Genomic DNA, 56,949 nt, shown 5'->3' on the forward strand with positions numbered 1-56,949 from the left:
GTGGATGACCGCACGCGTGAAGCGGTCGGCGTCGCGGCTGCCGGCGGGCAGGGCGACCCCGGGCGGGAACAGCAGGTGCGGGGTGGCGGGGCCGGCCAGCGGCAGGCGCGATACCATCGCGACGCTCGGGGTCAGGCGCGGCGCGGCCGGATCGGGATCGAAGCCGATGTGGTGCGCATCGCGGTACTTGCGGGTACGCGCCAGCGCCTCGCGCAGCGCGCCTTGCGAGAAGATCTCCTGGAAGCCGATGACGTCGGCATCCAGCAGGTCGATCTGGCGCGCGGTCCAGGCGATTTTGGCCTCGTACTCCTCGGGCGTCGAGGGCAGCAGGTTGTCATACAAACGCGCACCAGGCGGGGCGAGATTGAAAACATTGAAGGTGGCAAAGCGAATCTCTTGCTGCATAATAAGACTCCTCAATGAACCTTTAGCGTAACACGCATGGCCCGCAAAGAGCATATTTCAGAAACACAGGCGACCCAGTTCCTGCGCAAGCAGCAGGTTGCGTTCACCGAGCACCCGTATGAATATGAGGAGCATGGCGGCACCGCGGTGTCGTCGCGCGAACTCGGCGTGCCCGAACATGACGTGGTCAAGACGCTGGTGATGCAGGACGAAACGGCGCGCCCGCTGATCGTGCTGATGCACGGCGACTGCAAGGTCTCGACCAAGAACCTGGCGCGCGCGATTCATTGCAAGTCGGTCGAACCGTGCAAGCCCGAGGTCGCGCAGCGCCATACCGGCTACATGGTCGGCGGCACCTCGCCGTTCGGCACCAGGAAGGCGCTGCCGGTGTATGTCGAGGAGAGCATCCTGGCGCTGGAAAAGATCTATATCAATGGCGGCAGGCGCGGCTATCTGGTCGGCATCGATCCCCGGGTGGTGGTTGCGCTGCTGGGAGCAAAACCGGTCCAGTGTGCCTTGTAAGAACGACTGTATATAATCACGCCCGGCCTTGAAGCCGGGACTATAAAACGAGAGACACCATGAATACAGTTTTGTTTGTTATCGCCGCCTACCTGATCGGCTCCATTTCGTTTGCCGTCGTGGTGAGCCGCGTCCTCGGCCTGTCCGACCCGCGCACCTATGGCTCGGGAAACCCGGGCGCCACCAACGTGCTCAGGAGCGGCAACAAGAAAGCGGCCATCGCGACCCTCATCGGCGACGCGGCCAAGGGCTGGTTCGCAGTCTGGCTGGCGCTGCGCCTGGCTGACCGCTTCGGCATCGACGACACCGGCATCGCACTGGTGGCGCTGGCCGTCTTCATCGGTCACCTGTGGCCGGTGTTCTTCCGCTTCGTCGGCGGTAAAGGTGTCGCAACCGCGCTGGGTGTGCTGGTGGGGATCAACGTTTGGCTGGGCCTGGCGACGCTGGCGACCTGGCTGATCGTGGCATATGCCTTCCGCTACTCGTCGCTGGCGGCGCTGATCGCCGCGGTGTTCGCGCCCTTCTACTACGGCTTGCTGTTTGGCGCCGATGAAATCCTGTTCGCCGTGGCCGTCATGAGCGCGTTGCTGCTGTATCGTCACAGCAAGAACATTTCGAATCTGCTGGCTGGCAAGGAAAGCCGCATCGGCAGCAAGTCTGGCGCTGCGAAGGCCTCGGCAAAGAAGAAGTAATAACGAGGTAATGCGCGCACGGTCGATTGCCCTTATGCCAGAATGGAAGTAATTCCACGAAAGGCGGTGCAGTGTGAGCAAGCAGATCAGAATCGATTTCGTGTCCGACATCTCGTGCCCATGGTGCGTGATCGGGCTCAAGTCACTCGAACAGGCGCTGGACCGCGCGAAAGATGCGGTCGGCGCCGAGATTCATTTCCAGCCCTTCGAGCTGAACCCGGCGATGGCGCCGGGCGGGCAGGACATCGGCGAGCACCTCGCTGAAAAATATGGCGCGACCGAAGAGCAGGGCGCCAAGACCCGCGAGATGATCCGTTCCCGAGCGGCCGAGCTGGGCTTCGACTTCAACATGGAAGCGCGCAGCCGCATCTATAACACCTTCGACGCACATCGCTTGCTGCATTGGGCTGATACGCAGGGGCGCGGGCACGCGCTGAAGATGGCGCTGTTCGAGGCTTACTTCACCAAGGGTGAAAATCCGGGCGACCACGGCGTGCTGGTGCGGGTGGCGGGGGAGGTGGGCCTCGACAGTGCGGAAGCGGCGAGCGTACTTGCTTCCGACACCTACAGTGCTGAAGTGCGCGAGCGCGAGCGCTACTACCAGCGTGCCGGTATCAACTCGGTGCCCGCAGTCATCATCAATGAACGCCACCTGATCTCAGGCGGGCAGCCTCCGGAAGTTTTCGAGCAGGCCTTGCGGACGATCGCAGCGCAATCGTGATCGCAGGGCGGAAAAGACCGCAGGCCTATTCCGCCCGACGTTGAAGATGGCGGTCCGGTTAGGCCCCGCGCACTTTGGCCACCTCTTTTGGTGCACCGCACAAAAGCGGTGCCACAAAAATGAGCAGATTCTCCCCTTTCCCTCCTCATCTCCCGGTGCTTGCCGCTGGCACGCCCCTTGCTCAGGTAGTGGTAACAACCACGCCACTGCCAACGAGGGAATGATGACGACCGATAGCAAAACCAACCTGATCCGCCGCGGCATCATCAAGGCGGGCGCCGCCGCTTCCTTGACCGGCCTCGCCACCGGCGGCGCCTGGGCTGCCGGCTCCGACAAGCCCGAACTGGACGAGGTCAAGGTCGGCTTCATCCCGCTGACCGATTGCGCTTCCATCGTGATGGCGTCGGTTTTTGGCTTCGACAAGAAGTACGGCATCAAGATCATTCCGAGCAAGGAGTCGTCCTGGGCCAGCGTGCGCGACAAGCTCGTCAACGGCGAGCTGGACGCGGCCCACGTGTTGTACGGCCTGATCTACGGCGTACAGACGGGCGCAGGCGGCGCCAAAAAGGACATGGCAGTGCTGATGAACCTGAACCACAACGGCCAGGCCATCACCTTGTCGAAGAAAGTCGCAGACAAGGGCGGCGTTGACGGCCCGGCGCTCGCCAAGCTGATGCAGACAGACAAGCGCGAATACACGTTCGCGCAAACCTTCCCGACCGGCACCCACGCGATGTGGCTGTATTACTGGCTGGCCACCTACGGCATCAATCCGATGAAGGATGCGCGCGCCATCACGGTGCCGCCGCCGCAAATGGTCGCCAACATGCGGGTCGGGAACATGGATGGCTTCTGCGTGGGCGAGCCATGGAACCACCGCGCCATTGTCGATGGCGTCGGCATCACCGCCGCGACCACCCAGGACATCTGGAAAGACCACCCGGAAAAGACGCTCGGCACCACGCTGGAGTGGGTCAAGAAGCATCCCAACACGGCGCGCGCGCTGGTTGCCGCGATCCTCGACGCCAGCAGATGGATCGACGCCTCGCTGTCGAACAAGACAAAGATGGCGTCGACCATCGCCGACAAGTCGTACGTCAACACCTCGGTCGACGTGATCAACCAGCGCATCCTCGGGCGCTACCAGAACGGCCTCGGCAAAACCTGGGACGACCCGAACCACATGAAGTTCTTCAACGACGGCAGCGTGAACTTCCCCTACCTGTCGGACGGAATGTGGTTCATGACCCAGCACAAGCGCTGGGGCCTGCTCAAGGCCGAGCCGGATTACCTGGCCGTCGCCAGCAGCGTCAACCAGGTCGGCATCTACAAGGAAGCCGCGTCGATGGCCAAGGTGAGCGTGCCGAAATCGCCGTTGCGCACCGTCAAGATGATCGACGGCACCGTCTGGGACGGCAAGAATCCGGCAGCCTATGCCAGCTCTTTCAAGATCAAAGCCTGACGCAAGGAGAGAACCATGAGTGCAGTCCTGGAACCGGTTATGCGACCCGTACCCGCCGCGGCCCCCGTCAAACCTTTGCGCAGCGAGCGCCTGGTCCGCCAGGGCTACAAGATCGCCGGCGGCAAGTCGCGGTCGGCTGGCGTGCTGTCGGCGCTTGTGCCGCCTGCGGTCGGCCTGGCCATGCTGGTGATGATGTGGCAGATACTCGCCTCCAACAATACGGCCTTTCCGACACCTGCCGCCACGCTGGATGAAGCGGTCAAGTTATTCTCAGACCCGTTCTACCGGAATGGTCCGAACGACCAGGGGATCGGCTGGAACATCCTTGCCTCGCTGAAGCGTGTCGCACTGGGCTTCGGCCTGGCCGCGGCGGTCGGCATTCCGCTTGGCTTCATGATCGGCCGCTTCAGGTTCATGGGCGGCATGTTCAATCCCATCATCAGCCTGCTCAAGCCGGTGTCGCCGCTGGCGTGGCTGCCAATCGGCCTGCTGGTATTCAAGTCCGCCGATCCGGCCGCGATCTGGTCGATCTTCATCTGCTCGATCTGGCCGATGATCGTCAACACCGCCGTCGGCGTGCAGCGCGTGCCGCAGGACTACATGAACGTGGCGCGGGTGCTCAACCTGTCGGAGTGGAAGATCTTCACCAAAATCCTGCTGCCATCGGTGCTGCCTTACATGCTGACCGGCGTGCGCCTGGCGATCGGCACCGCATGGCTGGTCATCGTCGCCGCTGAAATGCTGACTGGCGGCGTCGGCATCGGCTTCTGGGTGTGGGACGAATGGAACAACCTGAACGTACCGCACATCATTATCGCGATCGTCGTCATCGGCGTGGTCGGGCTGGTGCTGGAACAAATCCTGGTCGCGATCGCAAGGTCGTTCACCTATGAAGAAACGGGGAGCTGAGATGGTCGCCAAAAAATTCATCGAAGTGCTGGGCGCGGAAATGGTCTTCGATACGCGCAAGGGTCGCTTCCATGCGCTGCGCAACATTAACCTGACCGTGGCGCAGGGCGAGTTCGTCACGTTGATCGGCCACTCGGGCTGCGGCAAATCGACTTTGCTCAATTTGCTGGCCGGATTGACCAGGGCCACCGCCGGCGCGCTGATCTGCGCCGGCCGCGAGATCGACGGTCCGTCGCCGGAACGCGGCGTGGTGTTCCAGAACCATTCGCTGCTACCGTGGCTGAGCTGCTTCGACAACGTCTACCTCGCGGTCGAACGGGTGTTCGGCGCGCGCGAAGACCGCGACCAGTTACGCGAACGCACCGCCAACGCGCTGGCGATGGTCGGCCTGACCGCTGCCGCCGGAAAACGGCCGTACGAAATCTCGGGCGGCATGAAGCAGCGCGTCGGCATCGCGCGGGCGTTGTCGATGGAGCCGAAGGTATTGCTGATGGACGAACCGTTCGGCGCCCTGGACGCGCTGACCCGCGCCCACCTGCAGGACGAACTGCTGCGCATCGTGGCCCAGACCGGTTCGACGGTGGTGATGGTGACGCACGACGTGGACGAGGCGGTGCTGCTGTCGGACCGCATCGTCATGATGACAAATGGGCCCGCGGCGACGATCGGCGAGATCGCCGAGGTGCGCTTGCCGCGTCCGCGCGACCGGGTGGCGCTGGCGCACGACCCGCTCTACATGGAGTACCGCAAGCAGGTGCTGGAATTCCTGTACCACCGGCAGGCCGTGCCCGCAAAAGCGGCCGCCTAGTCAAGTGATGTCGATGACGATCGGCTGGTGGTCCGACGCCGCGGTTTCGGACTGCACCGTCACGTCGTTCAGGCGCGGGACCAGGTCCTCGGTCACGAAGAAGTAGTCGTAGCATGCCGGCCGCTCGGGCCACTTGAAGCCATGCAGGCCGGCGGTCGGCGCGCGCGCACTGTCCGGATGCGTCTGGCTCCACGCATCGACCAGGGGCAGCGCGATGCTGTCGTCGGTCGCCAGCATCGCGGCGTGCTCGGGCGAATCCGGCGTGAAGTTGAAGTCGCCGCAATAGATCGCGCTGCCCGGGCGGAATCCCAGCTGGAAGGGCGCGTCGAGGCCGGGGGTGGGCTGGTACAGGCGGGCGCGCTCGCACGCTTCCCAATGCAGGTCCTTGATGTGTTTTACCTGCGCCATGCGCTGGATCTGCGAATAATATTCGAGGTGGGTGGTCAGCATGCGCAGCTTGCCGCCGGGCGCTTCCACCACGGCTTCGATCAGGCCGCGCGGCATGCCGGGGTTGGCCGGGTCAGGCGGCCACGGCAGCGAGTGGCGGTGGACTTGCGTGATGCGGTACTTCGACAGCAGCAGGTTGCCGAACTGGCGCGGCATGTTGTTCTGGTAGATTTCGCTGGTTGGTTCCAGTACAGGCTGGTAACCGCCGAATGCGCCCGCAAGCTGGCGGAACTGGTTGGCGCTTGCATTGCCTTCCAGTTCAGGATGATTCGCCGCTACTTCTTGCAGGCAGATGATATCGGGATTTAACTTGCGCAGGACATCGATGATCGCATGGATGCGGATCCGGCTGTCCTTGCCGCAGCCCCAGTGAATATTCCAACTAACAACACGCATACGGCACCTCCGGAAAAATACGACCGGGGGAGTTTGCCATTTTTTAACGAAATGCGTGACACCTTATGAGTACGACAATCTTTTGTTTCTATGCAGCCTCGATTTCGTCCAGCGGCCAGCGCGGGCGCACGTTGAACGAGTAGTCGCGCTGGGCCGCGTCCGGGTTGATCTGCAGGCGCATCGCGCCGGCGAAGGCGATCATCGCGCCGTTGTCGGTGCAGAATTCCAGCTCAGGGTAGTAAACGCGGAACTTCTTTTTCTCGGCCGCCGCATTGAGCGACGCGCGCAGCTGCGAGTTGGCGCCGACCCCGCCGGCGATCACCAGCCGATTCAGGCCGGAATGGCGCATCGCGCTCACGCACTTCGCGGTCAGCACGTCGACGATGGCATCGACGAAGCCGCGCGCGATGTCGGCCTTGTCCTGGTCGCAAATGTTCGCGATCACTTTTTCTTCGTGGTTCTTCACGACTGTCAGCACCGCGGTCTTCAGGCCCGAGAAGCTGAAGTTAAAATCCTTCGAATGCAGCATCGGGCGCGGCAGCTTGTAGGCGTCCGGGTTGCCGAACTCGGCGAGGCGCGAGATGGCGGGGCCGCCGGGATAGCCGAGGCCGAGCAGCTTGGCCGATTTGTCGAAGGCCTCGCCGGCCGCGTCGTCGAGGGTTTCGCCGAGCAGCGTGTAGCGGCCGACGCCATCGACCCGCATCAGCTGGGTGTGGCCGCCCGACACCAGCAGCGCGATGAACGGGAACTGCGGCGGATCGCTGGCCAGCAGCGGCGACAGCAGGTGGCCTTCGAGGTGGTGGACGCCCAGCACCGGCTTGTCGAGCGCAAGGCCGAGGCTGCACGCGACGGAGGAACCGACCAGCAGCGCGCCGGCCAGGCCCGGGCCCTGGGTGTAGGCGATGGCGTCGATGCTGGAGGCGTCGATGCCGGCGCTGGACAGGGTCTGTTCGAGCAGCGGGATGGCGCGGCGGATGTGGTCGCGGGACGCCAGTTCGGGCACGACGCCGCCGTACTCCTCATGCATCGCAACCTGCGAGTGGAGTGCGTGCGACAGCAGGCCGCGTTGCGTGTCGTACAACGCAAGGCCGGTTTCATCGCAGGAGGATTCGACGCCGAGAACGATCATGGGAGTAAGAAAAGAGGTGAGGGCGATATTGTAACGGACGCCATGCCGTCGTTCCCGCGCACGCGGGAATCCCTGCTTAGCCCGCTATAAAACTCAGCATGGGGTCGCGCTTTCGCAGGACCGACGGTTTAAGGCCGCTGGAGGAGTTCCTGATGCGCCGCCTTCAGCATCGCCTCAGTCGTTTCCCAATCAATACACCCATCCGTCACCGAGCATCCATACTTCAGTTCCGACAAATTGCTCGGAATCTTCTGGTTGCCGCCGACGATATTCGATTCGATCATCACGCCGACGATCGACTTGTTGCCGTGCTTGATCTGCTGGATCACATCCGACATCACCAGCGGCTGCAGTTCCGGCTTCTTGTAGCTGTTCGCATGCGAGCAGTCGACCACCAGGTTGGCCGGCAGCTTGGCCTTGGCCAGCGCCTGCTCGGCGATCGCCACCGACACCGAATCGTAGTTCGGGCGTCCGTCGCCGCCGCGCAGCACCACGTGGCCGTAAGCATTGCCGCTGGTACGCACGATCGAGACCGTGCCCTGGCTGCTGATGCCGAGGAAGGAGTGCGGGTGCGCCGACGACAAGATCGCGTTGATGGCAATGCTGATGTCGCCATCGGTGCCGTTCTTGAAGCCCACCGGGGTCGACAGGCCGGACGACATCTCGCGGTGCGTCTGCGATTCCGTGGTGCGCGCGCCGATCGCCGTCCAGGCGATCAGGTCGCCCAGGTATTGCGGCGAAATCGGGTCGAGCGCTTCGGTCGCGGTCGGCAGGCCGAGTTCGCACACGTCGAGCAGGAATTTACGCGCGTTGCTCATGCCGACGTCGACGCGGAACGAGTCGTCCATGTCCGGATCGTTGATATAGCCCTTCCAGCCGGTGGTCGTGCGCGGCTTTTCGAAGTACACGCGCATTACCAGCAACATGGTGTCGGCCACTTCTTCCTGCAGTTTCTTCAGGCGGCGCGCATAGTCGAGGCCGGCGATCGGGTCGTGGATCGAGCACGGTCCGACCACGACAAACATGCGCTTGTCTTTGCGGTCGAGAATGTTGCGCAGCGCTTCGCGGCCGCGCATGACGGTCTGGAAGGCGGCATCGGAGAGCGGCAGCACGGCGTGCAGCTGTTCGGGCGAGGGCATCAGCGCGAACGAGCTGACGTTACTATTTTCAATATCGGGCGTGATCATCGGTGTCAGCTTTGTTGGGTTGTTCCAGTAGTAACCTGCAAGTGTAGTACGATTTTCTTTGTGCTGCATTGCAGCAGGCCAAAATCCCCGACCTGTTAAAAACCTCCCGGTGTAAGCTTCATCAATGACGACAAATCTCGAACCATTCCCAGCCGCACATTTCATCAAGGAAATCGGACGCGGCAAGAAAGGTGCGCGCAGCCTGTCGCGCGACGATGCGTGGGCGCTGTACGGGGCGATGCTGGACGGCAGGGTGTCCGACCTGGAGATGGGCGGTATCGTGCTGGCGCTGCGCATCAAGGGTGAGTCGGTCAACGAGATCGCCGGCTTCCTGGACGCGGCCGAGGCCTCGTTCCAGCTGCTGCCGGTGCCCGCCTGTGAGTACGCGCCGGTCCTGATTCCAAGCTACAACGGTGCGCGCAAGCTGGCCAACCTGACGCCCTTGCTGGCGCTGTTGCTCGCGCGCGAAGGCGTGCCGGTGCTGGTGCACGGCGTCAGCACCGATCCCGGCCGCGTGACGAGCGCGGAAATCCTGGCGGCGATGGGCCTTGCCCCCGCCAGCTCGCCGGCCGACCTCGCCGCGGCGGCCGCGCGCCGCGAACCCTGCTTCATGCCGATCGAAACGCTGGCGCCGAAGATGGCGCGGCTGCTGGCGCTGCGCCGCATCCTCGGCGTGCGCAATTCCACCCATACGCTGGTCAAGATACTCCAGCCGTTCGACGGCCCGGCGCTGCGGCTGGTGTCCTACACCCATCCCGAGTACCTCGAAATGCTGAGCGAATATTTCACCACTGCAGCCCCGGCAGGGCGCGGCGACGCCTTCCTGATGCGCGGGACTGAAGGCGAAACGGTGGCGAACGCCAACCGCGGCCAGCAGATCGAGTGGTTCCACAACGGCGAGGGCGTGCTGCTGGTGCAGCGCGGCGATCCCACCGACGAACTGGCGGAGATGCCGTCTGCCCGCGACGCGGCCAGCACCGCCGAATGGATCGCCCAGGCGCTGCGTGGCGAGGTCCCGGTGCCGGAAACGATCCTCGAGCAGGTCGAACAATGCCTGAAGGTAGCGAAAGCATTGAAGGCCTGAGCGCCGCCCGGTTTACAATCACTGCTTTTGTAACTCGCGGAAAACGCACCAGATGGCAAAACAATTCGATGTAGCAGTGATCGGCGCGGGCGCGGCCGGCATGATGTGCGCGGCAGTTGCCGCCCAGCGTGGCAAGCGCGTAGTCCTGATCGATCACGCGGCCAAGCTGGCTGAAAAGATCCGCATCTCCGGCGGCGGCCGATGCAATTTCACCAATATTAATGCGGGCCCGGCCAATTTCCTGTCCGAGAACCCGCACTTCTGCAAAAGCGCGCTGTCGCGCTACACGCCACAGGACTTCCTCGCGCTGGTCAAGAAACACCGCATCGGTCACCACGAGAAGCACCGTGGCCAGCTGTTCTGCGACGACTCTGCCGAGCAGGTCATCCAGATGCTCAAGGAAGAGTGCGCCGATGGCGGCGTCACCTGGCGCATGCCATGCACAGTCGGCTCGGTCGAGAACACGCCGGAAGGCTTCCTGCTGGCGACCGACACCGGCGACATCCTGGCCGACAGCCTGGTCATCGCCAGCGGCGGCCTGTCGATCCCGAAAATCGGCGCCACCGACTTCGGCTACCGCATCGCGACCCAGTTCGGCCTGAATATCATCGAACCGCGTCCGGGCCTGGTGCCGCTGACCTTCGACGGCCCCAGCTGGGAGGCGTTCGCGCCCTTGTCGGGCATCGCGCTGGAAGTCGAAGTCGAGACCGGTTCGGGCAAGGGGAAGGGCGCCAGGCGCGGCCACTTCCGCGAAGACCTGCTGTTCACCCACCGCGGGCTGTCCGGCCCGGCCATCCTGCAGATTTCCAGCTACTGGCAGCCGGGAACGCCGATCGTCCTCAACCTGCTGCCGGACATGGATGTGGCCCAGGTGCTGATCGAAGGCAAAGGCACGATCAAGAAGCAGCTCGGCAACGTGCTGTCGCAATGGCTGCCGGTGCGGCTGGCGGAAGGCTTGCTGGTTGCCAACGGCTTCGAACCGGACGCACGCCTGGCCGACATGCCGGACGCGAAACTGCGCAAGCTGGGTGACGCGATCAACCGCTGGGCGATCGTTCCCACCGGTTCGGAAGGCTACCGCAAGGCCGAAGTCACGCTGGGCGGGGTCGACACGCGCGAGCTGTCGCAACAATCGATGATGGCCAACAAGGTGCCCGGCCTGTACTTCATCGGCGAGGCGGTGGATGTCACCGGCTGGCTGGGCGGGTATAATTTCCAATGGGCCTGGGCCTCCGGTGTCGCAGCAGGACAGGCCGTCGGCGAATGAGGTATTTGGTGTGGCGCTTGCGAAACAGGAAAGCGAAAAGCTTCCCATCAATGTGAAATGCTGCTAGAATCTCGTTCTTCCCTTCTAAATCTAACGGTTTGATTTTTACATGACCACTATTCGCCTTAAAGAAAACGAGCCGTTCGAAGTAGCCATGCGCCGCTTCAAGCGCACTATCGAAAAAACTGGTCTGCTGACCGAACTGCGTGCACGCGAGTTCTACGAAAAGCCAACGGCTGAGCGCAAGCGCAAGCTGGCAGCTGCCGTAAAGCGCCACTACAAGCGCATTCGCAGTCAGCAACTGCCAAAGAAGCTGTACTAAGATTTCCAATCAAGGCTTATCCGGTGGCTGGCCTCGTGCCGCGCCGGATGAATTGTCTTGATGAGTCGCAGACCCGCTCCGGTTTACCGCAGCGGGTTTTGCTATTTATACCTGGCCAACGTGGCCCGGCCGAAACGGCCGATTCGACGCGAGGATGACATGAGCTTAAAAGAACAAATCACCGAAGACATGAAAACGGCAATGCGCGCGAAAGACGCGGGCCGCCTGCAGACCGTTCGCCTCATGATCGCTGAAATCAAGCGCAAGGAAGTCGACGAGCGCATCGAACTCGACGACGCCCAGACGCTGGCGATCGTCGAAAAGATGATCAAGCAGCGCAAGGACTCGATCAGCCAGTTCGAAGCGGGCAACCGCCAGGACCTGGCCGACATCGAAAAAGCCGAGCTAGCCATCCTGTCGGCCTACATGCCTGCCGGCCTGTCGGACGAAGAAGTTGCGGCTGAAGTAGCCGCCGCTGTCACCGCCTCGGGCGCTGCCGGTCCACAAGACATGGGCAAGGTCATGGCGATCGTCAAGCCGAAACTGGCTGGCCGCGCCGACATGACGGTGGTATCCGGTCTCGTCAAAAAAGCCCTGAGCGGCGGATAATTCCCAAAATCGCGGTCAGGCCACCATTGGAGGAGCATTGCTGGCTCCAAAAAAATCGGGGTCTGTCCCCGGGGACAGACCCCGGGGACAGACCCCGGGGACAGACCGGGTCACGTTGACCCTGATTTTGAGATTGGCGCCAAAAAGATCACCCAAGGAAATCCATGTCGCGTATTGTTTCAGCTCAACACTGTTACTTGCGCGCCGGTATAGTCTGACCTAAGACAAAGACTGTTCATCAAACGTGATTCCACAATCGTTCATTACCGACCTGCTCAACCGTGTCGACATCGTCGACGTCGTCGGCCGCTACGTGCAGCTGAAGAAGGGCGGCGCGAATTACCAGGGCCTGTGCCCCTTCCATAACGAAAAGTCCCCCAGCTTTACCGTCAGTCCAACCAAGCAGTTCTACCATTGCTTCGGCTGCGGCGCCCATGGCACCTCGATCGGCTTCCTGATCGAGTACTCGGGAATGGGCTTCGTCGACGCGGTTAAGGACCTGGCCCAGAACGTCGGCATGGTCGTGCCCGATGCGGACGACAAGATCCCACCAGCGCAGCGCGCCCAGAACCAGGCCCAGGCGCTGGCACTGTCCGACGCGATGACGCGCGCCTGCGATTTTTACCGCGGCCAGCTGCGCACTGCGCCAAACGCCATCGAGTACCTGAAAAAACGTGGCCTGACCGGCGAAATCTGCGCCCGTTTCGGCATGGGCTACGCGCCGAGCGGCTGGGACAACCTCCGCTCGGTGTTCCCTGAATACGATGCGCTGGCGCTGGTCGAATCCGGCCTCGTCATCGACAAGGTCGACGAAGAAGGCAACAAGCATAAGCGGTACGACCGTTTCCGCGAACGCATCATGTTCCCGATCCGCAACGTCAAAGGCCAGGTGATCGGCTTCGGCGGCCGCGTCCTCGACTCGGGCGAACCCAAATACCTGAACTCCCCGGAAACACCCTTGTTCCAGAAAGGCCTGGAACTGTACGGCCTGTTCGAAGCGCGCCAGGCGATCCGCGACGCCGGTTACGTCCTGGTGACGGAAGGCTACATGGACGTCGTCGCGCTCGCGCAACTTGGTTTCCCGCAAGCGGTCGCCACCCTGGGCACCGCATGCACCAGTACCCACGTGCAAAAACTGCTGCGCCAGATCGACACGGTCATCTTCAGTTTCGACGGCGACAAGGCCGGTCGCAAGGCTGCGCGCCGCGCGCTGGAAGCCTGTCTGCCGCAAGTGACCGACGACAAGATCATCAAGTTCCTGTTCCTGCCGCAAGAGCACGACCCGGACAGCTTCGTGCGCGAGCGCGGCGCTGATGCGTTCGAGCAAGAAATCCATGAAGCCATGCCGTTGTCGCAATTCTTGCTGCGCGAAGTGTCGGCCGAACATGACTTGTCGGAACCTGAAGGGCGGGCGCGGGTCCAATTCGATGCCAAGCCTTTGCTGCAGTCGATGGCGCCGTCGGCACTGCGCCTGCAAATCGTGCGCGGCCTTGCCGGCCTGACGGAATCGACGCCGGCTGAAATCGAAGGCTTGTTCGAGCTGGCCAAGCCGGTCGCCGTCGCGCGCAAGGCGCCGCCGCGGCATGGAAGGCCGCAACCGGTCGGGCTGGAAGCGCAAATCATTCGCCATCTGGTCGCCCACCCGCCGCTCGCGCTCGAGCTGGACGAGTCGGCTCTCCAGGCATTCAACCATTTCGGGCCGGAATCCGCCGAGCGCCTGTTGCAACTAGTTGCCGCCGCGCAGGCACTGGGACCGAACGGCAGCTTCGCTGCATTGTCTCAGCAACTAAAGAACGAAGGCGCGGATTACGACAGCCTGATCGCCGAGATTGCCTCCGAACCCGAGTCCGATTTCGATAGCGTTAGATTATGGCTTGCAGGAGCTGTGAGGCAGATCAAGATGGACGCATTAAAACACGAGCTCAATCAATTGTTTTCATCCGGATTGACCTCAGATCAGGTGGGAATTCGCTACCGGGAAATCACCGCGATGCAAGACCAACTGTTGCGTGAAACGCAAGCCGAACTGAGCGCGCGCTAGCTGCGTCAACCGGCCCTGGATGTTGGCCGTTAGGCACTAGAAAAAGCCGGGGTGCGTGCTATAATAAAACGCTAAGTGTTGCTTTCTTAGAAATCTTATTTTTTAACAGGAAGTGAACTTCTTCCTCTAAGTTAGGCTCTTGATCGGCGCGGATGGTGGCGCCGGCGGCCAGGGCCAGCTTTGGTTGAGACAGCGCGATGCGCGTCACGGTAAAAATGCCATCAACCACTACGGCCTTGCCCCCGCCCGCCGTTTTGTCGCAGCCGGCTTCTGCCGCCAGGCCGTTGCCGGCTGCGGCATACGGCGTGCGGCGATGCGCGGATCTGCCTGCAAGGTGATGTAAAGGTGTAATGAGTGCAGCAATGCCGGACTGGCCCCAAAGGTGGGTCCGGAACGTAGGGCCAGCAACAAATTTTACTTAAACCATCGTAAAGCTAGTCGTTGTGACATCGAAAGCGCCTGTGCCAATCAAGAAACCCGAATCCAAAGTGGCTGCAAAGCCGACGAGAGCGTCCGCCAAAGCGGATAAAGCAGACAAAGCGGAAGTGCGTGCGCCGAGTGCGCCGCCCGTTGTCAGCCAGACGACCGATGCCGCCACCCTGGCAGCCATCGATACGTCCGGCTATGTGCTGCCAACCGTTAAGGTACCGGGGCGGCGCGGGCGCAAGCCGAAGGAATTCCAGCCTGAGAACGACGAAGTCGCCGCGCTCAATGCGGTAGAACGCGCCGAACTGAAAGCGGTCGACAAGGCCAAGGCCAAAGACCGTAAAGCCAAGGAAAAAGCGCTGCTGAAGGACGCATTCTCGTCCGACACCGAGGCATCCGAGGAAGAACTCGAGCGCCGCCGCAACAAACTCAAGACCCTGATCAAGTTCGGCAAGGAACGCGGCTTCCTGACGTACGCGGAGATCAACGACCACCTGCCTGAGAACATCGTCGATCCGGAAGCGATCGAAGGCATCATCGGCACCTTCAACGACATGGGCATCGCGGTCTATGAACACGCGCCCGATGCCGAAACGCTGCTGCTGTCCGATAACGTCGCCACCGTCACCAGCGATGATGAAGCCGAGGCTGCCGCCGAAGCCGCGCTGTCCACCGTCGACTCCGACTTCGGCCGCACCACCGACCCGGTCCGCATGTACATGCGTGAAATGGGCTCGGTCGAGCTGCTCACCCGCGAAGGCGAAATCGAAATCGCCAAGCGTATCGAAGATGGCCTGAAGGACATGATCCAGGCAATTTCCGCCTGCCCGGTCACCATCGCCGAAATTATTTCCGCCGCGATCCGCATCCAGAACGACGAATCCAAGATCGACGAAATCGTCGACGGCATGGTCAACGCAGACGGCGAGGCGACCACGCCCGCTGGCGCGCCGGCGGCATCGTCGGATGACGACGAAGACGACGACGATGCCGAGGGCGAAGAAGAAGCCGAGGAAGAAGAAACCACCGCTTCGGGCGCGGCCGGCTATTCCGCGGAACAGCTCGAAGCGCTGAAAGCCGAAGCGCTGGAGAAATTCGAAGTCATCTCGGTGCAGTTCGACAAGATGCGCAAGGCGTTCGAAAAGGACGGCTACAACTCGAAGGCCTACGTCAAGGCGCAGGAAGCGATCTCCAACGAACTGCTGGGCATCCGCTTCACCGCCAAGGTCGTCGAAAAGCTGTGCGACACGCTGCGCGGCCAGGTCGACGAAGTACGCCACATTGAAAAGCAGATCCTCGACGTTGCGGTCAACAAGTGCGGCATGCCGCGCGCCCACTTCATCAAGGTCTTCCCAGGCAACGAAACCAACCTCGACTGGGTCGATGGCGAAGTCAACGCGGGCCACGCGTACTCCGGTATCCTCGGACGCAACATCCCGACCATCAAGGAACTGCAGCAGCGCCTGATCGACCTGCAAGCGCGCGTCGTCCTGCCGCTGCCGGACCTGCGCAACATCAACCGTCAGATGGCGGCGGGTGAAATGAAGGCGCGCAAGGCCAAGCGTGAAATGACCGAGGCCAACCTGCGTCTCGTGATTTCCATCGCCAAGAAGTACACCAACCGCGGCCTGCAGTTCCTCGACCTGATCCAGGAAGGCAACATCGGCCTGATGAAGGCAGTGGACAAGTTCGAATACCGCCGCGGCTACAAGTTCTCGACCTATGCGACATGGTGGATCCGCCAGGCGATCACGCGTTCGATCGCCGACCAGGCGCGCACGATCCGTATCCCGGTGCACATGATCGAGACGATCAACAAGATGAACCGCATCTCGCGCCAGATCCTGCAAGAGACCGGCGCCGAGCCAGATCCAGCGACGCTGGCGATCAAGATGGAAATGCCGGAAGACAAAATCCGGAAGATCATGAAGATCGCGAAAGAGCCGATCTCGATGGAAACGCCGATTGGCGACGATGACGACTCCCACCTGGGGGACTTCATCGAAGACAACAACACGCTGGCGCCATCGGATGCCGCACTGCACGCTTCGATGCGTGGCGTGGTGAAGGACGTGCTGGATTCGCTGACCCCGCGCGAAGCGAAGGTGCTGCGCATGCGTTTCGGTATCGAGATGTCGACCGACCACACCTTGGAAGAAGTGGGCAAGCAGTTCGACGTGACGCGTGAGCGGATTCGCCAGATCGAAGCGAAAGCGCTGCGCAAACTGCGCCACCCATCGCGCTCCGACAAGCTGAAGAGCTTCCTCGAAGGCAATTAAACCTTGACGGGGCGAGGCAGAGATTCTATCCTCGCCCCTTCGAATTTTTAGCCACCGTCGCTCCCGTGAAAACGGGAGCCCATACTGAGCATTAGAAACCCAGTATAGGCCCTCACAAGTGAGGTAACGGAACCCCCTCAAAGGGCCTCTAGCTCATGCTTGGTTAGAGCAGCGGACTCATAATCCGTTGGTGCCGTGTTCGACTCACGGGAGGCCCACCAATAAAATCAATGACTTGGCCTTATACTGGCCGGTCATCACGGAAGTCTGAAAAGTGCGTGTAGGGACGGTGTAGGATTTTCCGCTCAGCACTTACTGCTAAGTAGGCGCCCAATGCCTCAAGCCCCCAAGCCAGGCGACCAAAACCATTTGGTGTTCTCACACAATGCCCAACGGATCTGTTATCGGTGGGGAAACTAGCGCAATATTTCATTGTTGGTTTTTTGGTTACAAATTTATCGTTAAAGCTGCGCACAATTTGATTTAGCTCTTGTGCGACGCGCCAATTGCACCTATATTTTGTATAGGCAGTCTCAAGTGACAACTAAACAAGCAAGAAAGCGCACGCAGCTCTCGAAGCAGCAACTTGAGGCATACATACGGGCCGAGTCGCTCGATTCACAAAACGTTTTTTTCACCAACCACGTCAGGCAGCAGATGCGAAAGCGTCACATCTCCGTTGCTTGCGTGATTTCGACGTTGCGCGAAGGGAGAATTAAGCGTACGCCCGAGCCCAACACGATGTTGGGTACTTTGGAGTGTCGGATGGAGCATTATTGCACTGGACACAATATCGGCGTCGTAGTTGCCATTAGCGATGACGAGCCGGATCTGGTCCTTGTGACGGCAATGTATATTTAGGAGAAAAGGATGTATCACTATACCGACGGAGGCTTGCGCAATGTATGGCTCAAGAACGGCTACGTCGAGAAGGACACGCCATATGGGAAGGCAGTCTCCTTTCATGATCTTGATGGCCTAACGAAGGCTATTTGCATGGCGCTATCGAACAAGCCGGGCAAGTTAACCGGCGCGGAGTTTCGCTACATCCGCAGTGGACTTCTCCTTTCGCAAAAGTCGCTGGGGAAGTTGCTGGGATGTACCGAGCAGGCTGTTGCTAAATGGGAGAAAACGGGGAAGGTTCCGAAGACTTCGGATCTCGTCGTACGTATGATCTACAAGCAATCGCACGATGGCAAAGAAGGTGTGGGTGCGACCGTTGAAATGCTGAACACCATTGATCGAATCAGCCATTCCCGGATTATTATTTCCGAGGCTCACCATAAGTGGACTTCTAAGGTCGAAGACCAAGAGCCCGCCCTGGCTTAGCCATTCACGGCTGAACATCGGGCCCGCCGAGTGCGGGCTTTTTTGTTGCTCTGAATCGTTGGCCGCTCAGTCGCTATGAAGTAAGCGTCGTATTCCATCAACGGGCCATGGCCGCCGGTTGATGCGGACCGGTCGAAGCGGGCTCTTTTCAAGGGATGCCCAGACCCGCATCGTCTGCGGCCGACGGCCTAGATGGTAAGCGGCTCATTCCGTATCCACGTGAGTGCGGAGTTCCTGTGCTAGCGGGACGAATTTAGTTGTGCGCGGTATTCGTGGGTCCATCAGGACGCCAGTCGCCTCTATTTGCTGATTCATTGCTCACCTTTGGGAAGTAAAAAGTGCGGCAATGGTGCCAAGTTCCAAACACGCTGTCTGGCCGAAACGAGCGATTTTCCAATAAATCGTATTTTTTGCGATTTAAGCGCGAAATATTTTGGAGTCGCCGGAATCAGACACGGGCTCCGCGCCTGATCCTGCTTCGACTGTGCTTAGGTTAGGCTCGCGACGCGGTGTACGAGGTTGTTGCTCTCAAAACAAGCAAGATGTGTTGTCAGGTGTTCTAAGACTCGTTGCTCGTTTCCTCAATCTTCCAATCGAACCATATACTCCGTTCAACTTCGATATAATCATTTCGCTAACGCCGTATTTACTGTTCTGCGCTCCGTGTCATGCCTCGCGCTCGCGGAAAGTCTTGTCGCGTCATGAATGGGAGTCGAATGTCTTCAAATCATGTTTCGCTGTTCAGTTCGATACTGCTTGTGTGCGTTGCGCCCGCAATAGCCGCAAATCAAAGGTCGCTCGACGCCGTGCCTAAATTCGAGCGACTCGACTCGATTGAGGCGCGCGTTCAAGGCTGTGTTACTTGCCACGGCCAGCAAGGTCAGGGCACCGCCAACGGCTACTTTCCGCGCATTGCCGGTAAGCCGGCTGGCTACCTGTACAACCAGCTCGCAGCTTTTCGCGATGGTACGCGCAGCTATCCGCCGATGAATTATCTCGTGGCTTATCTTCCTGATCCCTACCTCAAGGAAATTGCGCAGCACTTCGCAAGCCTGCGCCCGCAATTCCAGCCCCGTGAAAAATCGGTGTCCGATCCTGCCGCCAGCCAACGTGGAATGGTCCTGGCAACGGTCGGCGACGCCTCCAAAGGTGTGCCGGCGTGCATCAGTTGCCACGGCAAGAACCTGACCGGTATGGAGCCCGGGATTCCGGGGTTGGCCGGCTTGCGATCTGCCTATATCGCAGGCCAGCTAACCCGCTGGCGTGTGGGCGAGCGCACCGCCGCGCACCCGGACTGCATGGAGCGCATCGCCAAGCGGCTTTCAGAACCCGACATCACTGCGGTAGCGGGCTGGCTCGCGCAGCAGGTGCCACCTGCTGATGCTTCCCCTGAGCCGTCCAATTTGGTCCGCATGCCATTGGCCTGTGGTAGCCAACGGTGAGCAGCATGTCCAGAAAAGTCCGCGTACTACTCATCCTGATCGCGCTGGCTCTGGCAGCCGTTGCAACGCTTTATTTCCTACGGCCGGGCTTTTTGCCGAAGAACGGGGCGGCGCACGAAGCTAACGCCTCGACCCAGGTCATCAACAAGGGCGAGTACCTGGCGCGTGCCGGGGACTGCGTAGCTTGCCATACTGTACCGAACGGCCCGGTCTTCGCTGGCGGCCGCGCCATGGCGACGCCCTTTGGCAACCTGTATGTGCCGAACATTACCCCTGACGATGACACGGGCATCGGCCTATGGACCGCAGACGAGTTTTACCGAATGATGCACACGGGCGTTTCCCGCGATGGCAAGCTGTTGTATCCCGCTATGCCGTTCGCCTCGTACACGCAGGTGACACGCGCCGATTCGGATGCCATATACGCCTACCTGATGTCGGTGACGCCGGTCAGGCAAAAGAACCGCGAACACGCGCTACGCTTCCCCTTCAACAACCGCGAGCTCCTCATCGGTTGGCGCACCCTGTACTTCAAGGAGGGCGAGTTCGAGCCGGTAGCCGGCAGGAGCGCCGAATGGAACCGTGGCGCCTACTTGGTGCGTGGCTTGGGGCATTGCGCCATGTGTCACACGGCGGTCAACGCGTTGGGCGGATCGAGTGAATCGACGGCCTTCGAAGGCGGAATGATCCCGAACCAGAATTGGTATGCGCCGTCGCTGACATCGAACCGCGAAGCTGGCCTCGGACATTGGAGCATTGAAGAAATTTCGGACTTGCTCCAAGTGGGCGTATCAAAACGCGGTACGGTCTATGGACCTATGGCTGAGGTCGTGTACAACAGCCTGCAGTACATGACCGACGAAGACATCAGAGCGATGGCCGTGTACTTGAAGGCATTGCCACAAAAAGACAGTGCGCCGCCACCGACCAGTCAGGCCAGATTGATAGCGCCCGAGGTCATGGAACTTGGCCGCACTGTCTATACAGCGCAGTGCGCAATGTGCCACGGCGACGCTGGCAAGGGCCAGCCTCCATCCTTCCCAATATTGGCGGGGAATCAGTCGATCACAATGGACACGCCGGTCAATCCGATCCGCATGGTCCTCAACGGTGGCTATCCGCCAGGCACTCAGAAGAACCCACGGCCGCACGGCATGCCACCGTTTTCCCACATTCTTAACGATGACGAAGTGGCCGCCGTCGTCACTTACATTCGGGTCGCGTGGGGGAACAACGGCACCCCGGTCACCGCCCCCCAAGTAAGTGATCTGCGAAAACTGTTACCCGAATAGAGGACATGATGACGCCTACGCCTCAAGACGATGACTTCGACAAGAAGGTCGACGAGATTGTTAGTCGCGGACCTTCCGGCACTTTTGCTGTGGCCGGTATTGCCACCTTTATTGTGGTCGCGATGTTCTTTCTCTTTTACTGGGTAGTCTACCTTCCAAGGGGGGCCGTGCAATGACCGAGCCGGACTCCGACAGCGGGCGCCACGCATCGGAACGGGTGGCCATTGTGGCCGAGCGTCGCTGGGCAATCATCGTTCTCACCATCATCGCGGCCTTGCTGGCGATGATGATCTTTACCGGCCTGCATTGGGCGGCCATGCCGCCTTCGCGCGTGGAGACGATCGACATTAAGACGCTGCACATCCAGGGCGAATTTGTCGAAAACAACTTGGGCACCTCACTTGAAAAAGATGGACGTGTCATCGTGCGCCTGATCGGTCAGCAATACTCATTCGTTCCCCAGTGCATCGTCGTTCCAGCCGGCGTGCCGGTAACATTCCGTGGCACCAGCACCGATGCCATCCATGGCTTTATCGTCGGCCGCACCAATGCGAACACGATGCTCATCCCCGGCTTCATTTCCACCTTCACCACGACGTTCCCCAAGGTCGGTGAGCAGCTCATGCCATGCCACGAATACTGTGGCACCGGCCATGAGGCCATGTGGGCCAAGGTTCAGGTTATTTCGCCGCAAGACTTTTATGTAAAAGCTAAAGCTGGAGAAAGGCTGAGCTGTGTACCGGGCTAGAAAATTAGTGTTATGGCATTTCTGGGTTGCGTTTATCGCCTTCTTCGCTGCGATCCTTCTCGGCGAATGGCAGATGTTCGTGCGCAGTCCGCTTTCTCCCTGGGTGAACAACCCCGAGCACTACTACCGTTCAGTCACGGGCCACGGCACCGTTATGGGCTACGTGATGCCGACATTGGTGGCCATGGGCTTTGGATATGCGATCACCGAGCTGGCGCTCAAGCGACCGTTGATTGGCGTGCGCTGGGCATGGGGAGGGTTCTGGCTGGTGATCGCCGGCACCTTGATGGCGGCGCTGACAACCGCGGTAGGCAAGTCGTCCGTGCTTTACACCTTCTATCCGCCGATGATTGGCAGCACGTTCTACTATCTTGGCATCGTGCTCGTGGTCGTCGGCTCATGGATCTGGGTAGCGCTAATGGCAATCAACTTGCGCGCCTGGACCAAGGCCAATCCTGAAACGACGATTCCCTTGGCCATGTATGGCAACGTCACTGGGGCATACCTGTGGGCTTGGACGTCGGTCGGTGCAGCATCGGAGATCCTGCTATTGATACTGCCAGCAACTACCGGCTTGACCGATACCATCAACGTCGGTCTCGCTCGGGTACTGTTTTCCTGGACACTGCACGCTATCGTGTATTTCTGGCTGATGCCTGCATACATTGCGTTTTACACTCTATTCCCACGGGCCATTGGTGGACGGCTCTACAGCGATACGATGGGTCGGGTCGCATTTGCCTTGTTCCTCGTGTTCTCCATGCCCATTGGCATTCACCACCTGTTTGCGGATCCACAGGTCGGTGCCGGCTTCAAGTTTGTGCACGCCGCGATGACAGCCATGGTGTCCATTCCGACCCTGCTGACCGTATTTACCATCGTGGCGTCGGCCGAAATCGTGGCGCGGCTGCGCGGAGGAAAGGGCGCGCTAGGCTGGGTCAAGGCCCTACCGTGGAACAACCCGTGGATGCTGGCGGTCACGCTGGCATTCATCATGCTCGGGTTTGGCGGTGCCGGGGGCATCATCAACATGAGCTATCAGCTAAACGAATCGATCCACAATACGCAGTGGGTGACCGGGCACTTCCACCTGATTTTTGGCGGCGCCATTGTCATCATGTATTTCATGATCGCATATGAACTGTGGCCGCAGCTGCTCTCATGCGCGACGCTGTCGCCGCGCCTGATCAAGACACAGTTATGGACATGGTTTAGCGGCATGATGATCCTTACCATGCCGTGGCACCTGGTTGGATTGCTGGGCGCGCCACGGCGCATGGCCTACTACGACTACACGCATCCGCTGCTGGCCCCGCAAGCCATCACGGTGACGATGTCCACCTTCGGCGGGCTAATCCTGGTGATATCGGCCGCAATGTTCATCTATATCTTGACCAGCGCCCGGCGCCAGTCTGCCCCTGTGCCAGCGTTCACATTTAGCCAGGCAGTGCACCCGAATTCCAAGCCGCCTGCGGTGCTCAATGGTCTGGGCCTGTGGGTGGCGATGATGATTGCACTCACCCTGGTCAACTACGGTTACCCCATCGTTCAGCTGGCACTGATACCTGAGGCGTCGGTGCCGGTCATACCGATCGGAGCACGATAAATGCACACCAAGAAACCATTGTCCGGAGTCCGTGGCATCGCCAGGACTAGCATCATCAGCCTGATCGCGCTGACCATGGGGGCCGCAGCCGTCGGCTTCCTGTTGCTGCCCACGGCGCAAGCCGATTTCCGTGCCCAAGGAATTTGGGACAGCATTTGCCGCGCAGCCGGACTGCCTAGCAAATGGGGAAACCCCGCTGCCGAGGACCGCGCCAAGCCGATGGTCTCGACTAACGTGGTTCTGCTGCCGGCCATGAGTAAGCAAGCCAGGCCGGCGTCGATTGGCCGTGGCGCCACGCTGGCCCTGAACTGTACGATGTGCCATGGCGCGCTTGGCATGAGCCGATCGGATGCGCCTAACTTGGCCGGACAATATCCGGAAGTGGTGATTAAGCAATTGATGGACTACCAAAGCGGCAAGCGTGAGAATGCGCTGATGGCGGCACTTGCGCGCAATCTGACTGAACAAAACATCGTGGATTTGGCGGCTTACTATGCGAGTTTGCCGAAAGCCCGTACAGCGCCGACCAGTTACGACGAAACGCTGCCCGCGCTGGTGCGTGTGGGTGACCCAATGCGTAACATCGCGCCGTGCATCTCGTGTCACGGTGGTGTCGATCAAAAGCTCGGCGCACCATGGCTGGAAGGCATGCCGAAGCAGTACCTGGTGCAGGAATTAGGAGCTTTCAAGTCCGGCAAGCGCAGAAACGACGGCCAGCAGCAAATGCGCAATGTGGCCCGTGCGATGACGGTTGAGGAAATTGAGGATGTCTCTAACTTCTACGCACGCAAAGCGCTGCCTGGTCACTAAAAGTAGTGCCGGGTTGTTCCATAGTCGAACTTCACGGATGCATGAAGCTACTCGCGTCCCAAGGCAGCGACAAGCGACGGGAGGAAGTTGATACTTGTCAACCCAACCATAATGAGGCTCGCGATAATGACAGGGGACCCTGCGCGCGGAGCATCACCCAATGTCTAAACTGGTTAGCCGGCTCTACAGCGACTATTTCATGCCTTCGCGCTTGCCGAAGTACGAGCGTTTTATCCGCGCGGCGCACGACATGGGATTTGCCCAAACATCGGTGCGGGAGTTTTTCGAATCCACGGGCAACGGCAATGCGGTCGATGGACGAAAAGTGGTTGTCCACCGTCATGACATTGATACGGACCTGCGCACGGCGCGGAAACTATTCGAGCTTGAGCAGAAGTATCATATCAAGTCGAGTTTCTACTTCCGCCTCTCCACGCTCGATTTCGGCCTGATGCGCGAGATTGAGGACTACGGCAGCGAGGCCAGCTACCACTACGAAGAACTCGCGACATTTGCCAAACAAAACCGGATCAGGAATGCCGCCGCAATTCGCTCAAGGATGTCCGAAATCCGCCAAACCTTCATAGCGAATTTCTGCGCCATCGAGCAACGGCTCGACAGGAAGATGACCACCGTCGCCAGCCACGGCGATTTCGCCAACCGCCGGCTCAAGTTGAATAACACGGAAGTGCTCAACGACCCGCAGCTGCGGGACAGTTGCGGGATTAAATGCGAGACCTACGACCAGGCGTTTCTTCAGCACTTCGACTTCTACGTCGCAGACAAGCCGCATCCCCAGTATTACCACCCCAGCTGCCCATTTGAGGCGCTCGGCAAGTACCAGCGGATTTGCTTCCTGACACACCCCCGCCAATTCGAAACCAACTGGGTGGAAAACACCAAAGACAATCTGTTCCGCTTTTATGACGGCGCGCGGTGGAAAGCGGTTCGCCATTCTTAAACTTCCCCTGGTACCCATCGATGAACGCCGACTTCACGTTTTGGGGGCATAACTGCTTCCTGATCGAGACCGATCACGAGGCTTTGCTGATCGATCCATGGCTTAACGATACCGGCGCGTTCTTCGGCAGCTGGCACCAGTGGCCGCCCAACGGCCATTTGCGCGACGTCGTCAGGAAGCGCTGCACCGGGAAGAAACTCAGTATTTTCCTGAGTCACGAACACCAGGACCATTTCGATAGCTCGACGCTCGCCACGTTTTCAGGGCATCCGGATTGCACCATCTTCATCCCGGCATACAAAGATAAGTTCTTGCTCGATGCGCTTCACCGCATGACACTGCACGCTGTTGAATTGGCCGAAGACGAGAAGGCCGGTGAGAATATCCAGTTGCGGATTTTCATCGATGACAGCGGTATCAATCACGACGCGGCGATTTTCGTGAACACTCCCGGCTTCACATTCTTTAACCAGAACGACTGTAAGATTTTCGATAGATTACCGGCGTTAAAGAAGGATTTACCGCGGGTTGATTATTACTCGGTACAGTTTTCCGGTGCGAACTGGCATCCCGCCTGTTTCCTGCTTCCCGACGAACAGCGCCGCCTGGTGGCGAGGAAAAAGGTGCTGAGCAAACTTCGCAATGTGCTGAGTGGCGTGAAAATCCTTGAGCCGCGTTTCTTTCTGCCCGCAGCCGGCCCGGCATTTTTCCCCTTCCTCGATCCGGCGCTGAATGTCGGCGCCGGCACGATTTTCGTTCACCAGGATGAGCTGGACAAATACCTGGTACAGAATGGCATCCGAAATATCCTTTATGCGCGGCCCGGCGAGCGGATCAGGGAGGATGCCAGCCGCTTGCCGGTCGCCGGTCCGACCCCTGCGGAGATTGAGCAATATAACGAGTCGCACAAGGATGTATGGGAGGGCATCGACGATAACTTCTCGCCCGCGTACTTTGCCGAGGTCCTGCAGCGCCGTCTGGCACTGGTTGCCGGCATCGCCTTGCCTCCCGAAACGCCTTCGATCGCCTTCCGTTGGGGCGCAGGCGAGTCGGAAACCCTGGTCGTGGACCTTGTCGGCAAATCCCTGCTGTATTCCCGCGAGCCGGAAGCGCCGTGCCTTGTCCTGACCGCCAGCACCAAGTATTTTTCACTGATGTGCGGAGAGGATCGCTGGCAGGACATCGCCCTGAGCCTTCGCGCAAACATCGAGCGCCTGCCCGACGTGTACAACACGATCGTCAACATTTTCCTGTTTGCCGACGAATCGAACCTGGCCGAATCGGTGATCCGCAACCTCAGTCTGTCGAAAGAGCGGATCGTCATCGAGCACCAGGGGCAGAAGTACGAGATCAACCGCTATTGCCCGCACCAGGGCGGCGACCTGGCTTACGCGAGCATCGATGACGACCTGCACGTTGTTTGCCCGCGGCATAGCTGGCGCTTCGACCTGGCATGCGAAGGCATGTGCAAGACATCCGGCATGAGTATTGACGCGGTAAAACTGGCTGCCAGCAAATAAACGACACTTTCTTGATCGCCTGCCGGCAGTCATGCAAGAGGCATATAATAAAATTCCTTGCCTGCCTGCAAAATTCATTTCTATGTCCCAAGCCCTTATGGTTTCTGCCGTCCAGCCGGTTGGGGACGCCATCCAGCTCTCCGAAATCATCGGAGCGATGAGTTACGCGCTTGACATTACCGAGGGGCAGCCGGCGGGACATTGCGTGCGATGCTGCTGGATCGGAATGCACATCGGAAAGCAGGCCGGGCTCCCGGAGCAGCAGTTGTGGGAGCTGTATTACACGCTGTTGCTCAAGGATCTGGGCTGCAGCAGCAATGCGGCGCGCATCTGCGAGTTGTACCTTACTGACGATCTGCAGTTCAAGCGCGACTTCAAGACGGTCGGCGACAGCCTGCCGCAAGTGCTGGCCTTCGTCTTCAGCCACACCGGATTGAAGGCGGGCCTGGCCGAGCGCTTCCGCAGCGTGCTGGGCATCTTGCGCAATGGCAGCGAGATCGCGCACGAACTCATCGCCACGCGCTGCCAGCGGGGAGCGGAAATTGCACGCTTGCTGCGTTTCCCCGAGGCGGTTTCGAGCGGCATCTACTCCCTGGATGAACATTACAACGGCAAGGGCAAGCCCGCCGCGCTGGTCGGCGACGAGATTCCGGTCTACGCGCGCATCGCGCTGCTGGCGCAGGTGATCGACGTGTTCCACACTGCGGACGGGCGCGACGCCGCGCTGGCCGAGGTGCGTGCGCGCGCCGGCACCTGGTTTGACCCGATGCTGGTCGAATCGTTCGAGGCAGTCGCGCAGGACGCGCAGTTCTGGACGACGCTCGCGTCGGCCGAGGTCGACGACGCCGTCGTGGCGCTCGTGCCGGCAGGTCACGAAGTGCCCCTCGACGAAGATTATCTGGACGATATCGCCGCCGCCTTCGGCCAGGTGGTCGATTCCAAGAGCCCATACACAAGCGGTCACAGCGCGCGCGTCGCCTTGTACACCGACATGATCGCTGAAGCGCTCGGCTTGTCCGAGCAACGGCGCCGCTGGCTGCGGCGCGGGGCCTTGCTGCATGATGTCGGCAAGCTGGGCGTCAGCAATAGCGTGCTCGACAAAGCCGGATCGCTCGACAGGGCGGAGTGGGATGCGGTCAAACTGCACGCCGAATTTTCGGAGCGCATCCTTTCACGGATTAGTGCGTTTTCAGAGCTTGCGCGCGTGGCTGGCGCGCATCACGAGCGCCTCGACGGTACCGGCTACCCGCGCGGCCTGAAAGCGGACGAGATCAACATCGAAACGCGGATCATCACCACAGCGGACATCTTCGACGCCATCACCGCCGAGCGTCCCTACCGTGGTGCGATCCCGATTCCGAAAGCGCTCGAGATGATGGCGCAAACCGTCGGCACCGCGCTCGACCCGGAATGCTTTGACGCGTTAAAGCGCGCCATCGACCGCTTGCCGGTCCCGCTATAAATCCCTGAACCAGGCGCAGCGCAGCGCCTGGCGTCGCATCACACTCCCGCAGCCGTTCCGCAATCACCGCAGAAACGCATCTGCGCCACCAGCGTCACGCCGCAGCCAGTGCAGAAGCGCGGGCGGGCCGGCGCTTCGGCGACGGCGACAGGTTCGGTTGCAAGCGCCAAATCGGACGCGGCTACATCCATCGCCAGTGCCGCACCGGACGCGCCCGCAGCGACTGCATGGCCGGTCGCACCGACCTGGCGCGCGCGCTCGAGGTCGGCCGCGGAAGTCGGCGCCACCACCATCGAGCGGGTCTCGCCAAATGCTTTCAGGTGGGCCGCCAGTTCGTTGGCGACGCCCTGCATGCCGCGCATGCGGATCAGCTGGCGTCGGGCGTCCTTGCCGAAAATAACCGTGTCGATTTCGGATACCCACACGCGCATCGTCATCGATTCGACGTTGATCACGCTCTTCTGCGTCTGTACTTGTCCGCTCAGCTGGTTGCCGACATTGACGCGCGCCGATTCGTAGCTGCCCGACAGGTCGACCCACATCAGTTCGGAAACGAAATCGAAGCGGCCCCACAGCACGTGCGCCGCGCGGAAGCAGAACGCACCCACTGCCATCTGGAACAGCGCGATCGCTGCAAACGTGGTGCTCGCTTTCCCCGCCAGCAGGCCCTTGCTGAACAGCAGGGTGGCGACGGCGCCGGCCACCATGCACAGTGCCGCGAAGCCTGTCAGGAGCACCAGCCAGCGGAATTGCGGTGTAGCCATTGCATGCGCGATGCCTTCGGCAGTGCGGTTCGGCTGCGGGCGCGGCTGGGTTTCCTCGAACAGGTCGGCCGTGAACTGGCCTTGCTCGCCGTTGACGGCCGGCGAACGGCGCGTGTAGCGGCGGTTCGGGATCCGGTTGTACCAGCGTTCCATCAGCACGCGGTCGATCTCTTCGATGAGCTTGTTCGGGTGGGCATTGATGGTCAGGGTTTCGCTGACCCGCGCCGAGCCGATCGCCTGCGGCGCCGGTTCGAGCTGGTTGTTCAAGGCGATGCCGAACGCGGCGCAACCGAGCAGGGCGCACAGCAGGCCGAGCGCCAGCGCGCCGTTGATGGAAAAGTCGTGCAGGTTCGGCAGCAGCGATGCACCCAGGCCCAGCAGGGCAGGTCCCAGCAAGGCGAGGACGATCAGCACAACCAGGCTGCGCAGGCCGATGGCCGTCGATGTGTCCATCGGCCCGGCCGCCGCGCTGTTGTGGCGGGCAAGCGGCTTGAGCACTTGCGGCGCGGCGAACAGCGCGTAGCCGATGCCGATCCAGCCGCTCGCAGCCCCCTGGCCGAAGAAGAACCAGCACGCCAGCAGGCTCGCAAGGGTGACGGCCAGCGACAGGAAGCGGTAAAACTGCGCCTGCGCGGTATGCTGAAGCACGATCGGCGCGAAGATCAGGTGAGGCAGCATCGAATACAGCAGGCCGTTGAGCGGACCTTTGGGCTCCTCGAAACTCATCGCGTTCTGGCGCAGGAGTTCCTTGAGCTCATCCGCCTTCCTGCTGTTGCCGTCGCTATCGGGGGCCACCCGCAATGCGAGGTCTTGAGGCCGGTCGCGGCCGAAGAAGAAGCGCAGCTGCGTGAATGCCTGCGCCAGCTGCACAATGCCGAACACCAGCAAGCCGACGGCGATCGCCGCCACCACCAATTCCTTGCCGCCCAGGCCCTGCGCGAGGCGCGCGCGCACGTCGAGCATGACGATGCAGCTCGCCAGCACCATCAGCGCGCCGGCGCCAATGCGGAACACGTTCTCAACCTTGTAGGGGTTGGGGAACTCGAAGACGGGATTCTCGGGGTTGAATTCGTAACTCATGGTGAGGGAAATTAGTGACTGGTGGAAACAAACGCACTATCGCGGAAGATGTAATGTTTGTCAATGTGGTAAGTATTGAGAAAGGTAGCTTGCGCGCTTTGCCGGCGCCCGCTATTGACGCACTTTCGCGCCCACACTGGAAAATTGGGGGAAATGAGGGGGACGTCAGGCGGTGCGCATCGTTGGCACAAACGCGCACAGGTAAATCGTGACGCCGACGGCAATGCTGACCAGCAGGGCGATCAGCCCAGTGCTGCCCACGGTGAAGGCGGAATACCCGATCGATGCCCACAGCATCGCCAGCGCCGTCACCTTGCCGCGTAGCGGAATGCCGCGGCCCTGTTCATAGTCGCGGATGTATTCGCCGAACATCCTGTTGGTGAGCAGCCAGTGATGCAGCCTGGTCGATCCGCGCGCGAAGCATGCCGACGCCAGCAAGAGGAACGGCGTGGTCGGCAGCAGCGGAAGAAATACGCCTAGGATGGCGAGCACGACGGCAATTCCGCCTATCAGGTTCAGCGCTAGTTTCATTATTCTTCGGTTCAATCGTGCCGGGAAAACCGCCCGGCCGGGCTCAGCGGAATCGTATCACCGATCGCCAGCCGCGCGCAGCCAGTCGCGTTCTCGTGTTCTTCCGATTTCCTCTACAATTAAATCGAATATAACAGTAATTAATTGGCAACTGAGGAGGTGACCTTGGAGAGCGACCCGAACCGGCTTGAGGCCGAAAACACCGTACGCGAGCTTGCCGACCTCGACGCAAGCCTGGCCCCCGCACCGGAGCTTGCCGGCCTGGACGCAGGCCCGGCCGCCGCGCCAGAACCAGATTTCTCCATGTTCGACCCACCCGTCCGGGAATCGCTGTTGCCGCGCCGGCTGTACCTGCCGCTGCTGTGGGTGTTTGGGCTTGGCGCCATCGCCGCCTTGGCGCTGGCAGGCAGCTTCGTAAGCCAGGAACGCAAGTCCGATAAAACCATGCAACTGCTGGCAGCGAATTCGCGCAGTGCCATCGGTGCGCCGGTCGTCCCGGTGGCAGCGCCGCTGCCGGTGAAAAAGCCGACCGACATGGTCTTCCTGAAGGAGGCGTCGCCAACCGGCCCGGTCCGCACAGACAAGCAGCCGGATACCGCGGTAGAGGGAGTCGCGAAGGCCACGCAACCAGTTGCGGAGAGTCAAAAGGAACCCAAGGCAGATTCCCAGCCTGCCGTCGCACGCATCGCCAAAGCATCGCCCACCAAGGTAAAGCCTGCGGCCAAAGCTGCGCCCGCCAAAGCGACTCCGGTCGCGAAAAAGAAAAAGTCCACACCCCCAAAAGCGACTGTGTTCGCGCAGCGTGGCCCGATTCAAAACGGGCCCCGCGTGCGCGAAGAATCGATCACCGAGCGTCTGAACGCCGCAGTGGCGGCATGCCGCGCCCGACCGCACGCACCGGGCGAATGCAACCTTCGCGCGTGCGACATCCTGGGAAGTTCCGATCCCGCCTGCCGTTAATTCCGCAAGCGAGGCTCCACCGATGAGTGCGTCCGCGCGTCTGTTGCAGATAAACGAATTGTTACGTCGAATTGCTTGTCGGCACTGACGACGCCCTCATACAATCGAGCTTTTCCGCATTGCTACAAAGGTCGTCATGAAAAACAGTTCAATTGTAAAAATTGCAGCAGTGCTCCTGCTTCCTGCCGTGCTCGGCGGTTGCGGCGTGCTGGCAGCGCCGTGCCGCATCGGCTCGGCCGTGATCAAGATGGTGCCGGTCGTCGGCCATGCCGCCGCCTTGCCGACCGATGCCTGCGCCGCGGTCATCGATCCTTGACGCGTGAGGGAATCGTGCGCGTCGCTTGCTCACGATTCTGTCATCATTGGAAATGGCTACTCTTTCCATTCCCCTGTTTCCGTTAGGCACAGTCCTGTTTCCTGACGGCGTGTTGCCCCTGCAGGTGTTCGAGGTGCGCTACCTGGATATGATGCGCAAGTGCATCGACAGCGGCAGTCCGTTCGGCGTCGTCCTGCTCACGCAGGGCTCGGAAGTGCGTACGCCTGACGGCGACGAGCAATTCGAACAGTCCGGCACGCTTGCTACAGTGCAGGAAACACTGGAAGCGTCGCCCGGCTTGCTGAAGGTCCTGTGCCGGGGCGCATCGCGCTTTCACATCGTGTCCAGCGCGCGTCGGCCGAATGGTTTGTGGACGGCCGAAGTCGAGCTGATCGAGAACGACCATGCGGTCCCCATCCCATCCGAACTGCAGGGCGCGGCCGACGCGCTCGACCGCGTGCTGGAGTCGCTTGGGGATATCCCGGAAGAACGCTGGCCGCTGTTGCCGCCATTCCAGCTTGATGATTGCGGATGGGTAGCGAACCGCTGGTGCGATTTGCTGCCCTTGCCGGCGGCGCAAAAACAGATGCTGCTGACGCTCGACAACCCGCTGATCCGGCTCGAACTGCTGCATGACATGCTCGACGAGCATGGATTGATTACTTCCTGATTCCTTGCTTGCGCTGGCGAGGGCCCGGCATCCCGGACCCTCGCCAGCGCAAAACCTTCCTCAGTTCGATCCGCTTGCGCCGGCCGAGCCATTGCCGTTAGCCGAGCCGCTCGCGCTGACCGATGGCTGCACCTCAACCGATTTCGCCGCATTGACCGCTGCCTGCTTGCTGCCGCGCGCGCTGCTGCGTGCCGTCGCCGCGCTGGCGCTGGCGTAGTCGCGGGTGTTTTGCGCCTGTTCACGCACGCCCGTGCCGACTGGCTGGGCGACGCCGCGCACGCCTTGCGCGGCATCGCCCACCATGCTGGCGTTCCCGTCGAGGCCGACCGATGCATTGCCGCTGCCCGAGCCGCTGGCCGAGCCCTGCGCGCCGCGCGCGGTGTCCGCCATCGCCGGCGCCGCCTGGCTTGCGGTGTCCTTGCCGCCGCGGAACCAGCCGAACAGGCCGCCCGAGCCGCTGCCGCTGGCCTTGCCTTCAGCGGCTGCCTCCTTCGATGCGTTGCCGACGAGGCTGCCCGAGCCATTGCCGCTTGCCTCGGCGGATTTGCGGACGTCGCTGGCATCGATTGCCTGCGTCGAAGAGCGCGCGCTGCCGATCAGCGAGCCGCTGTTGCCCATCGAGCCCATGCCGCCCATCTGGCCGCCGATGCTGCCCGCGCCGCCGATCATGCCGCCCACGGAACCGCCGATCGCTCCGCCGCGCCCCAGCAGTTGTGCGTGCGCCGAAAAAGCCATGCTGATGGACAGGACGAGGACAGCTTGCGTGACGATGGTGACTGGTTTCATGTTGGTTCTCCTTGGAAGTGCCGCAGACAATCTGCAGCTGTTGAAAGGAAAACGTATGAGCTCAGCGGTTTATTCCATCGATCTGAAATTTTTTTTAGAAATTTATCGGAACGCGGAGGGATCGTTGCGGAAAGCCATTCCAACCACGCCGTAACCGATCTCGTTGCTCACCGAATTCGGCGCGCCGCCGGCCGCCTGCTTTGCCAGCGCATCGATCGCGGACCTGGCCGCGGCGGCGGACGGCGCCGGCACCGACGGCGCCAGCATGGCCGCGACAATCGGCGCGGCGAACGAGGTGCCGCGCATCGTGCGATACGGCGGGCGGCCGGTCGAGGCGCTGACCATCTGGTTGCCGGGCGCCGCAAACATTACCTGCGGCCCGCGCGCCGCTTCCGGCAGGGTGCGTCCGCGCTTGTCGACCCCGGTCACGCCGATCACGCCGCGGTAGCTTGCCGGATACAGCGGAGGCGCGGCCGGCCCATCATTGCCCACCGCGGCGACCAGCACATGGCCGCGCCGAACCATCGCCGCCACCACCCGCTCCAACAGGATGTTGGGAGGCCCGACGATGCTCATGTTGATCACGCCAACCTGTTCGGCGGCGAGCCACGCGAGCGCGCCGGCGATCTTGTCGGCCGAGCCGCCGGTGGCGCTGTCGCAATAAATATCGGCGGCATACAGCAGTGCGGACGGCGCCACGCCGCGAAACGGCGCGGCTTCCCCGACCATCAGCGCGGCGACAGCCGTGCCGTGCGGAGCCGGGCGCGCGGCCCCGTCGCAGCCCCAGCGCCGGATGCCCGCGCCGCGAAACACCGGGTGGCCACCGTCCACGCCGCTGTCGACCAGGCCGATTTTGACGGCGCTTGCCGGGTTCCCGCCTGGCCTCGCCGCGATCGGGGTCTGTCCCCGGGGACGGACCCCGGTCGCGCCGGCCGTCGCACCCGCGTCCAGCGGCCGCGCCGAGCTGCCTGTATAGATATGGTTGAAATCGTAGGAGCCTTCCGGATCGAGGGCGCGCAGTTTTTCCAGCTCGGCCGCGATGTCGGCGCTGTCCGGCACGCGCAGCACCACCACGGCGCCGAGCTCGTCCAGCGCCTGTTCGCGCGCCACCTCCATGCCGGCCTTGCGCGCGGCGGCCAGTCCCGCAGGGCTCGGCGCCCACGCCAGGATCTCGCGCCGCACGATCGGTTCGCCGCGCGGATCGGCTTCGAGCACATCGCGATGCAGGCGCAGCAGGCGGCCCACCTGGCCGAGCCGCAGCTCACCCAGGTTGACGAGGTCGGCCGACCCCAGCAGTCGTTCGCCGCGGCTGCGCAGCTGGCCGGTGTCGAGCGGGCCGAGGCGCTCGGGCAGGGGCAGGTTCAGCGACGGCACGCGCAACTGCGCCTGGGCGCTGGCGCTGCCCAGCGCAAGAGTAAGTGCTAACGCCGCCGATGCCGCACGGAAGGGATAATTGAGCTTCATGGCCGGATGATAATATAGAGAAATCGGAAATCCTGACGAGTAAACGTTCGGGACAGGGAATAAAATCCCTAGCCGGATCGTTTACCTGCTATCCATGACTTTTACCGCCACATCGCTTCCTACCCAGATTGCCGCCTTGCTGCCGCGCCTGCGCCGTTTCGCCCGCACCATCACGTTCAATCGCGAGGATGCGGACGACCTGGTGCAGATCGCGGTGGAGCGGGCGCTGAACCGAAGTGCGCAGTGGGAAGCGGGCACGCGGCTGGACAGCTGGATCTTCCGGATCATGAAGAATGCCTGGATTGACGAAGTCCGCTCGCGCATCCGCCGCGACGCCGTGTTCGCGCCGGAGGAAGCGGGCGAGCATGTCGGCGACGATTACGCGGAAGCCCACCAGCAGCGCATGGCGATCCAGAAAGCCATCAGCCTGCTGTCGGAGGACCACCGGATCGTGATCGGCCTGGTGCTGGTGGACGGCCTGCCTTACAAGGAGGCGGCGGAAGTGCTGGAAGTACCGATGGGGACCCTGACCAGCCGGCTGGCGCGGGCACGCGAAGCCCTGCAGGGTTTGTTATCCGATCAAGCGAGGAGCGCATCATGAAGTTTTCCGACGAAACCCTGATGGCCTATGCCGACGGCGAACTCGACCCTGCGACCCGCACCGCGGTCGAGCGCGCCATCCGCAGCGACCCGACCCTGGCCGCCAAGGTCAGGCAGCACACGGCGCTGCGCTCGAACGTCTTCGCCGCGTTCGGCCCGATTGCCGACGAGCCGGTGCCGCCGCGCCTGACCGCCGCCACGCGCTCCGGCAAGGTGATCCAGCTGAACACCGCGCGCGCCGCGCGCGCCGAGGCGCCCCAGGAAAAGCGCCGCTGGTCGTGGGCGGAGTGGGGCGGTATCGCGGCCGCGCTGATGGTCGGCGTGCTGGCCGGCGGCGCCGGCGTCATCGGCTTGCAGGATCAGCCGCAGCTTGCCGCCACCCCCGGCGGCACGCTGCTGGCGCAGGGCGGCCTCGCCGTCGCGCTGTCGACCCAGCTCGCCGGCGCTGCCGCGCAGGACGCGCCGGTGAAAATCGGCGTCAGTTTCGAAGCCAGGGATGGCGGCTACTGCCGTACTTTCATGATGGGCGCCGCGGCCGGGCTGGCCTGCCGTAACGGCGCCGAGTGGAAAGTGCCGCTCATGGCGCAGGCCGCAAGCGGTGCGGCCGGCGCCTACCGCCAGGCCGGCAGCGAGATGCCGCCAGTCGTGCTGGACGCGATCGATACACGGATTTCGGGCCAGACGCTGGATGCGAAGGCGGAAGAGGCGGCGCGCGCGCGCGGCTGGCAGCGCTAGGCCAGGCGCAGCGTCAGCCGGGTTGTCACGGAAGTAAGGAATCTTTCAGAATTCAGGATTCGATATACAGTTGTCAGGAAATAGGGTATCGTTTAGGGCGCTGCAATTGTATCTATGCCCGTGCGCCTATCCAGCTGGCGCGATAATGGCACTACGCAAGCCGGCCAAAGGCCTGCCTTTAACGGCCGGCCAGGTTCCCGTCCATTCTGGAGTTCCCCAAGTTGGCCTTCATCCGGGGCGGTGCCCGCCGCGCTGCCGGGCGCAGAGCACATTCATCAATCGCACAAGAGAACTATGTCTGAAACACCGATTACCGTAGAACCCGATAGCGCGCCGACCGTGCGTTTCGCCGATTTCGGCCTGTCGCCGGAGATCCTGCGCGCACTGTCCGACCAGGGTTATGTCCACCCGACCCCGATCCAGGCGGAAGCGATTCCTATCGTGCTGCAAGGCCGCGACGTCATGGGCGCCGCCCAGACCGGCACCGGCAAGACCGCAGGCTTCTCGCTGCCGATCATCCAGCTGCTGCTGGCGCACGCCAGCCCGAGCATGTCGCCGGCGCGCCACCCGGTGCGCGCGCTGATCCTGACCCCGACCCGCGAACTGGCGGTGCAGGTGGCCGAGAACGTCGCCGCCTACGCCCGCCACACCCCGCTGCGTTCGACCGTCGTTTTCGGCGGCATGGACATGAAGCCGCAGACCGTCATCCTGCGTAACGGCGTCGAGATCGTCATCGCCACGCCGGGCCGCCTGCTGGACCACGTCGAACAGAAGAACGTCAGCCTCGGCCAGGTCCAGATCCTGGTCATGGACGAAGCCGACCGCATGCTCGACATGGGCTTCCTGCCCGACCTGCAGCGCATCATCAACATGCTGCCGAAGCAGCGCCAGAACCTGATGTTCTCGGCCACCTTCTCCACCGAGATCAAGAAGCTGGCCAACAGCTTCCTGACCAACCCGGTCACGATCGAAGTCGCGCGCAGCAATGCGACCGCCGACAAGGTCACCCAGGTGGTCTACAAGGTCGATGAGGACGCCAAGCGCGACGTGATCGAACACCTGATCCGCCAGCGCAACCTGAAGCAGGTCATCGTGTTCTCGAATACCAAGATCGGCGCCTCGCGCCTGGCGCGCCACCTGGAGCAGGCCGGCATCAACGCCGTCGCCATCCACGGCGACAAGACGCAGCAGGAACGCATGGCCGCACTGGATTCGTTCAAGAAGGGCGAAATCGAAGTGCTGGTCGCGACCGACGTCGCCGCGCGCGGCCTCGACATCACCGACCTGCCTTGCGTGATCAACTTCGACCTGCCGTACAACGCGGAAGACTATGTGCACCGGATCGGCCGTACCGGCCGCGCCGGCGCTTCGGGCGACGCGCTGTCGGTGTACTCGGACAAGGACGAGCGCCTGCTGGCCGATATCGAAAAGCTGATCAAGCAGACCGTCACGCGCGGCACGCTGGAAGGCTTCGCACCGCGTGCCGCGCGTCCAGCGCGCGACGCCGCGCCGGAACGCCGCGCCCGCCGCGAGCCGGAAGGCGCAAGCCGTTCGTCCGAGCGTCCAGCCAGCCGTCCGGGCGGCCCGGCGCCACGCCGCGACAGGGTCGATCCGTGGTTCCTGAAGCCATACGAGCCGGCCGCCGCGCCAGCGCCGGCCACGTCGGCTACGCTGTCGTCGTCGTCGTCGATCAAGCCGGGCAAGCAAAAGCTCGCCGCGCTGCTGGGCGGAATCCCCAAGGCGTAAGCCAGGCGCGCCGCGTCGTTCCGCTATCGGAACGACGCCTTTGCTTCAGCGAAGCGGCGCGCCAATCTCCACCCGCGAAATTCCCAGTCCCAGTTCGCGGATATCGCCGGACCATCCCAGTTCTTTCGGCGACACCGGTTGCGGCACGTCGATCGTCACGTCCTTCTGCTTGCCATCGGTCTCGAACTGCAGGAACACCTCGTGGGGATGCGGGCCCAGTTTCACCCGCGCCTCCGCCGCACCGACCCTCACCACGAAGTCCTTGCCCTCGTTCGGCCCGAACGCCCGCATGGTCAGGAACAGGTTCACCCGCTTCGGCAGCGTCTCCCTGAAGTGCAGCCGCACCTGCCCGGTATTCGACCAGCGCCCCCAATCCTCCGCGCCCGCCAGCCCCTCGGCGCCGGCCAGCACACCGTTGTCGAGCGAACCCGAGAACGTGGCCGCGCCAAGCGCCCGGTTGTTCGGGGCGTACAGCGCGTACTGCGTTTCCCTGAATGACGGCGTCATCGTTGAAGGCATGCGGTAGTCGCCGATGACCAGCAGCCAGTGCTTCAGCGCCGGCATCGCGTAGATTTCGGCGCGGCGTTCGGCCGGCAGCACCATCGACATGGCGCCTGGCGCATCGACATGGAAGCGCGCGCGCAGCAGTTCGCCATGGTTGTCTCCGACGATGCGCAACTGGTTGCGCTGCGCCGCGCCGAGGTGGCCGTGGGCGAAGCGCCCGGCGTCGTCGTACACGCTGGCCACCCGCGCCCGCGCCATCTGCGCAGCGATGATGGGTTCACCATTGACGAGGTACAGCGGCATGAAGAGCAGCAGGAAGGCGATGCCGCCCAGCGCACTGTTCCATGCCCACAGGGCCAGCACGAGCACTGCGGCGCCGATCACCAGTGCGGCCATCGATGCCGGCTGGCCCATTCCAAGCGCGATGATCTCCGGGCTATCGGCCAGCACGAACACGTAGGCCGGCGGCAGCGCGACGCACGCGTAAGCGATGGCGCACGCCAGCAGCGCCGCGATCGCCCACGGCAGCACGGCGCGTGTCCGTCGCCGCGCACCGCCGGCGTGTGCGGCGGCGATCATCACCGGAAGGATCAGGGCAAAGGTGTAGTAGCGAACGTGCAGGCGCTTGCCGTCCAGCGGTCCGTAGCCGGCGGTCGACGCCGTGTAGAGCACCGTCAGCGCCAGTGCGGCGCCCATCATCAGCACCGTATAGGCCATCAGCGCGCTTACCTGCGGTGCGGCGCTCGCGCGCGCCGTCCGGCTCATGCCATGGTGCAGCAGGGCCGCCAGCGGAACCGCAAACAACAGCGCAAGCATCATCAGGTGTCCCTGGAGGCTGAACCACGCGGCCGGAAGCATCGTCAGCAAGGTCGTGCCGGTGTTCGCGCCGTTGCTGGCCTGGTTGCCGTAGAAGCTGCCAAGCAGCTGAAGGCCCGCCGCGCCGGCGAACAGATACCCCAGCACGAACTTGACGGCGAATACGGCAGCGATGTTCAGCAGCGCCGCCGCGACACTCTCAAGCAGTCCGGCCGGATTGGGCCGGCGCGTCCACACGATGTAAGCGATGAACAGCGCCAGCGCGGGAATCAGGAACAGGGCGTGCACCTTCACCAGCGTCATCATGCCCAGCACCGCGCCGGTGGCAGCTGCGTACAGCGCCCAGTGCAGGCGGCTGCGCGCGAGAGCGATCCACGTCAGCACCGCGAATCCAAAGAAGTACATCGACTCCGGCATGAAGTAAGCCGCATAGGTGCCGGTTGGCGCCGCGACGCAGATCAGCGCCGCCAGCATCGCGACGCGCCTGGCGGCGAATTCGCGCGTGGCCAGGTAGATGAAGGGCGCCGAGCCGACGAAGAACAGCAGGTTGAGATAGCGCGCGCAATCGAGGAACGCGTCGCCGCACGCATTCGTCAGCCCGAACACCGACAGGTACAGGTACGAGGGAATTGTCACGTCGCGCAGGGGCAGCAGGCGCGCAAAGCGGCTGTAGATCTGCTCGTCGGCGAACACCGATGGATACGCGCCGATATGGCGCGAGGCGATGTAGGCGAACAGGACGACAAGCGCGAGGATAAACGCCATTTCTGCGCGGCGGTCGCGCAGGATGAATTTTTTCATTGAAAAATTGGCAAAATTTCAGACACGCAAGTGTACTGTAATTGCACTGTGACACGACGCCTGAAAGTTGCTCAATAGTATAAAATCCACGCTCGATTGATGATGCCGCTAAGTTAAGCTTTAGAACGTCGTTCCCGCGCACGCCTCGGCGGCCCCGCGGGAACCCATGGTGCCGCCGAGCTGGCCTGCTATGGATTCCCGCCTGCGCGGGAATGACGGGCTTAACTAAGCGGCATTACGCTCTATTGAGGATTCCAAATGACATTACGCTGGCCGCAGGCAAGGCTGACCCAACTGGCTGACCGCTATGCGTTCGCTGTGGCGCTTGCCGCCGTCTTCTTCTATTTCATCTGGCGCAATTCGGGCCTGTATCCGATGGTGTTCGCCGACGAATGGCTCTACAGCAGCTCGGCGCGCCTGCTTCCTTTCGACAAATCGATCCTGCCGTCCTACCTGTTCCTCGGCGTGTACCGGCTGACCAACTCCTGCGGTCCCGGATTCCTCGACTGCGCGCGCATCCTCAACGCCGCTCTGCTGGTCGGCGCCGCGCCGTTCATCTACCTGATCGCGCGCCAGGTCTGCAGCCGCGCCAGTGCCGCGGTGCTGGCGCTGGCCGCCATACTCGCGCCGGTCAGTTCGTTTACGGCCTACTTCATGCCCGAGACGATGTATTTCTTCGCATTCTTCGTTTTCGCATGGGCCGCCCTCGCGCGCACTTCGGCGCCGCCGCTGGTCTATGGGCTGGCGACCGGTGCGCTGCTCGGGCTGATGAGCGCGATCAAGGTGCACGCGCTGTTCCTGCTGGCGGCGCACCTGGCGTTCATCCTGTACGTTTGCCTTGCGCAATACCGCAACGACGGATGGTTGCGCCGCGCGCTGATGATGATGGCAGCGGCGGTGGTGGCGATGGTCATAGTGAGGCTGGGCGTTGGATACGCGGTCGCTGGCCGCGCGGGCCTGAACTTCCTCGGTAATTTTTATGGCACCCACGCCACCAACACGTCCTCGAGCATCGACGCCTTGGTGCGCCTTCTGCCCGCGGCACTTGCCAGCCTCAAAGGGCACATGCTGGCGCTGGCGCTGCTGATGTCGCTGCCGCTGGCGACGCTGCTGCTGCATGCCGTCGATCGCCGCGTGCGCGCGCAGTCAACCCCGCAGCAGCGCGCGCTGCAAGTGTTTGCGCTGCTGATGCTGGGCGCAGCAGGCGCCATGACGGTGATGTTCACCGCGACTATCGCGTCGGCCGGACCGCTCGAAGGCGTCCGCCTGCACCAGCGTTACTACGATTTCGCGTTTCCACTGCTGCTGGTGATCGCGGCGGCGCCGCTGGCGCTGCCCGCAGCCCGCCAATCGCTGGCCCTGCGCGCGCTGGTCGCGCTGCCGCTTGCTGCCGCCGTCCTGTACGCGGCCCGCGTGATCCCGGCCCAGTACTCGATCGGCCTTGTCGACACGCCGGAGCTGTCTGTACTGACACAATACCCCTTGGTGCTTGACCTGACCGTTGGTTTGGCGTTGCTGGCGCTGGCCGTATGGACCCTGCAGCGCCGGGCAGGCATCCTGCTGTTCGTGTTCGCCGTACTCCCCGTTACCGCATACAACACCGACCGCAGCGTGCGCGAGATTCAGGCCCGCTCGCTCGCGCCGAACGACTACGACAATGCGGGCATCCTGGCCAGCAAATACCTGGACCGCCAGCAGACCAGCAAGCTGACAGTGGCAGGTGAGGGCGGCGCCGGACTGACGCGCGCGCTGTTCCACATCGATAATTCGGAAACATCGACCCACGAACTGCGCCCCGGCGCGCCGTTCGCGCGCGAGGACCTGCCGCCGCGCCAGGATTGGGTGCTGATCGTCGGCGACCATCCGCTGCCGGAAGATGTCGCGCCAGTAGTGAAGACGGCGCAATTTACGCTTGTGAAGGTTGAGGCCGAACATGCCGCGCTCGCCAGGATTGAATTCACCAAGCCGCTGGCAGGCGGCGTGCTGACCGCTACTGAAGGACTATCCAACCCCGAAGGCTGGGGTGTGTGGTCGGACGGCACGGTGGTACGGCTGCGCTTCGCCAAACCGCTGCCGCGCAAGCTCAATATCCTGCTGAAGGCGAACAGCTTCGCGGCCGCTCCGGACCAGGAGTTCGTGATGGTGGCTGGCAGCGAACGCCGGCCCTTCCACCTGACCGGCACTGCGCAGGACCGTTTCTTCCAGTTCGAGACCGACGGGACGGAGCAGGAGGTGACGATCGAGATACCCAAGCCTGTTTCCCCGCGCTCGGTGGGCTACGGCCCCGACGACCGCTTGCTCGGGATCGGATTCACCAGCATCGAGATTGGCACGCGCTGATCGTTAGCGCAGCGGCGACGCTGCGCTACTTGAAGATCCAGTGCTTGCCGAGGATGAAGCCGTTCACCGCCACCAGCGGCAGCGACAGCAGCTTGCCGACCACCGCGAGGCCGATCAGGTGCACCGACAGCGCCACGCAGGCCAGCGTGAACAGGTAGTTCATCGCGACCACGGCAAGGTAGCGGCCCATGCTGCGGCCCGACGGCGGCGCGGTGAAGGTGACGGTGGCGTGATAGGCGTAATTGAATACCAGGCCGGCGAGGAATCCGGCCGAGGTAGCGGTGACGTAGTCGATGCCGCTGTAGATCAGGAACTGCATCAGGCCGACGTCGATCAGCGCACTCGCCACGCCGCCTGCGAGATACAGCAGGAACTGGCGCTGGCGCGACAACAGTTCAAGCATGCTTGGTGCGCGACCAGATGGTCTTGTGGATCGGGCGGCGCGGTACCGAGGCGATGTCGTAGGCAAGGAAGGCGAGGATCAGCTGCACGCCCATCAGCACCGGCAGCGCGGCGGCCATGACGGTGCCTGCCGGCGTGGTCGTGCCCATGCTCGCCGAATGCAGCCAGGCGTTGAGGCCATATACGGTGCCGAAGGTCAGCATCGCGCCGCCCAGCGGCAGCTCGATTGAAGCCAGCGACATGTTGCGCAGGTAGTAGTTGTAGAACACCCGCTTGAAGAAATTGCGGAAGTGCTTGGCCACGAATTCGGTAACGATGCGCGAGATCTTCAGGTTGCTGACCTCGTCGCCATACAACGCGTCCATCGGCACATCGACCACCACCGCGTGCAGCGTATTCAGGCGGAACAGCATGTCCGTCTCGAAGAAGTAGCGGCGGCTGATCTTCTCGAACGGCAGGTGGCGCGCGGCGTCCGCGTGGATCGCCGTGAAGCCGTTGGTCGGGTCGAAGATGTCCCAGTAGCCCGACGACACCTTGCTCATCAAGGACAGCACCGCGTTGCCGAACAGGCGCAGCGGCGGCATGGCGCGCAGCTGTTCTAGGTCGTAGAAGCGGTTGCCCTTGGAGTAGTCGGCCTCGCCGGCGAGGATCGGCACGATGAAGTTCGGGATCAGTCGCGGATCCATCTGCCCATCGCCGTCGACCTTGACGATCACGGCAGCGCCGGCCGTGATGGCGGCCTGGTAGCCGGTCATCACCGCGCCGCCGACACCCAGGTTCTTTTCATGTTCCAGCACCACCACGCGCGGGTCGGTGCAGTGCTCGCGAACAAAAGCGCCCGACTTGTCGGGGCAGCAGTCATCGACCACATAAATGTGCGTGACCTCCGGCCCGATGGCGCCGATCACGCCCAGTACGTGGCGTGTGACGCGATAGGACGGAATGACGACAGCGATGGAATCGTTCGGGTACATGAAAATGCAATCAGCTTAAAAGATTGACAAGCAGCATGGTAGCGTAGTGCGGGGCAACGGTCACGTTTTTCACGCAAATATCCCCGCCAGTCGTTAATGCCGTTAAGTTAAGCCAATAAATCGTCGTTCCCACTGGGCCGCCGAGGCTTGCGCGGGAACGACGACGGCTACGCGCCCGGCACCACCTTGTACCACTGCTGCTTTTCGACCGCATTCAGCACCTGGCGCGCGCTGTCGTTCCAGGTCAGCCACGGCATGCCGGTCGATTGCGGCGCCTTGCCTTCCGCGTTAAGCACCAGCCATTTGGCGATGATATCGGACAGGTCGTGCGGCGCCAGCCCGTCGAAGTAGTAGGCATGTTCGCCGGCCACCTCGCGGAACACGGGCAGGTTGCGCGCGATGATAGGGATGTCGTGCTGCGCCGCCTCGATCAGCGGCAGCCCGAAGCCTTCGCCTTCGGACGGCGCCAGCAGCGCGGCCGAACTGGCGTACAGCTTGAGCAGCATCTCGTCGGACGCGCCCTGGAGCCAGAACAGGCGGCGGTCCTTCTCGGGGCTTTTCGCCATCCGCTCGACCAGCTTTTCGACCATCCAGCCCTGCTTGCCGACGATGACGAGGTTGATCTGCGATCCCTGTCTCCACAGCAGCTCGAATGCCGCCAGCGCCTGCGCGTGTCCCTTGCGCGGCTCCACGGTGCCGACCATGATGAAGCTTGGCCGTTCGCGCACCGCTTCGAGCACCTGTTCGGCGTCGTCCGGCAGGCCGAAGCTCGGGGCGCTGGCGTCGATGTCCGCGCCAAGGTGGAAGTAGCCGATATTGAGCGGGCCAGGACGTTTGGCGGGCTGGCGTTCGATCCATTCGATCAGTTCATCGGCGACCGCGCGCGAAATGCACAGCAGGCCGTCGGCCACCCTGGTCACGGTGCGCAGGAACTCGCCGAAGTACTGCTCGGTCCCGTACGGGAACACATCCGGGCGCAGCACCGGCAGCAGGTCGTACACGACGAAGTAGACCTGCACGCCGTGGTCGCGCATCGACTGCAGCAGCGGCGCGTTTTGCGAGGTGCCGGTGGTGAACAGGTCTAGCCCAAGGAAGACGTCGCCCGGACGCACTTCGACCGGGGAATCTTCCAGCGTCAGCGCACCTTCACCGGTCTCGCCGACCATGTTCAGCGTGAACTGGCGCGCGTACTGGTAGCTGCGGTTGCCGCCGCTCGAATACACAGGCTCGATGCGGTAACCGGGCGGCGGGTCGGCGATCAGCGACAGGAGCACGCTGCGCACGACGCGCTGGATGCCGGTCTTGATGTCGGTCTGGACCACCGCCGACACGTCCACCATCAGCTGGCGCGGCGCGGTGGGCGGCTGGTTGAACGCGATCGCCCTGGCCATCTGGGTCAGGCCGGCCTCGGTCGGCTCATGACCTTTCATATTGGCCAGCGCATCCACCAGTTTGCGGTAGTGGCTGTGGCGGCTGTGCGCGGCGAAGTGTTCGATGGCGTCGGCAAACTGCGCACCGACCTTCGCCGGCGCGTGCTGCTCGCGCATGTGCGCCAGCGCGCGGGTCGAATAGGTCTTGCGCAGGGTCGGGTCCTTATGCAGTAGCGCCAGCGCGCCGGCCAGTTCCTCGCGGGTGAATTCGTCGGGGATCTTGAGCAGCAGCGCATCGCTGATCGACGCGGTCGAGCCGTGTGCGTTGACGATGGTCGGCGCGCCATACAGCAGGCAGTCCAGCACCGCGGCCGAGGTTTCGCCACGGCTCGCGCCGCGCAGCTGCACGGCGATATCGGAGGCGGCCAGGTAGTCGGCATATTCGGTCGCGCCGACAAAGCCGGTGATGCGAAGGCGGTCCGACACGATACTCTCGCCCATCTTCTTGAGCAGGGCTTCGCCATACGGGCCGGCGTCGTTCTCGCCGACGAACAGCAGGCGGCAGCGCGGGTCCGTCACCAGCGGGGAACTGAGGAAAGCGTCCAGCAGTTCTTCATTCAGCTTGGTGCGGCCCAGCATGCCGAAGGTGCTGACGATGAAGTCGTCGACGCCGATGCCAAGGCGCGCACGCGCAGCGGAGCGGGCATCGTCGGCGTGGACGCCTTCCGGCTTCCCGCGCAGCAGGGGGATGGTGCGCCAGCCGTCGGCCGCGCCCTGGCCGTACCACTGGACCGCGAGCTGGCGCGAGAAGTCCGAGTGGACGATCACGCCCGCCGCGTTATCGAGCACGCCTTTGTTGAGCGGATGCTTCCAGATCGACGGATGGCGCCCGATCGTGCGGTGTTCCAGCAGGCCGGTGTAACCGTGCGACTCGTACAGCCCCTTGGTGTAAGCCTGCGGCAGGTAGCCTTCGCGGTCCAGGTTGTCGAGGATCCCGGAGAAGAAGAAGTCATGCAGCACCACGATGCCCGGGTGGCGCCGGATCAGCTCGAACATGTGCTGGTGCGCGTGCGAGTTACCGAAGTGGTAGAGCACGCGCTCGAAGCCGTCCGCGTTCTGCTCGAACCATGCGACGTCGCGCACCGGGAACTTGCCGTTCAGGCGGGCGTCGTCGACCACCGGCTGGTCGGCCACGAGCGTGATGTCGTAGAAGCGGGCCAGCTCCACAATCAGTTCGGCGCTGTAATCGGCGATGCCGGATTTGGCAGGCGGCAGCGGCGAGATGTACGCCAGTTTCTGGCCTTTTGGCGTCACCTTCGGCTGGCTGGCGGCGGCATCGATCAGGCGCTGCAGTTCGTTGGCCTGGTCTTCATCGCGCGGCGTGTACACCACGTCGGCGCCAAGCGCTGCGAAGAAGTTCTCGCGAATCAGTTCGGCGCCGCCGGTTTGCGCAGGCGGCAGTTCGTACACGCGGATGCGCTCCGGTGGCAGCAGGCCCGCGAAGGCGAGGCGCAGCGATTCGATGGTGGTCGGGTGGAGGCTGGAAAGCGCGATCCACGCGTCGTGCGGCGCGCAGTGGCGCACCAGGTCCTGGACGCGCGCGAGGGAGCCCGGCGCGATGCCGGCCTGGCAGCATTGGAGGTCGAAAACAATACGCATGTGTTAGTTCACTTCTGGATTGCGGCGGGCACGCTGCAGGTCGGCCAACACCTTCTGGGCCGATACCGGCAAGGCCGGCGCATGTGCCTGGCCCTGTTTGATGGCGTTCAGCGTGCGCGATACCTTGGTGGCCTGGGCCGGGAAACGCAGCAGCAGCGGGATGAACAGGCGGCGCAAGCGCTCGTTGCGCGTCAGGCGGGTGATGATGCGGCGCGCGAGGTTCACCGCGCGTTCGCGCAGCGGCACGGCGCGTACGCGCTTCACCAGCGTGCCGAGCATGCGCAGCGGTCGCGTGACTTTCCACGAGGTGCTGTCGAGCGTGGCGAGCAGGCGTTGTTCGAGATCGCGTCCCCAGGCCTCGGCGCGCGCGTGTTCTGCGGCGATGTGTTCGACGTGCTGCTGCAGCGCCGCGCTGTGGACGAGCGCATCCTGCGCCCGCTGGAATTCGCGGTCGCCGCGCTTTTCGGCTTCCCAGCGGTTGGCGTCGGCGCGCGCAACCCGGTCTTCGGCCAGCACGATGGCCGCCTCGGCGCGCTCGGTGGCGCGCCATGCCTTGTCCAGGTGATGGGTGATGAATTCGTCAAACACGTTCGGCTGGATCGACAGCACGTCAAGCAGTTCGGCGTGTTCTTCGGCCACGTAGTAGCGGTTCAGGCCATCGAAGTGCGCATACCGGTAGCGCCGGTTGGTCACCAGCGCTTCCCACGTCTCATGGTTGGTGGTACGGCTGTTCGGCATCGTCGCCTCGATCACCAGCACCCATGGGCGCCAGCGCTCGAAGTCCATGCCGCGCAATACTTCGCCTTCGAAGCCTTCGACATCGACCTTCAGGAAATGGATGTCGCCTTTGACGTAGTTGGCGCAGATCCCGGCCAGCGTACGCACCGGCACGGTCAGCTCGGCCACGTCGAAGCCGTCGGCGCGGTGCGCGTCGGCTACCGCGCGGTCGGGCGAAGCCCAGCCGTTCACGGAAGGTACGTCGAACAGGGTCAGGCTGCCGTCGCTGGCGCCGGCGGCCACCGCCAGGTTGGTGTCGCGCGGGCGCTGTCTGGTGAACTCCAGGTGGAACGCCGGCAGCGGTTCGATGTTGATGCCGTTCCAGCCGGCGTCGTAGAACGCCTTGGTGACCGAGTGGTCGACCGGGTCGTTGGCGCCCACGTCGATGTAGAAGCCGTTCTTGATGTGCCCTAGCGCGCGCCACAGCAGCACGTCTTCGAAGTTCTGGGCGTAGGAGATAAATGTCATTTGCGTTGGATCTCAATCGATGGGTCGAGCCAGGCGGAGCCCTCGAAGTGCGCGCGCCGCATGTTCATCACGGTGAACACCAGCGCCAGGTCGCGCCACTCGTAATTGTTGACGAGGTGTGTTTCGGTGCTGACGATGGCGGTCGCCACCGAGTAGGTGCCGGGGCCGAGGTTCATCTCGAAGTTGAAGCGGTAGACCACCTTGTCGCCGGCCGCGACGTCGTCCAGCGGCAGCTCTTTCAGGTGGGTGTTGGTGCCGTACATCGGCTGGCCAAGGCGATCCTTGATCATATAGCCCAGCACCATGCGCGGGATGGCGGCGTTCGCCTTCACCGTCACCTGCAGGGTCACGGGCGCGCCGACATCGACCACCTCGACCCGTTCGCCGTCCTGGCCGATCAGCGCGATATCGGTGACGGTGGCCTCGCCGGTGCCTGAAATGGTCTGCAGCTTGCCATTTTCAAGTTCGGCCTGGCGGACGGTGTCGTTCTCGCGCTCGGCGATCATGGCGTTGTAGTAGTCCATGATTTCTTCCGGATTTCCCTCGCGCGCCAGGCGGCCGCCATCGAGCAGGATGGCGCGGTCGCACACCGACTGGATGGCCTGCTTGTCGTGCGAGACCAGCAGCAGCGTGGTGCCCTGCTTGCGGAACTGGCGAATGCGGTCGAAGCTCTTGTGCTGGAAGTAGGCGTCGCCGACCGACAGCGCCTCGTCGACGATCAGGATATCCGGACGGCGCGCCGTGGCGACGCTGAACGCGACGCGCATCTGCATGCCGCTCGAATACACGCGCACCGGCTGGTCCATGTAGTCGCCAATGTCGGCGAATTCTTCGATCTGCGGCATCAGGCCGGTGATTTCCTCGACGGTCATGCCAAGCAGCTGGCCTGCCATGTAGGCATTCTGGCGGCCTGTGAAATCGGGATGGAAGCCCATGCCCAGTTCGAGCAGGGCCGCCACTCGGCCGGTCATGTGGACCGAACCGGTGGTTGGCTGGCTGGTGCCGGTAATCAGCTTGAGCAGCGTGCTTTTACCCGCGCCGTTAATGCCGATCAGGCCGACCGCTTCTCCCGGCATCACCTTGAAGTTAACGTCCTGGAGCACCCATTTCAGCTTGTGGCGCACGCCCTTGAACGGCAGCATCCACTCGCTCAGGCGCGACCAGCGCGTCGGATATTGTTTGTAGGCCTTGCCGAGATTGACAACAAAAATCGCGCCCATCAGAGTTCATCCACCATTTCGCCGGAGCGCTTGCGGAACAGGCGCATCGCAAACACGCACATCAGCACGGCCAGCACCAGCGCGGGAACCAGGCTGCCCCAGTCGGGCATCAGGCCCTTGACGAGGATGGTCTGGTAGGCGCCGATGATCTGGGCCATCGGATTCCACGCCAGCATGCCGCGCACGGTGTCAGGCAGGATTGAGGCCGGATAGACGATCGGCGTGAACCAGAACCAGAACTGGATGAAGATCGTGAAGAACTGGCCGACGTCGCGGAAGAATACATTGAGTACGCCGATGATCATGCCCAGCCCGATGGCGAACATCACCTGCAGCGCCAGTACCGGGAGGATGGCGAAGTAGGCAATGCCGGGGAAATTACCGGTAACGACCAGGAAGATCGTAAACAGCCCGAAGATGATGCCGAAGTTGAGCAGGGCGTTGAGCACGACGATCAGCGGCAGGCTAATGCGCGGAAAGCTGATTTTCTTGATCAGGTTGGCCTGGTCGATGAACATGCCCTGGGCGCGCGCGACGATCTCGGCGAACAGGCCCCAGGTCAGGATGCCGGCGCACAGGTAGATGCTGTAGGCGAAGGTATTGTCGCTGCCGGGCAGCTTGTTGCGCATGACTTCGGCGAAGATGACCGTGTAGACCAGGATCATCGCCAGCGGGCTCAGTAGCGACCAGGCTGCGCCGAGGATCGCGTTGCTGTATTTCGACTGGAATTCCCGCTTCACGCTGCCGAGCACGAAGCCGCGATAGGCCCACAGGCCGCGGAAGGTATGGCTGGAAATCATGGGCGGGCCCGCAGCGGCAACCTGCATGCAAGAGGGGAGATTGTCGTCATAGCGGTCGGATGGTCTGTGAGCGCAAAATTATACTCTACAGATTAGCTCGACAATTGTTACAGTTGTAAGTCCGGTCGGTTCCGGTGCCGTCACAGATGCTTCAATTGGTAACTTAATGGCACCATGTAGAAAATGAAGCTCAGGATCGAGGATACTGAAAAAAAGTGTCAGAAGACTAATGCCGTTAAGTTAAGCTAATAAATCGTCGTTCCCGCGAAGGCGGGAACCCATAGCGTCTACGAACTGACGTGCTATGGATTCCTGCGGGGCCGCCGAGGCCTTCGCGGGAATGACGGCCTTAACTGAACGGCATTAGTGTCAGAAGACAAGTTTCTGCAGGTGTTTCACATGGTGCATTGATCTATAATTATGGTTGTAAAAGGTTGTAAAAAGTTTACAAATAGTGGCGCACTAAACCCACTTTGAAGAGGTGACGAAATGTCGACTGCGTTGAAATTATCTGATGATCTGGTTGAAATGGCAAAGACCCATGCTGCCGCTGAGCATCGGTCGGTTCCAAAGCAAATTGAGTACTGGGCTCGTCTTGGGAAGGCGGTCGATGACAACCCTGGCCTGCCGCTTCAATTCATTAAAGACACACTGTTGGCGGTACAGGAAGCAAAAGCCGGACAGTTGACTACCTATACGTTTGGTGTGTGACGGTGCTGGAAATTCTCGTTACCCCGACGTTTATGAAGACCGCAAAAAAGCTGCACGCCAAGGATAAGGACGTAGTGGATAGGGCGGTGAAAGACATCGCGGCTAACCCAGCAATTGGTGAAGAGAAGAAGGGCGATTTGGTTGGCGTGTTTGTTCATAGATTCAAGTTGAATAAGCAAGAGGTGCTGCTGGCTTATCGCTTGCAATCTGACAAATTCGCACCTGGCGCGATAGTGTTGCTGAGCCTCGGATCGCACGAAAACTTTTATGCGGACCTGAAGCGGCTAAGGTAGGGAAAATACAACGCCCTACAGGAGGTAACCAAGATGGGACTAACACGCAATTTCAAGCAGACCGTTGTTGAACGAGTCAAGCGCGACCCGCCCTTTGCAAAGGCGCTGCTGGATGAGGCAGCTAGCCTGTTTCTGAATGGTGAACCGGAAACGGCGCGCTTGATCCTGCGCGACCTTGTTAATGCAACCGTGGGTTTCGAGGCACTGGCACGGCAGACGACCAAACCCAGTAAAAGCCTGCACAGGATGTTGTCGGAGCAGGGCAACCCGAGCATGGATAATCTCGCCGCCATTTTCTCAGCGATCAGGAAAGAGCTCAATGTAGGAATCCAGGTTCAAACGGTCGAACTTACCTGACGCGCCAAACACCTCCCCATTGATAGCTACGACCCCTGCACCAGCTTCTGCAGCGCTTCCGGCTTGATGATGATCAGGCGGTGCGAGTCCTTCTGCACGATCCCTTGCTGCACCAGCGTCAGCAGTGCGCGCGTGACGGTTTCGCGGCTGGTGTTGATCATGTTGGCGATATCCTGGTGGGTCGGCAGGTTTTCGACCACCGGCGGCGCGCCCGGCTGGTCGCTCGGCTTGCGCTGCATGAGCACAAGATAGGTGTAGATCCGCTTGGCGGTGTTATTAATCGACAGCAGCGCGCGGAACTCCGAATCGCGCTGGATTTTCTGCGCCAGATACTTGAGCATCTGGCTGGCCACGGAGGGCGAGTGCGCAAACAGATGCATCGCGGTCGGGGCCGGCAGGAAGGCGACTAGCACTTCCGTCATCGCTACCACTGACGCCGAACGGGTCGAGTTGTTAATCAGCGCGATCTCGCCGAAGAAGTCACCCGGCGCCAGCATGCGCAGCCCGATCGCGCGCCCGTCTTCCGTGATGTCAACCACCTGGAGCTGGCCGGACAGCAGGAACAGCAGGCCGTCGCCGCTGCCGCCTTTTTGCAGCACCACTTCACGCTTGGCGTGCTGGCGAATCCGCAGCTCCGCCTTGACCCGGATGATTTCTTCGTCGTTCAACTCCGCCAGCAACGGTATCTTGCGCAGGTGGATCTGGATCTGGCGCTGCTCATCGGGAGCAGGCGCGGCTGCGGCTGACGGTGCCGCCGCGGCCGATTCATCTTCACGGATATTTGCTTCCTTATTGGACGCCATACTTATCTTTCCGGGTGGTTCAGGTGCCGCATGTTCAGGCAAACATCGGGGCTATTTGGGCACAGCCGGCGGCAAATGCAATACCCGCCGCATTAGCGCCAATGTCGCGCCAGCAAAATGCGCGGTCAGGCACCAGCGACTGCAGGCATTCAATTACCCAGCCGCCGACCAACATACCCAGCAGCCAGGCCGCGCTTTCCAGCGCACCCTCGGCAATCCGCAACGCCAGCGCGCTAAGTGCGGCAAATGCCGCGAAATGCAGGAGTTTGTCGTTTGGCAACTTGGGCAGCCAGCGGTTGGGAACCAGGCAGCCGGCGGACAGGGTCGCTGCAGCACCCACGAACAATATTATTTCCCCGCCCATGCCCATCCTTACCAACAAAATTCCGTGAAGCCAGATTGTATACGTTCAAGGGCCCTGTACATGCCAGCTGAGCTGAAGAAGCCGGTTATTGTACTTAAACAGGGAAATATCTTCATTGTTGTATACCGCCCGCGCCTCAAGCTGCAGCGATTGGTTTTTTTTGATCGGGTAGACGAGGGTTCCGCGCACAACGTGGGTTGCCTGCTTGCGCACCTGATCGATCAGGCCTGGCGCATACGGAAGTTCGCTGCGCCAGCCTTGGCGCGTGTAGCCCATTTCGCCGGTCAGTTCGCCCAGCAGCTTGCGTCGCGCCAGCAGGTTGAGAGCGACGCCGTCGCGGCTGCCGCCCGGGCGTGCGGCGCTGGCGCGGTCGTCCAGGAAGCCGATGCTGGCGCTGGCGTACAGGCCGTCCTGGCGGTACGATAATTGCCCGCGCAATTCGAAGGTATTCGAATCGAAGTTGGTCAGGTTCAGGTATTCGGTGCGCGTGATCCCGCCCATCAGGTTGAACTGCAGGCTGTTCGGCAAGGGCAGCGGTGGACCAATGCGCGCCTGCAGCTGCAGCTGGCGCTGATAGAAATGGCCGCCAAGGCCGGTCAACCCCAGCATAGCCGTGGTGCGCAGCGTCCATTTGCCAAAGCGGTACGGACTTTCTACGCCCATGTAGAGCGAGGCGCTGTCGTACTGGCGAAGCGTGTCGTTGCGCCGACCCTGGTACTGGACGAAGCCGATGGTGCCATTCGGCGTCACTTCGCGCATGTACTCGGCGGCCAGCATGGTGTACTGGTCGTGCCTGGGCAGGAAGTCGGGCAGCAGGGGCAGTTCGATCTGGCCGCCGTCGCGGTCGATGATGTAGCTCGGCTTGCTGGCGCCCTGGTTCACGTTCTGGTCGACGCCGCGGCCGAGCACGAACGACGAAGCGCTGATCGCATGCCAGCGCTCGCAGCCGGTCTCGCGCGCGTCGGCGATCAGGTCCAGGATGCCCTGGGGCGGGTCGAAACGCGTCTCGATGATGGCGAACAGGCGCGCGGCCTCGTCGGCGTGCCCCAGGCTGCACTGGATCAGGGCCACTTCGAGGTAGGCCCCCGCGTGCAGCGGTTCGTTTTCGATCACCCGCATCAGGGCGGCCGAGGCGTCGTTCTTGCGGCCTTCGGCGAGCGACTGCAGGGCGTCCGCGTACAAGTCGGGCTGCGCTGCTTCAGGTTCGTGCGGCTGCTGAGCGTGGACCGCCACGCTCAGCGCCAGCATAGCCGCGCCGACCAACTGTTTCATCGTCATGCGGCCATTCCTTGCGTTTCGGGCTGTTGCGCCGTCGGGACGTCGCTTGCCCCTTCCGTACCAGGGTCGAAGGTATACAGGGTGGTCGGCTTTTCCTTGCCGCGCAGTAGGCGGTCGCCCAGCAGGATGAAGCGGTGGCGGGTCGAACGCTTCACGGTGCCGGCGCCGACGATCACGTTGTGAACGAAATCGCGCGCAGCCTGTTCGAGGCGTGATGCGGTGTTCACGCTGTCGCCGACGGCAGTATAAATGCTGCGGAACGAGGTGCCGAAGTCGCCCGCCATGGCCGGCCCGCTTTCGATGCCGATACGTACGCGCAGCGGCGGGAAGCCAGCCTTCATCCGTTGCTGGCTCATTCGCTCGACCCGCAGCGTGATCGCGCGCGCTGCATCCAGCGCCAGATCGGCATGCTGCTCGATCGGCAGCGGGGCTCCCCAGAAGGCCACCAGGCCGTCGCCAGTGTATTTGTCGAGGGTGCCTTGGTGCGCGATGACCGGTTCGGTCAGGCAGTCGAGGAAGTCGCGCGTCAAGCTGGCCGCGTCCTCCACCGGCAGCGATTCGACCTGGCTGGTATAGCCTTCCATGTCGGCGACGAGGGTCGTCACGTCGAGCTGGCGCGGGCGCAGCGGGTCTTCAACGTCGCTGCGAAGCAGCTGTTCGACCACTTCAGGCGCAACGTACTGGCGCAGGGTGTCAAGCAGGTGGCGCGAGCGGCGCTGCGACTGCTGCCACTGGTAGGGTACGGCAAAGGCGAGCAGGAAAAGGTTGGTCGCCAGCGGCGCCGTGGTGGAAAAGTGCGGGTCGTGACGGCTGGCGAAGTACGCCAGTACCAGCCACGCGGCGGACATGGCGCCCAGCATGCCGACGCTGGCCACGGCCGACAGGCGCGGGAAAGCGAAGGTGGCGAGCAGGGCGGCGCCGACGGCAAAGAGGCAGGCCAGCAGTGCGCCCGGCCACGGAGCGGGCGCCGAACCTTCCTGCATGTCGAGCAGGGTGGATAGCATGGTGGCCTGCACCCCGAGGCCGGGACGGTTGGCGGCTAGCGGCGTCGACACCCGGTCGCCCTGTCCCATCGAGGACGAACCGATGATCACCAGCCGCCCGCTGACGCTGGACGGGTCGATCGTCTCCTGCAGGATTTCGGCGGCGGTCACCACCGTGTAGGCACGCCAGTCGCGCTTGTAGTTAACCCGCATTAAACCGGTGTCGGGCAGCGCGAGCGGCGGCTTGCCGGTGCAGCAGTTGACCAGGGCCAGTGCCAGTGCCGGATACTGCTGCTTATTATATGTAGTCACCATCGGTACGCGGCGCAGGGTGCCGTCGGCGTCGGGAATGAAGCCGATGTTGCCGACCCGGGGCGCCTGCGCCAGCCCGGCGTGGTTCGCGATATAGCCGGTCGCCTCGACACCGCTGCCGGCGTAGCCGCGCACGGCGCCCGCCAGCACGCCTTCGCGCAGCAGTTGCGGGCGCTTGGGCTGGTAGTCGAAGGCCTGGGCCATTACCACCGGGCCATGTTCGGCCAGCGCAGCCAGCCTGGCGTCGCCGGCACGGTCGGAATGTTCGGAAAAGACGATGTCGAGTGCAACGCCGCGCGCACCGTAGGTACCGATAAGGGTTTCAACCAGGCCGGCGATGCGCTCGCGCGGCCACGGCCACGGACCCAGCTCGCTGGTGCTGCTTTCGTCGATGTCCACCACCAGGATACGTGCTTCGGGCGCATCGCTCACTTGCAGCTTGATAAATACGTCGCGCAGCCATTCGTTGCCGAAATACGACACATCGCGCGGTGCGCCCCATTGCGCCCAGACCGTCAGCAGGATGGCGGCGGCGGCGATCAGCGCGCGCACAAGCCCGGCGGGCAGGCGCAACGGCCAACGCGGCACAGAATGGGAAGGGGAAGTTTCAAGCACGCCGGCTGGAAAGTGCATCAACACTTGTTCTGAATAAACATCCAGTATATCGCGTTAGGGAAGGCTGAAACACAGTTGCTACAAAATGTAAGCAACTGATTGCCATAGGGAACTTGATCTAGAATGTGATCGTCATCACGGAAAACGTCGTTCCACGTCGGATAATGGTGGAAAAGGGGAAAACTATGCTGCGTCAACTACTCGTAACCGCCAGCTTCGCACTTGCTGCGCAGGCTGCACATGCTGCCGAAGCGGGCAAGATCATCTTCGCGGCAGGCAGTGCCCAGGTGGTGGACCGCCCGGCTGCCGAAGGCGCGCGCGTGCAGGAAGGCGAGCTGCTAAGTACCGGCCCAGACGGTTTCATTTACGTCAAGACGATCGACAACGGCCTGTTCATCCTGCGCCCTAACACCAGGGCGCGTATCGCAACCTACCACGTCGACGCGAAAAATCCGGCCAACACCCGCATCAAGCTCGAACTGCTGAGCGGGGTGGCGCGCAGCCGTTCCGGCGAGGCCGTCAAGCTGGCGCGCCAGAATTTCCGTTTCAATACCCCTGTCGCCGCCATCGGCGTACGCGGCACCGACTTTACCGTTTTCACCGACAACAATACCTCGCGCGTGGCCGTGATCTCCGGCGGCATCGTGGTCAGCGGCTTCATGGGCGCCTGCCGTCCGGAGGGCGCGGGCCCTTGCGAGGGCACTGCCAGCCGCGAGCTGTCGGCTTCCCAGCGCGGCCAGTTGCTGCAGGTGCAGCGCGGCCAGGCAGCGCCGCAGTTGCTGCAGGGCGGCGCCTTGGGACCGGACGACGTCGCGCCGCCGCGCGGTGATGAGCCGATCGGCAAGAATTCGGGCGTCAACAGCTCGTCGGCTATCGTATCGGCCGAACCGAACCTGGATGCCAAGAAAAGCCAGAGCTTGAGTGCGGCCGTGGGCCAGCCTCCAGTGGTTGCACCGCCGCAGCCGGTCGCGCCGGCGCCGCCTCCGGTTGAAACCACGCCACCGCCGGTAACGCCGCCCGTAGTGCAGCCGCCGGAACTGCTGCCCCGCACCGTCGTGTGGGGCCGCTGGCAGCCGGTGATCGGGCGCCCGGCACAAATTAACTTTGAGGCCGAAAAGAGCAAGTCTGACTTAGTCGCTGTTAATGGCAACTTCGTGTTGTTCCAGACCCGCGGCAAGGACTACGCGGCGCCGGTCAACGGCAGCATCGGTTTCCAGTTGGCCGAAAGCGAAGCCTATATATATAGCACCGATGGAGCAGGGGGGGGCGTGGTCACGCCGTCGAAGCTGACCAACGGCTCGCTGAACGTCGATTTCGGGACCCGCCTGTTCACTACGGCAATGGACCTGCAGGATGGCGCCAGCGTGGTCAGGCTGCAAGCAGGCGGCGCGGTCAGCGCCACTGGCGGTCTTTTCGGCGACAGTTCGTACTCGCGCCCTGGCTACATGAACGTCACGGGCCAGTTGAGCAGCGAAAACGGCGGCGAGGCGGCGTATGTCTTCGATAGCCGCCTTGACACCACACGCACCGTGAACGGTGTCACCTACTGGCAAAAATAGCAGGCCCCCGCGCTT

The 56,949-nt window shown here is 62.3% G+C and carries 54 protein-coding genes and 1 tRNA gene (1 of these 55 only partly in view); 35 read left to right on the plus strand and 20 right to left on the minus strand.

Going from position 1 to position 56,949, the window contains the following annotated elements:
- Positions 1–405: the start of an endonuclease/exonuclease/phosphatase family protein gene (locus HHL21_RS08525; RefSeq protein ID WP_169464831.1), read on the minus strand. Its footprint begins 570 nt before the window's first position; 405 of the gene's 975 nt are visible here — the first part of the coding sequence; it begins with the start codon at positions 403–405; the stop codon falls past the left edge of the window.
- Between the two features lie 36 nt (positions 406–441).
- On the opposite strand from HHL21_RS08525, the gene ybaK reads away from it, so the two are divergent.
- The 6 genes from ybaK to HHL21_RS08555 all read left to right on the plus strand — a co-directional run bounded on the left by ybaK (position 442) and on the right by HHL21_RS08555 (position 5,519).
- On the plus strand, positions 442–927 hold the full coding sequence (ybaK, locus tag HHL21_RS08530; protein ID WP_169464832.1) for a Cys-tRNA(Pro) deacylase: 486 nt from the start codon (positions 442–444) through the stop codon (positions 925–927).
- 59 nt (positions 928–986) lie between these two features.
- Entirely contained in the window at positions 987–1,619 is a 633-nt protein-coding gene (gene plsY, locus HHL21_RS08535; RefSeq protein WP_169464833.1) for a glycerol-3-phosphate 1-O-acyltransferase PlsY, read from the plus strand.
- A 73-nt stretch (positions 1,620–1,692) separates the two neighbouring features.
- Positions 1,693–2,340: a DsbA family oxidoreductase gene (locus HHL21_RS08540; RefSeq protein ID WP_169464834.1), complete on the plus strand. Its 648-nt coding sequence runs from the start codon at positions 1,693–1,695 to the stop codon at positions 2,338–2,340.
- Between the two features lie 223 nt (positions 2,341–2,563).
- Complete coding sequence (locus HHL21_RS08545; RefSeq protein WP_169465153.1) at positions 2,564–3,802, plus strand: CmpA/NrtA family ABC transporter substrate-binding protein; 1,239 nt, start codon at positions 2,564–2,566, stop codon at positions 3,800–3,802.
- A 180-nt stretch (positions 3,803–3,982) separates the two neighbouring features.
- On the plus strand, positions 3,983–4,711 hold the full coding sequence (ntrB, locus tag HHL21_RS08550; protein WP_370659694.1) for a nitrate ABC transporter permease: 729 nt from the start codon (positions 3,983–3,985) through the stop codon (positions 4,709–4,711).
- A gap of 1 nt (position 4,712) precedes the next feature.
- Positions 4,713–5,519, plus strand: coding sequence for an ABC transporter ATP-binding protein (locus HHL21_RS08555; protein WP_169464836.1), 807 nt, complete (start codon positions 4,713–4,715; stop codon positions 5,517–5,519).
- Here the strand turns inward: HHL21_RS08555 and HHL21_RS08560 are convergent, their stop codons facing one another.
- The 3 genes from HHL21_RS08560 to HHL21_RS08570 all read right to left on the minus strand — a co-directional run bounded on the left by HHL21_RS08560 (position 5,520) and on the right by HHL21_RS08570 (position 8,678).
- Positions 5,520–6,362 carry an endonuclease/exonuclease/phosphatase family protein gene (locus HHL21_RS08560; RefSeq protein WP_169464837.1) on the minus strand — a complete coding sequence of 281 codons (843 nt, stop codon included), beginning with the start codon at positions 6,360–6,362 and terminating at the stop codon, positions 5,520–5,522.
- A gap of 88 nt (positions 6,363–6,450) precedes the next feature.
- Positions 6,451–7,491, minus strand: coding sequence for a tRNA (adenosine(37)-N6)-threonylcarbamoyltransferase complex transferase subunit TsaD (tsaD, locus tag HHL21_RS08565; RefSeq protein WP_169464838.1), 1,041 nt, complete (start codon positions 7,489–7,491; stop codon positions 6,451–6,453).
- A 128-nt stretch (positions 7,492–7,619) separates the two neighbouring features.
- Positions 7,620–8,678 carry a 3-deoxy-7-phosphoheptulonate synthase gene (locus HHL21_RS08570; protein WP_169464839.1) on the minus strand — a complete coding sequence of 353 codons (1,059 nt, stop codon included), beginning with the start codon at positions 8,676–8,678 and terminating at the stop codon, positions 7,620–7,622.
- 124 nt (positions 8,679–8,802) lie between these two features.
- Here HHL21_RS08570 and ybiB point away from each other — a divergent pair, with 124 nt between their 5' ends.
- The 5 genes from ybiB (at position 8,803) to dnaG (ending at position 14,001) form a co-directional block, all read left to right on the plus strand.
- A complete protein-coding gene (gene ybiB, locus HHL21_RS08575; protein WP_169464840.1) occupies positions 8,803–9,762 on the plus strand; it encodes a DNA-binding protein YbiB in 960 nt (319 codons plus the stop codon).
- A gap of 52 nt (positions 9,763–9,814) precedes the next feature.
- The gene (locus HHL21_RS08580; protein WP_169464841.1) at positions 9,815–11,029 is read left to right on the plus strand and encodes a BaiN/RdsA family NAD(P)/FAD-dependent oxidoreductase; all 1,215 of its coding nucleotides are present in this window, start codon (positions 9,815–9,817) and stop codon (positions 11,027–11,029) included.
- Positions 11,030–11,138: 109 nt separating this feature from the next.
- Positions 11,139–11,351, plus strand: a complete 213-nt coding sequence (gene rpsU, locus HHL21_RS08585; protein ID WP_005665410.1) for a 30S ribosomal protein S21 — start codon at positions 11,139–11,141, stop codon at positions 11,349–11,351.
- Positions 11,352–11,510: 159 nt separating this feature from the next.
- On the plus strand, positions 11,511–11,960 hold the full coding sequence (locus HHL21_RS08590; protein ID WP_169464842.1) for a GatB/YqeY domain-containing protein: 450 nt from the start codon (positions 11,511–11,513) through the stop codon (positions 11,958–11,960).
- A gap of 244 nt (positions 11,961–12,204) precedes the next feature.
- Positions 12,205–14,001, plus strand: a complete 1,797-nt coding sequence (gene dnaG, locus HHL21_RS08595; protein WP_169464843.1) for a DNA primase — start codon at positions 12,205–12,207, stop codon at positions 13,999–14,001.
- Between the two features lie 58 nt (positions 14,002–14,059).
- Here the strand turns inward: dnaG and HHL21_RS08600 are convergent, their stop codons facing one another.
- Positions 14,060–14,230: a hypothetical protein gene (locus tag HHL21_RS08600; protein WP_169464844.1), complete on the minus strand. Its 171-nt coding sequence runs from the start codon at positions 14,228–14,230 to the stop codon at positions 14,060–14,062.
- Between the two features lie 232 nt (positions 14,231–14,462).
- Here HHL21_RS08600 and rpoD point away from each other — a divergent pair, with 232 nt between their 5' ends.
- The 13 genes from rpoD to HHL21_RS08665 all read left to right on the plus strand — a co-directional run bounded on the left by rpoD (position 14,463) and on the right by HHL21_RS08665 (position 27,876).
- Positions 14,463–16,706 carry an RNA polymerase sigma factor RpoD gene (gene rpoD / locus HHL21_RS08605; RefSeq protein ID WP_169464845.1) on the plus strand — a complete coding sequence of 748 codons (2,244 nt, stop codon included), beginning with the start codon at positions 14,463–14,465 and terminating at the stop codon, positions 16,704–16,706.
- Positions 16,707–16,848: 142 nt separating this feature from the next.
- Positions 16,849–16,927, plus strand: a tRNA-Ile gene (locus HHL21_RS08610).
- A 316-nt stretch (positions 16,928–17,243) separates the two neighbouring features.
- Complete coding sequence (locus tag HHL21_RS22130; RefSeq protein ID WP_169464846.1) at positions 17,244–17,567, plus strand: DUF4258 domain-containing protein; 324 nt, start codon at positions 17,244–17,246, stop codon at positions 17,565–17,567.
- Between the two features lie 9 nt (positions 17,568–17,576).
- Positions 17,577–18,035, plus strand: coding sequence for a hypothetical protein (locus HHL21_RS08620; protein ID WP_169464847.1), 459 nt, complete (start codon positions 17,577–17,579; stop codon positions 18,033–18,035).
- 716 nt (positions 18,036–18,751) lie between these two features.
- Positions 18,752–19,477, plus strand: coding sequence for a c-type cytochrome (locus tag HHL21_RS08625; RefSeq protein WP_169464848.1), 726 nt, complete (start codon positions 18,752–18,754; stop codon positions 19,475–19,477).
- 5 nt (positions 19,478–19,482) lie between these two features.
- The gene (locus HHL21_RS08630) at positions 19,483–20,769 is read left to right on the plus strand and encodes a c-type cytochrome (protein WP_169464849.1); all 1,287 of its coding nucleotides are present in this window, start codon (positions 19,483–19,485) and stop codon (positions 20,767–20,769) included.
- A 5-nt stretch (positions 20,770–20,774) separates the two neighbouring features.
- Complete coding sequence (locus HHL21_RS08635) at positions 20,775–20,945, plus strand: hypothetical protein (RefSeq protein WP_169464850.1); 171 nt, start codon at positions 20,775–20,777, stop codon at positions 20,943–20,945.
- On the plus strand, positions 20,942–21,517 hold the full coding sequence (locus HHL21_RS08640) for a cupredoxin domain-containing protein (RefSeq protein WP_169464851.1): 576 nt from the start codon (positions 20,942–20,944) through the stop codon (positions 21,515–21,517). Before HHL21_RS08635 ends, HHL21_RS08640 begins: the two co-directional genes overlap by 4 nt.
- Positions 21,504–23,123, plus strand: coding sequence for a cbb3-type cytochrome c oxidase subunit I (locus HHL21_RS08645; protein ID WP_169464852.1), 1,620 nt, complete (start codon positions 21,504–21,506; stop codon positions 23,121–23,123). Before HHL21_RS08640 ends, HHL21_RS08645 begins: the two co-directional genes overlap by 14 nt.
- Positions 23,124–23,933, plus strand: coding sequence for a c-type cytochrome (locus tag HHL21_RS08650; protein WP_169464853.1), 810 nt, complete (start codon positions 23,124–23,126; stop codon positions 23,931–23,933).
- A 160-nt stretch (positions 23,934–24,093) separates the two neighbouring features.
- Positions 24,094–24,894, plus strand: coding sequence for a polysaccharide deacetylase family protein (locus HHL21_RS08655; RefSeq protein ID WP_169464854.1), 801 nt, complete (start codon positions 24,094–24,096; stop codon positions 24,892–24,894).
- Between the two features lie 20 nt (positions 24,895–24,914).
- Positions 24,915–26,414: an MBL fold metallo-hydrolase gene (locus HHL21_RS08660; RefSeq protein ID WP_169464855.1), complete on the plus strand. Its 1,500-nt coding sequence runs from the start codon at positions 24,915–24,917 to the stop codon at positions 26,412–26,414.
- 97 nt (positions 26,415–26,511) lie between these two features.
- Positions 26,512–27,876: an HD-GYP domain-containing protein gene (locus HHL21_RS08665; protein ID WP_169465154.1), complete on the plus strand. Its 1,365-nt coding sequence runs from the start codon at positions 26,512–26,514 to the stop codon at positions 27,874–27,876.
- A 38-nt stretch (positions 27,877–27,914) separates the two neighbouring features.
- On the opposite strand, the gene HHL21_RS08670 is transcribed toward HHL21_RS08665, so the two are convergent.
- Positions 27,915–29,720, minus strand: a complete 1,806-nt coding sequence (locus tag HHL21_RS08670; protein WP_169464856.1) for a hypothetical protein — start codon at positions 29,718–29,720, stop codon at positions 27,915–27,917.
- Between the two features lie 165 nt (positions 29,721–29,885).
- Positions 29,886–30,251: a YbaN family protein gene (locus tag HHL21_RS08675; RefSeq protein ID WP_169464857.1), complete on the minus strand. Its 366-nt coding sequence runs from the start codon at positions 30,249–30,251 to the stop codon at positions 29,886–29,888.
- Positions 30,252–30,416: 165 nt separating this feature from the next.
- Here HHL21_RS08675 and HHL21_RS08680 point away from each other — a divergent pair, with 165 nt between their 5' ends.
- The 3 genes from HHL21_RS08680 to HHL21_RS08690 all read left to right on the plus strand — a co-directional run bounded on the left by HHL21_RS08680 (position 30,417) and on the right by HHL21_RS08690 (position 32,197).
- Positions 30,417–31,211: a hypothetical protein gene (locus HHL21_RS08680; protein WP_169464858.1), complete on the plus strand. Its 795-nt coding sequence runs from the start codon at positions 30,417–30,419 to the stop codon at positions 31,209–31,211.
- Between the two features lie 136 nt (positions 31,212–31,347).
- Positions 31,348–31,527 carry a DUF6726 family protein gene (locus HHL21_RS08685; RefSeq protein WP_169464859.1) on the plus strand — a complete coding sequence of 60 codons (180 nt, stop codon included), beginning with the start codon at positions 31,348–31,350 and terminating at the stop codon, positions 31,525–31,527.
- 52 nt (positions 31,528–31,579) lie between these two features.
- A complete protein-coding gene (locus HHL21_RS08690) occupies positions 31,580–32,197 on the plus strand; it encodes an LON peptidase substrate-binding domain-containing protein (protein ID WP_169464860.1) in 618 nt (205 codons plus the stop codon).
- A gap of 60 nt (positions 32,198–32,257) precedes the next feature.
- On the opposite strand, the gene HHL21_RS08695 is transcribed toward HHL21_RS08690, so the two are convergent.
- Both HHL21_RS08695 and HHL21_RS08700 read right to left on the minus strand, forming a co-directional pair.
- Positions 32,258–32,983: a hypothetical protein gene (locus HHL21_RS08695; protein WP_169464861.1), complete on the minus strand. Its 726-nt coding sequence runs from the start codon at positions 32,981–32,983 to the stop codon at positions 32,258–32,260.
- Positions 32,984–33,085: 102 nt separating this feature from the next.
- Positions 33,086–34,447: a S8 family serine peptidase gene (locus HHL21_RS08700; RefSeq protein ID WP_229496234.1), complete on the minus strand. Its 1,362-nt coding sequence runs from the start codon at positions 34,445–34,447 to the stop codon at positions 33,086–33,088.
- Between the two features lie 94 nt (positions 34,448–34,541).
- On the opposite strand from HHL21_RS08700, the gene HHL21_RS08705 reads away from it, so the two are divergent.
- The 3 genes from HHL21_RS08705 (at position 34,542) to HHL21_RS08715 (ending at position 37,528) form a co-directional block, all read left to right on the plus strand.
- The gene (locus HHL21_RS08705) at positions 34,542–35,048 is read left to right on the plus strand and encodes an RNA polymerase sigma factor (protein WP_169464862.1); all 507 of its coding nucleotides are present in this window, start codon (positions 34,542–34,544) and stop codon (positions 35,046–35,048) included.
- Positions 35,045–35,782: an anti-sigma factor family protein gene (locus HHL21_RS08710; protein ID WP_169464863.1), complete on the plus strand. Its 738-nt coding sequence runs from the start codon at positions 35,045–35,047 to the stop codon at positions 35,780–35,782. Before HHL21_RS08705 ends, HHL21_RS08710 begins: the two co-directional genes overlap by 4 nt.
- A 294-nt stretch (positions 35,783–36,076) precedes the next feature.
- Entirely contained in the window at positions 36,077–37,528 is a 1,452-nt protein-coding gene (locus HHL21_RS08715; RefSeq protein ID WP_169464864.1) for a DEAD/DEAH box helicase, read from the plus strand.
- Between the two features lie 45 nt (positions 37,529–37,573).
- Here the strand turns inward: HHL21_RS08715 and HHL21_RS08720 are convergent, their stop codons facing one another.
- On the minus strand, positions 37,574–39,649 hold the full coding sequence (locus HHL21_RS08720; RefSeq protein ID WP_169464865.1) for an ArnT family glycosyltransferase: 2,076 nt from the start codon (positions 39,647–39,649) through the stop codon (positions 37,574–37,576).
- A 258-nt stretch (positions 39,650–39,907) separates the two neighbouring features.
- Between HHL21_RS08720 and HHL21_RS08725 the strand changes: the two genes are divergently transcribed.
- Positions 39,908–41,989, plus strand: coding sequence for a DUF7024 domain-containing protein (locus tag HHL21_RS08725; protein WP_169464866.1), 2,082 nt, complete (start codon positions 39,908–39,910; stop codon positions 41,987–41,989).
- Positions 41,990–42,014: 25 nt separating this feature from the next.
- Here the strand turns inward: HHL21_RS08725 and HHL21_RS08730 are convergent, their stop codons facing one another.
- From HHL21_RS08730 to HHL21_RS08755, 6 genes are all read right to left on the minus strand, one after another.
- Positions 42,015–42,392 carry a GtrA family protein gene (locus HHL21_RS08730; RefSeq protein WP_169464867.1) on the minus strand — a complete coding sequence of 126 codons (378 nt, stop codon included), beginning with the start codon at positions 42,390–42,392 and terminating at the stop codon, positions 42,015–42,017.
- Positions 42,385–43,365 carry a glycosyltransferase family 2 protein gene (locus HHL21_RS08735; protein ID WP_169464868.1) on the minus strand — a complete coding sequence of 327 codons (981 nt, stop codon included), beginning with the start codon at positions 43,363–43,365 and terminating at the stop codon, positions 42,385–42,387. The genes HHL21_RS08730 and HHL21_RS08735 overlap by 8 nt, the downstream gene beginning before the upstream one ends.
- A 167-nt stretch (positions 43,366–43,532) precedes the next feature.
- Positions 43,533–46,394, minus strand: coding sequence for a glycosyltransferase (locus tag HHL21_RS08740; RefSeq protein WP_169464869.1), 2,862 nt, complete (start codon positions 46,392–46,394; stop codon positions 43,533–43,535).
- 3 nt (positions 46,395–46,397) lie between these two features.
- Positions 46,398–47,639 (minus strand): FkbM family methyltransferase, encoded by a 1,242-nt coding sequence (locus tag HHL21_RS08745; protein ID WP_169464870.1) that lies wholly within the window; start codon positions 47,637–47,639, stop codon positions 46,398–46,400.
- Positions 47,636–48,859, minus strand: a complete 1,224-nt coding sequence (locus tag HHL21_RS08750; RefSeq protein ID WP_169464871.1) for an ABC transporter ATP-binding protein — start codon at positions 48,857–48,859, stop codon at positions 47,636–47,638. The genes HHL21_RS08745 and HHL21_RS08750 overlap by 4 nt, the downstream gene beginning before the upstream one ends.
- Positions 48,859–49,659 carry an ABC transporter permease gene (locus tag HHL21_RS08755; RefSeq protein ID WP_169464872.1) on the minus strand — a complete coding sequence of 267 codons (801 nt, stop codon included), beginning with the start codon at positions 49,657–49,659 and terminating at the stop codon, positions 48,859–48,861. The genes HHL21_RS08750 and HHL21_RS08755 overlap by 1 nt, the downstream gene beginning before the upstream one ends.
- Positions 49,660–50,148: 489 nt before the next feature.
- Between HHL21_RS08755 and HHL21_RS08760 the strand changes: the two genes are divergently transcribed.
- The 3 genes from HHL21_RS08760 to HHL21_RS08770 are packed head-to-tail and all read left to right on the plus strand — an operon-like array spanning position 50,149 to position 51,020.
- Entirely contained in the window at positions 50,149–50,370 is a 222-nt protein-coding gene (locus HHL21_RS08760; RefSeq protein WP_169464873.1) for a TA system antitoxin ParD family protein, read from the plus strand.
- A gap of 2 nt (positions 50,371–50,372) precedes the next feature.
- Entirely contained in the window at positions 50,373–50,663 is a 291-nt protein-coding gene (locus HHL21_RS08765) for a type II toxin-antitoxin system RelE/ParE family toxin (protein WP_370659689.1), read from the plus strand.
- 33 nt (positions 50,664–50,696) lie between these two features.
- Positions 50,697–51,020, plus strand: coding sequence for a helix-turn-helix domain-containing transcriptional regulator (locus tag HHL21_RS08770; RefSeq protein WP_169464875.1), 324 nt, complete (start codon positions 50,697–50,699; stop codon positions 51,018–51,020).
- A 26-nt stretch (positions 51,021–51,046) separates the two neighbouring features.
- Here HHL21_RS08770 and HHL21_RS08775 read toward each other — a convergent pair whose 3' ends face one another.
- Genes HHL21_RS08775 through HHL21_RS08790 form a run of 4 tightly spaced genes read right to left on the minus strand, consistent with a single transcriptional unit; the run spans position 51,047 to position 55,393 of the window.
- Entirely contained in the window at positions 51,047–51,823 is a 777-nt protein-coding gene (locus HHL21_RS08775) for a Crp/Fnr family transcriptional regulator (protein ID WP_169464876.1), read from the minus strand.
- A 34-nt stretch (positions 51,824–51,857) separates the two neighbouring features.
- The gene (locus tag HHL21_RS08780) at positions 51,858–52,187 is read right to left on the minus strand and encodes a VanZ family protein (protein ID WP_169464877.1); all 330 of its coding nucleotides are present in this window, start codon (positions 52,185–52,187) and stop codon (positions 51,858–51,860) included.
- A 45-nt stretch (positions 52,188–52,232) separates the two neighbouring features.
- A complete protein-coding gene (locus tag HHL21_RS08785) occupies positions 52,233–53,465 on the minus strand; it encodes a tetratricopeptide repeat protein (RefSeq protein WP_229496236.1) in 1,233 nt (410 codons plus the stop codon).
- Positions 53,462–55,393: a CHASE2 domain-containing protein gene (locus HHL21_RS08790; RefSeq protein WP_169464878.1), complete on the minus strand. Its 1,932-nt coding sequence runs from the start codon at positions 55,391–55,393 to the stop codon at positions 53,462–53,464. Before HHL21_RS08790 ends, HHL21_RS08785 begins: the two co-directional genes overlap by 4 nt.
- 167 nt (positions 55,394–55,560) lie before the next feature.
- Here HHL21_RS08790 and HHL21_RS08795 point away from each other — a divergent pair, with 167 nt between their 5' ends.
- Positions 55,561–56,934: a FecR family protein gene (locus HHL21_RS08795; protein ID WP_229496238.1), complete on the plus strand. Its 1,374-nt coding sequence runs from the start codon at positions 55,561–55,563 to the stop codon at positions 56,932–56,934.
- Positions 56,935–56,949 lie beyond the last annotated feature (15 nt).

Source organism: Massilia polaris (assembly GCF_012927275.1).
GTDB lineage: Bacteria > Pseudomonadota > Gammaproteobacteria > Burkholderiales > Burkholderiaceae_D > Telluria_A > Telluria_A polaris.

Bases quoted from the DNA above. Each gene is read 5' to 3' on its own strand.
- ybaK (WP_169464832.1), top strand. From the start codon at position 442: ATGGCCCGCAAAGAGCATATTTCAGAAACACAGGCGACCCAGTTCCTG.
- plsY (WP_169464833.1), top strand. From the start codon at position 987: ATGAATACAGTTTTGTTTGTTATCGCCGCCTACCTGATCGGCTCCATT.
- HHL21_RS08545 (WP_169465153.1), top strand. From the start codon at position 2,564: ATGACGACCGATAGCAAAACCAACCTGATCCGCCGCGGCATCATCAAG.
- ntrB (WP_370659694.1), top strand. From the start codon at position 3,983: ATGCTGGTGATGATGTGGCAGATACTCGCCTCCAACAATACGGCCTTT.
- HHL21_RS08555 (WP_169464836.1), top strand. From the start codon at position 4,713: ATGGTCGCCAAAAAATTCATCGAAGTGCTGGGCGCGGAAATGGTCTTC.
- HHL21_RS08560 (WP_169464837.1), bottom strand. From the start codon at position 6,362: ATGCGTGTTGTTAGTTGGAATATTCACTGGGGCTGCGGCAAGGACAGC.
- tsaD (WP_169464838.1), bottom strand. From the start codon at position 7,491: ATGATCGTTCTCGGCGTCGAATCCTCCTGCGATGAAACCGGCCTTGCG.
- HHL21_RS08570 (WP_169464839.1), bottom strand. From the start codon at position 8,678: ATGATCACGCCCGATATTGAAAATAGTAACGTCAGCTCGTTCGCGCTG.
- ybiB (WP_169464840.1), top strand. From the start codon at position 8,803: ATGACGACAAATCTCGAACCATTCCCAGCCGCACATTTCATCAAGGAA.
- HHL21_RS08580 (WP_169464841.1), top strand. From the start codon at position 9,815: ATGGCAAAACAATTCGATGTAGCAGTGATCGGCGCGGGCGCGGCCGGC.
- rpsU (WP_005665410.1), top strand. From the start codon at position 11,139: ATGACCACTATTCGCCTTAAAGAAAACGAGCCGTTCGAAGTAGCCATG.
- HHL21_RS08590 (WP_169464842.1), top strand. From the start codon at position 11,511: ATGAGCTTAAAAGAACAAATCACCGAAGACATGAAAACGGCAATGCGC.
- HHL21_RS08620 (WP_169464847.1), top strand. From the start codon at position 17,577: ATGTATCACTATACCGACGGAGGCTTGCGCAATGTATGGCTCAAGAAC.
- HHL21_RS08625 (WP_169464848.1), top strand. From the start codon at position 18,752: ATGTCTTCAAATCATGTTTCGCTGTTCAGTTCGATACTGCTTGTGTGC.
- HHL21_RS08630 (WP_169464849.1), top strand. From the start codon at position 19,483: ATGTCCAGAAAAGTCCGCGTACTACTCATCCTGATCGCGCTGGCTCTG.
- HHL21_RS08635 (WP_169464850.1), top strand. From the start codon at position 20,775: ATGATGACGCCTACGCCTCAAGACGATGACTTCGACAAGAAGGTCGAC.
- HHL21_RS08640 (WP_169464851.1), top strand. From the start codon at position 20,942: ATGACCGAGCCGGACTCCGACAGCGGGCGCCACGCATCGGAACGGGTG.
- HHL21_RS08650 (WP_169464853.1), top strand. From the start codon at position 23,124: ATGCACACCAAGAAACCATTGTCCGGAGTCCGTGGCATCGCCAGGACT.
- HHL21_RS08655 (WP_169464854.1), top strand. From the start codon at position 24,094: ATGTCTAAACTGGTTAGCCGGCTCTACAGCGACTATTTCATGCCTTCG.
- HHL21_RS08660 (WP_169464855.1), top strand. From the start codon at position 24,915: ATGAACGCCGACTTCACGTTTTGGGGGCATAACTGCTTCCTGATCGAG.
- HHL21_RS08665 (WP_169465154.1), top strand. From the start codon at position 26,512: ATGGTTTCTGCCGTCCAGCCGGTTGGGGACGCCATCCAGCTCTCCGAA.
- HHL21_RS08670 (WP_169464856.1), bottom strand. From the start codon at position 29,720: ATGAGTTACGAATTCAACCCCGAGAATCCCGTCTTCGAGTTCCCCAAC.
- HHL21_RS08675 (WP_169464857.1), bottom strand. From the start codon at position 30,251: ATGAAACTAGCGCTGAACCTGATAGGCGGAATTGCCGTCGTGCTCGCC.
- HHL21_RS08685 (WP_169464859.1), top strand. From the start codon at position 31,348: ATGAAAAACAGTTCAATTGTAAAAATTGCAGCAGTGCTCCTGCTTCCT.
- HHL21_RS08690 (WP_169464860.1), top strand. From the start codon at position 31,580: ATGGCTACTCTTTCCATTCCCCTGTTTCCGTTAGGCACAGTCCTGTTT.
- HHL21_RS08695 (WP_169464861.1), bottom strand. From the start codon at position 32,983: ATGAAACCAGTCACCATCGTCACGCAAGCTGTCCTCGTCCTGTCCATC.
- HHL21_RS08700 (WP_229496234.1), bottom strand. From the start codon at position 34,447: ATGAAGCTCAATTATCCCTTCCGTGCGGCATCGGCGGCGTTAGCACTT.
- HHL21_RS08705 (WP_169464862.1), top strand. From the start codon at position 34,542: ATGACTTTTACCGCCACATCGCTTCCTACCCAGATTGCCGCCTTGCTG.
- HHL21_RS08710 (WP_169464863.1), top strand. From the start codon at position 35,045: ATGAAGTTTTCCGACGAAACCCTGATGGCCTATGCCGACGGCGAACTC.
- HHL21_RS08715 (WP_169464864.1), top strand. From the start codon at position 36,077: ATGTCTGAAACACCGATTACCGTAGAACCCGATAGCGCGCCGACCGTG.
- HHL21_RS08720 (WP_169464865.1), bottom strand. From the start codon at position 39,649: ATGAAAAAATTCATCCTGCGCGACCGCCGCGCAGAAATGGCGTTTATC.
- HHL21_RS08725 (WP_169464866.1), top strand. From the start codon at position 39,908: ATGACATTACGCTGGCCGCAGGCAAGGCTGACCCAACTGGCTGACCGC.
- HHL21_RS08730 (WP_169464867.1), bottom strand. From the start codon at position 42,392: ATGCTTGAACTGTTGTCGCGCCAGCGCCAGTTCCTGCTGTATCTCGCA.
- HHL21_RS08735 (WP_169464868.1), bottom strand. From the start codon at position 43,365: ATGTACCCGAACGATTCCATCGCTGTCGTCATTCCGTCCTATCGCGTC.
- HHL21_RS08740 (WP_169464869.1), bottom strand. From the start codon at position 46,394: ATGCGTATTGTTTTCGACCTCCAATGCTGCCAGGCCGGCATCGCGCCG.
- HHL21_RS08745 (WP_169464870.1), bottom strand. From the start codon at position 47,639: ATGACATTTATCTCCTACGCCCAGAACTTCGAAGACGTGCTGCTGTGG.
- HHL21_RS08750 (WP_169464871.1), bottom strand. From the start codon at position 48,859: ATGGGCGCGATTTTTGTTGTCAATCTCGGCAAGGCCTACAAACAATAT.
- HHL21_RS08755 (WP_169464872.1), bottom strand. From the start codon at position 49,659: ATGATTTCCAGCCATACCTTCCGCGGCCTGTGGGCCTATCGCGGCTTC.
- HHL21_RS08760 (WP_169464873.1), top strand. From the start codon at position 50,149: ATGTCGACTGCGTTGAAATTATCTGATGATCTGGTTGAAATGGCAAAG.
- HHL21_RS08770 (WP_169464875.1), top strand. From the start codon at position 50,697: ATGGGACTAACACGCAATTTCAAGCAGACCGTTGTTGAACGAGTCAAG.
- HHL21_RS08775 (WP_169464876.1), bottom strand. From the start codon at position 51,823: ATGGCGTCCAATAAGGAAGCAAATATCCGTGAAGATGAATCGGCCGCG.
- HHL21_RS08780 (WP_169464877.1), bottom strand. From the start codon at position 52,187: ATGGGCGGGGAAATAATATTGTTCGTGGGTGCTGCAGCGACCCTGTCC.
- HHL21_RS08785 (WP_229496236.1), bottom strand. From the start codon at position 53,465: ATGACGATGAAACAGTTGGTCGGCGCGGCTATGCTGGCGCTGAGCGTG.
- HHL21_RS08790 (WP_169464878.1), bottom strand. From the start codon at position 55,393: ATGCACTTTCCAGCCGGCGTGCTTGAAACTTCCCCTTCCCATTCTGTG.
- HHL21_RS08795 (WP_229496238.1), top strand. From the start codon at position 55,561: ATGCTGCGTCAACTACTCGTAACCGCCAGCTTCGCACTTGCTGCGCAG.